The following is a 47,718-nucleotide window of genomic DNA, read 5'->3' as shown; positions in this document are numbered from 1 at the left end:
ATGGGGCATTGGGCATTGGGCATTGGGCATTGGGCATGGGGCATTGGGCATGGGGCATTGGGCATGGGGCATTGGGCATGGGGCATTGGACACTTGTACTGAGCCTGCGTTGGGCGTAGTTCTACCGTTCGCGTAACGTCTCGTAGACAAGAAAAGGACTGGGTAAGATGAGAAAGTAAGAAATAAGAGTTTTCCCCCTCTGCCCCATGCCCAATGCCCCATGCCCAATGCCCAATGCCCAATGCCCAATACCCAATACCCAATAATTTAAACATTCTTTACATATCTACTTGGAAAAGTTGCCCACTTCAGCTAAAAATAAAAATGAGAGCAGTTGACAAAACTTTAATTTCTACTTAAGAGAGGGGTTCTAGATATGGATATCGATTACCGTATAGCGATCGTTTTAGCACCAGTTGTCATTGCAGCTAGCTGGGCAGTATTTAATATTGGCGCTGCGGCTTTAAGACAAATTCAAGGCTTTTTAGATAGAGAAGCTTAAATTCATTCATTAATCGGGGATTGGGCATAGGGCATAGGGCATGGGGCATTACTTATTTCTCCCTTATCTCCCTCATCCCCCCACTCCCCACTCCCCACTCCCCACTCACTTCCTTGAACATCGATTCTGTAATACAACCCCTGCAACGCTTTGGTGTCCATCTGGGACTCGATCGCATCGTCAACCTTTTAGCAAATCTTGGTAATCCTCATCACCAAGTCCCGGTAATTCATGTTGCTGGCACTAATGGTAAAGGTTCTGTCTGTGCCTATCTTTCCTCGGTACTTACTGAGGCTGGTTATCGTACAGGACGTTACACTTCTCCCCATTTAGTAGATTGGACAGAACGTATTTGTCTGAATGAACAGCCAATTTCTTCTGAGGAATTGAGTCAATTATTCCAACAAGTCCAAGCGGTTATTCGCCCTGAAGACGAATCGGCAACTCAGTTTGAAGTAATTACGGCGGCTGCTTGGTTGTATTTTGCCCAGCAGCAAGTTGATGTGGCTGTGGTAGAAGTCGGGCTAGGAGGGCGCTTAGACGCTACTAATGTCTGCTTGGAACCTTTGGTTACGGTTATAACTTCCATCAGCCGGGAACACTGGCAGCAACTTGGCCCTACTGTTGCTGACATTGCTAGAGAAAAAGCTGGTATCCTCAAACCTGGATGCCCTGTTGTGGTTGGAGCATTGCCACCGGATGCCCAGAAAGTTGTGCGATCGCGTGCTTTAGAATTACAATGCCCGATTTTTACGCCTCAACCCGCCCGTCAAATCGCTACAGGATGGGCAGAATATCAAAATATTCAAAATTCAAAGTTAATTAAATACCCTTTGCCATTAGCCGGACAAATTCAATTAGCAAATTCAGCTTTGGCAATAGCAGCTTTAGAAATTCTCCAACAACAGGGCTGGCAGATTTCTGAAGAAGCCATAACTAACGGTATGGCAAAAACTAAATGGCCAGGGCGGATGCAATGGGTTACTTGGAAAAACCATAAATTATTACTTGATGGCGCTCATAATACCGCCGCCGCCGAAGTTCTTCGCCAGTATGTCGATAGCTTAAACGCAGTTAACCCCAAGCCAGTCAATTGGGTTATGGGAATGTTTTCCGATAAGGATCATGCTGATATTTTTACCGCCTTACTGCGCCCAGGCGATCGCCTTTTTTTAGTACCAATACCAACAGAATCTTGGCCAGGTAGAACTTCTGCTGATTTAGACTACTTAGCAAACCTAGCTTACAGCATTTGTCCCGAATTAAGCGATCGCCAAATCCATCCAGATTTACTCACAGCACTAGAAGCCGCAACCTCAACCGCTACCACAGACGATTTAATAATTGTGTGTGGTTCCCTTTATTTAGTAGGCGATTTTTTAGCAACAGCTATATCTATAAGTTCACTACAATGATTGTTGCAATTGCTTAAGCCTTTCTTATACATGGAAGAGTATTTGTTGCAAAGGTTAAAGTAATTGCAGCAAATGATTATACCTTTCTTGTAAATACTTAAGCCTTTCTTATATATGGAAGAGTATTTGTTACAAAGGTTAAAGCAATTGCAGCAAATGATTATACCTTTCTTGCAAATACTTAAGCCTTTCTTATACATGGAATAACATTTGCTGCAAAGGTTAAAGTATTTGCTGCAAATGTTCAAAGTTGAGATACTAACACCATTTATTTTTGAAGATGCGCCTACAGGATTTAGGCAAAACTACAAGCTGTAGCAGCAATTAAGGTTTTTTGATGACACGCCCTAGATCCAAAGACGCGATAAATCGCCGTCTTTACAAGAATCAGTCCTTTGTAGAGACGGCGATTTATCGCGTCTCTTGCCTTAACCCACATTCCGCACCCACAACTGTCACACCCCAAAGAAACGGATATATTTAGTACATAAGAACTAATGGTTGAGAGAATTGACTAGAATTCATTAGAGCTAAATAGGAATTATTATGATTAACTTAGATATACATTTGAATATTTACGACTAAGTATAAAAATTTAGTTCTTAGGTTATTTTGATGTCAAAATTGGTTCAAAATCAATAATCCAACCATGCGGTGGATATTTCAATGTTTTCAATCAGTTCATCTTGTGACTTTTCAACAAAAAACAGAATTTTATAATTTGACATCTGAAATGAAGTACATTCTCCTATTCCTCCCAGAAGCTTGCCGTAATTACTATAGATATATAAGTTGATTTATCAATATTATTAATATTTTAATTAGATCATTTAGCTCATTAATAAAATTAATGTTCTGAATAAGTCATGGCGTTTTTAACTTTATTTTCCGATAGACATAAGTTACAATAATGTATTAATTTTGTAATAATAACATTATATTATTAAACTTTTCCACCAAACTACTCTTATATTTATTGCTCCTTATTGAGAATATATCTGATAAATTTTCCTATCCCAAATCTGTTTCTCTTGAGATAAATGTAATTTTTTACTCCTTTTTCATAAATCAACTTCCGTAATAACCGATTGTGACAGTTAAGGGTGCGGAATGTGGGTTTAATGCGATCGCTTTAACAAGAACAGGTTATCTTAACGATAGTGATTTTCAAATCACAACTTCTTCTGTGGCGTCTAGCACGGCGAAAATTATCTATGACGCTGCCAGTGGGCAGTTATTTTACAACCAAAATGGCAGTGCCGCAGGTTTTGGTAGCGGTGGTCTATTTGCAACTCTAACTGGTGCGCCAACTCTTACGGAATTAAATTTTGTGGTGCAAGCGTAGTTTGTCCAAGACACTGTTTCTCAAACAGGACTTACGCAACTTGCCTAAGTCTTGACAATGCAAGCGTAAGTCCTACATCCATTTCCACCCCGAAATTCTTATATTTAGCTATTATTTCGTTTGTTTACTAACTCCTAGTACTGTTCCACTCTTGCGCCGCATCTTCTACAGCTTTATCTACAGTCTTCTGTCCTAACATTGCTGCTTGCAAGTTTTCGTAAACAGCCTTTTGCAGTTTGTTGGAATCTTTCAAAGTAGGAGTTAATATTTCTGCCTTTGACAATTCTTTAGCACTCATAACTCGCGCTTTTTCTATTGTTGAAGCATTAGCTGGAACATTTGTAAAGTAACTATCAGATAATGCTTTGATTGTAGAAGGTAGAACATTTGCAGCTTTAGCAAAGGTTAACTGATTTTCGTCATTGGTGACAAATAAAGCAAACTTAACAGAGGCGTCTGGTTGTTTACTATCGCGGGGAATCACCATGTTCATCACCGCAACATTTTTCTTACCTGTGTCACCAGTGAGTTGAGGTGCTATTCCCGTAGCTTGAGCAATTTTCGGGGCATTATTAGCGATCGTTTTCAGAAACTCTGGCCCAGAAGCGAGAAACGCAGTCTCTCCAGATTGGTATAAATCGATCGCGTGGCGATGTCCTTGCGTCAAAGCTTCTTTAGGAAGTAAGCCTTTTTTATACAAGTCTACCCAATACTGAAACGCTGCCTTACCTAGTGCTGAATTAAACGCCGCTTTCCCCTCAGCATCTATTAAAGTGACACCCATTTGCACAAAAGATTCCAGCACTTCACCAGAATCTTGCGGTACGAAAGTCACAAAAAAGGCATATTTGCCAGTTTTGTCTTTAATTTGTTGCGCTGCTTGTGCCAATTCTGCGTAGGTTGCAGGCGGTTTATTGATACCTGCCTGTTTTAATAAATCGGTGTTATAAATGGTTAGCCGTGTGGTGAGATACCAGGGAATCCCAAAACTCTTGCCATTAAGCGTACAAGATTCCCAGATATTCGCTAGATAGGAGGAACGTACATCCTTTGAGACTTTTGCATCTAAATCTAACCAGGCATTTCGTCCGGCAAGTTGGGAAGCAAAACCCGGATTCAGGTTAACTACATCAGGTGGCGTTTTTGCGGAGACAGCTGTTAAAATTTTGTTCTCCATCGCCGCCCACGGGACATCAACCCAGTTAATCTTTATACCTGAATTTTGCGATTCAAAATTCGCAATTAGGTTTTTGAAGTAGTCGGTAAATTGAGGTTGGAGTTGCATCGTCCAAAACTCAATAGTTGCCGCCCCTGAAGTAGCCTGTTTTGTACCTGTACCAACATTACTTGTGCTGCAACTTACAATCCAACTGGTTAATAAGCCAAGCAGTGTAAAAGCAACAAGTTGTTTAAATTTTCGCAATTGAATCATTTTCCCAGTATTTTTACGCTTGCTCAGTGTGAAAAGCTTAGATCAGAATTGTCGAGATTATAGGCTAAATAAATTACCAGTAATAGAGGCGACTAGGGACTAGGAACTAGGGACTAGGGACTGGGGACTAGGGACTAAAGAAAAGTTTTCTTAATGCCCAATGCCCAATGCCCAATGCCCAATGCCCAATGCCCAATGCCCAATTCAATTTAGCAGTCCATCGGGCACAACTGTGGTAAAAAGCTTCAAAAGTCTGTTTGGCAAATCAAAAAAAGGGGTCGGCATTGAACTTGCTCCCGAAAGGGTGAATGTAGTTCAGCTACGCAAGCAGGGTCAAGGCTTGAAGCTAGAAACCTTTACATCGGTAGCAGTTCCAGAAGGCGTAGTTACCGATGGTCAAATCACCGACCCCGCAGCAATGGCGCAATTAATCCAGCAGGCGCTAACTGAGAGCAAAATCAAAACTTCTCGCGTTGCTACTGGTGTACCAGGGCGAGATTCCATCGTTCGGATCATACCAGTGCCAGCAGAGTTAGATGATAAAGAACTGCGAGAAATGGTTCTTAACCATGAAGCAGGTTTATATTTACCCTATCCTCGTGAAGAGGCTGATGTAGATTATCAGAAACTTGGGTACTTTGTAGATGAAGATGGCATTGAAAAAGTACACGTACTTCTAGTTGCCACCCGTAAAGAGATAACGGATACATATATCAGTACATTCGAGCAGGCAGGATTACAAATCGATGTCTTAGAAATTAACAGTTTTGCTCTGATTCGGACTATTCGTGAGCAATTGCGACAATTTGGGCCGCAAGAAGCAGCAGTACTAGTTGATATAGAGTTTGACAGTACAGAAATCGCCATCATCGTTAACGGAGTGCCGCAATTTTCGCGCACAGTCCCAATCGGGACTTATCAAATGCAAACTGCCTTAGCAAGGGCAATGAGCTTACCCACATCACGAGATATGGAACTGTTACACGGAATGGTGATTCCCCAAACATCTCTAGACGGCGGGAAAACTGGGGTTACTGAAATCAATCCTGGTATGGCAGCCATATTAAGAGTATTGGGAGAACTAACTGATGAACTGCGCCGTTCCATCGATTTTTACCTCAATCAAAGTGAAAATTTGGAGGTAGCGCAGATTATATTAGCTGGCCCAGGAGGTGGACTCCAACAGTTAGATGAATTCTTTACCCAACGATTGAGCTTGCCAACTACCCAAATAGATCCAATCGGGGCTTTATCTTTGGAAGTTGACACTGAGAAATATCCACAGGTGCAACGCTCTGGCTTGGCGATCGTACTTGGTCTAGGAATGCGGGAGGTGTAACAAAATGTACAGCCTAGATGTTAACTTTCTTAAAGATCGTCCAGCATACCAGCAAAATCCTGAGAAAGGAAAAGGAATATCCCTAAAGTTTCCTACGGGGGATTTGACACTGCTGTATGTGGGAGTTGGAGTAGGTGTAACTCTTCCAGCTTTATTGGGACTTGGTTGCTGGCTGTTGCAAGGGAAGATTGTTGAGTTAGATGGTCAAATCGCACAACTAGACCAAGAAAGCAAGAGGTTAGATACAGAAATAGGAAATATTAATAAAATCAAAGACGAGACGAAGGCAGTTAAAGGGGAAACCCAAGCTTTAGTCACTGTATTTGATCAAATTCGACCTTGGTCAGCAATGCTGCAAGATTTGCGCGATCGCATTCCAGCAGCAGTGCAAATTAAGACTATCAGGCAAACCCCACCCATTCCGGCAGCAGAAGGGCAGCCACCAACCAATCCTGCTGGAGGGTTAGAAATTATCGGATTGGCTCGTTCTTTTAACGATGTCAATGATTTTTTATTGAGTCTACAACAGTCTCAATTTTTGAAGCCCACAGAAAGCAGAATTGTGACGGCAACGTTGGTAGATGCTCCTTTACCACCAGGTGTGGGTCAACCTACTAAGGGTGTAACAATTAAGCCGCCACAAGTAGTTGAATACACGATCCAATCGAGTATGAACGACGTTCCAGCTTCAGAATTAATCCGGGAGTTGGAGAAAAAAGGCACAGTGGGGTTAGTGACTCGAATTCGTAGTATGCAACAAACAGGAGTCATTTCAAAATGACGCTGAGTGATGATTTAAATTTTGGCGAACAAGGTGGGGAATTCGATCAGGCTACGCCAGCATCCCCCGTGCTATTTGGTATTGCCTTCACACCAAAAATTATTGGCATATTGGTGGGGGTAATTGGTTTAGCAGGAGCAGGTTATATATTGTTAAACCTGCTGATGCCAGCTTTGGAAAGCTATCAGCAACAGCAAGCCAAAAGCTCTGAATTGCAAGGGCAAATTGAGCAGAAAAAAGCCAGTATCAAAGAAATTGGTAAAGTTAAAGACGAGTTAGCACAGGCAAAACAGCAAAAAGTTCAGGTTTTAGGTTTATTCGCTAACGAAAAAAGTTTAGATACATTGCTGTTGGATATAAACCGCTTAATTGACTCTGGCAATACTCCAACTTCTATGAATGTAGTGAGAGCCAAACTGAAGAAATTTGTGCCAGTTTCGCAAAAACCAGAACCAGTTACCGATGGAACTCTAGGACTACAGGTTAACGGTAAGCTGCAACGCAGCACTATCAATGCCGAAATTACAGGAACTTACGAGCAAACACAATCGATAATGCGTAACATTGAGCGTTTGCAGCCTTTGTTAATAGTTAAAGATTATCAAGCAAGTTTGGCTCCAGTAGAGTCAAGATCCCCATTGGATAAAACGCCAGTGCAGGTAGGGCCAGCAGCGATTAATACATCATTCCAATTACAGGTATTGATGCCACTTACTCCAGAAGAAATAGCTGCTGCTGCTGCTAAGGCTGCCCCGAAAAAGTAATTAGGAGTTAGAGACGCGATTAATCGCGTCTGTACAGGAGTTAGAAGTAGAGACGCGATTAATCGCGTCTGTACAGGAATTACGAGTTATTATTTTCTAATTATTCACTCCTCATTCCTAACTCCAACTTTTCAGAATTGTTTGTAAACAAGGTTTTATAAGGTGAGGAATGAACTGTGAAACAGCTTCACGGTAATAGTTTTATATTAGGTACTGCCGCTTTTGTATTTTTGGCAGCTCAACCAGTTTGGGCACAAATTAGTCAAATTACTAATGTCCAGTTAAATCCAGTTAATGGTGGAATTAATGTTGCTTTGAAAACTTCTTCTGGGTCGCGCCCCCAAGTTTTCACTACAAAAAGAGGCAACGCTTTAGTCGCAGATATTATCAATACTCAATTACGATTACCACAAGGTAAGAGCTTTCGTCAAGATAGCCCAGCACCAGGAATTGCATCTGTTGAGGTTAATCAGCTTGATGCCAATAGCGTCCGGGTAACGGTAACAGGCAGTAACAATACACCTAGCAGTCAACCTGTGGTGCGATCGCAAAATGGAATTACACTCAGCTTTAGCCCATCGTCAGGCACTATAGCATCAACACCAACGCCAACAGCGCAAACTTTCACAGCACCGCCTGCTACGACTCCAGCCCAACCTGGTCAAAAGCCAGAAGTTCTCGTTCCTAACCCGGAAGTCACCATTGACGGACAACCCGCACAAGCTGCTGGGCCAGGTCAACCTGTGAGTCAGGCTCCACCTTTCTTACCTAGAGCCGTCGCCCCACCCGTAGGAGATATTGCCATCTCTAATACTGATGCTTCTCCTAGCACCATTGACTTAGGAACTCAAGAACGTGTACCGCGTTTAGTGCTGCGAGATGCGCCGGTGCGTGAGGTTTTATCACTACTTGCCCGTGCTGCTAATTTGAACTTGGCTTATATCGGAGGTGAACAAGGTGCTGCTGCTGGTGCTAATGCACCAGCAACCTCTCAAACAATCTCCCTAGATATAGAAAATGAGCCAGTCCAAGATGTGTTTAACTACGTCTTGCGCCTGAGTGGTTTGGAAGCTAACCGCAGTAATCGCACGGTTTTTGTTGGGCCTAAACTACCTAATTCTACCCGTGACATGGTTATGCGTAGCCTACGACTCAATCAAGTATCAGTAGGAGTCGCCATCAACTTTTTGGTTGGCTTGGGGGCAGAAAGTGCCATCAGCCGCGAACGACAAGTTACCAGCGTTAATGCTGTACCTGTTGGGGCTGGAGCTACCCCTATCACCCAAACTCAGACCACCACAGAAAGCAGAGTTGAAACTCAACGTGTTACTTTTACAGACTCTAACCCATTACTGAGAGGTTTACAGGCATTAGGGGATGAGCGCACAAATGCTCTAACCTTGATTGGCCCTCCTCGGCTAGTTGAGATGGCGATGGCTCAACTAACTCAGCTTGATATCCGCCGTCGCCAAGTAGTAGTTAACGTCAAGATTATTGATGTTAACCTATTGAACACCCAAGATTACAACACCAGCTTTTCCTTTGGAGTTGGTAATAACTACTTTACAAATGATGGTGGTGCAGCATCTCTGAATTTTGGCGGTTCCAGACCAGCTACTAGCGCTGAAGTAGCAAGCAATTTAAGCGGTGGTAGACCTGTTACTGCTAATCCCTATAGTGGTGGTAATACTTTCCTGGATTTAAATAACTCCACTGCTATTCCAGGAACTGGGGTAGGCAATAGAACGATTGTGGACGGGCAGTTACAACAACCTGATGTACCAGGAGGGACTGAATCATTCTTTAACCGTCGAGCGGGGGTTTCAGAAAATCCATTCCAAGGGGGTTTTACAGACTTTACAAGGGGAACACCAAATGTAACTACTGTTACAAATACTCCTGCCGTTCCTGGTACTCCTGGTACTCCTGCTGTTCTTGATGCACAAGGTAATGTGCTTGTTCCTGCGGTTCCTGCTACTGCTGGTACTCCTGCCAGTAGAGTTACTACGTTCACACCAGGAGTTTTGGGAACAGCAACATCTGCTCTACCATCTCTGTTCCAGTTCCCTAGACGTCTTCTCGCTAGTTTGCAAGCTCAGATTACAAATGGCAACGCCAAGATTTTGACTGACCCCACGTTAATTGTACAAGAAGGTCAACAAGCTAATGTCAACCTGACTCAGGAAGTAGTAGGCAATATTAAAAGGGAAATCGTTCGGGATGCAAATCTTGCTACCGAAACGATTTCAGCAGAAAAAGACCGAGTAGGTTTAACCCTAGCTGTCAAAATTGAGCGGATTGACGATAACGGTTTTGTTTCTCTATCGGTAGCTCCTGTGGTCAAAGCACCCCAAGCTCCAGCTACAATCAACGTTGGAGGAGGTGGTAGTCAACAAATATTCTTGGTATCTGAGCGCTCTCTTAATTCTGGCTTGATTCGCTTGAGAGATGGTCAGACGCTCATTCTCTCAGGCATTATTCAAGACACAGACCGGACTTCTATCTCCAAGATTCCTATTTTGGGTGATCTTCCACTAATTGGTTCACTATTTAGAAGTACAAACAGACAGAACCAGCGCAATGAGGTAATTGTATTACTCACACCTCAAATTATGGATGACACAGAGAACTCCTCCTATGGCTATAACTACACTCCCAGCCCAGAAGTGCGGCAAATCCTTGAGCGTCGGGGGTTGAAAATTCCGGCGAGGTAATAAAGAGAATAAGCAGGTGAGTTACCTCTGGCAAAAACTCAGATCCCCGACTTCTTAAAGAAGTGGGGGATCTTATTGTTCACGAGTAAGATTAAAATTAATATGAATACGACGATTTATCATGTCTTTGTGATTTTTAATTTTCATTAAAAAACTTTAACTGAAGGTTTGTAGCCAGTCATTTAACAAAAAGGTAAATACTCTTAAGCTGATGCGCGAAAAGAATTGTACATTGCAATCGTTAATATTGTCCTTTGAAATACAAATGACTAATGACTAATGACTAATGACAACCCTCACGAGTAAATATCCAATCTTATTTGCGTAACAGCTTATGACAGCACTTACATTAAACCTCAATTCTGTAATTAAACTGACAAGAGAGCAGTTTTATCAATTGTGTGAAGAAAACCCCGATTTAAAATTAGAACGCAATGCCCAAGGAGAGTTGATTATAATGCCACCTACGGGAGGAGAAACAGGAAAAAGTAATTCTGCTATTAACGCTCAAATATGGTTCTGGAACGACCAAAATCAATTGGGCGAAGTTTTTGATTCATCAACTGGATTTACTTTACCTTCAGGGGCTGACCGTTCTCCAGATGTTTCTTGGGTAGAAAAATCTCGTTGGGATGCTTTGACTAAAGAGCAAAAAGAAAAATTTATTCCTTTATGTCCTGATTTTGTAATTGAGATACTTTCGCCTAATGACAGCTTGAAAAAAACTCAGAACAAGATGCAAGAGTATATCGAAAATGGTTGTCGTCTAGGTTGGTTGATAAACCGAAAAAAACAGGAAGTAGAAATTTATCGTCCAGGACAAAATATGGAAGTTTTAAAATTTCCTCAAACTATTTCCGGGGAAAATGTTTTACCTGGTTTTGTACTCAATATACAACTAATTTGGTAAAAGGTTTAGAGTGTAAATCTCAATTATCATATAATATAAAAATATTTGAAAAAATATGAGTTTTCAGATTTTCAGCCAAAATTCAACAGATAATGTTCTGATACCAATTCTCTATGAAGATGCATAGAATATTAAACGAACCGCCAAGTACGCCAAGAACGCCAAGAATAGAGAGTTACTTATTTAGTGCAGTTTCACATTAAATTGGTATGACTTGTTGAATACACTTAAAATTCCTATCGGCTGAGACATAGTTCAGGGCTATTTCATTATCATCTAGCCTGCCTCAGAATTTATTCTGAGGCTAATAGCACTCATTCGTCTAAAGACAGCTAATAAAGGCTTTCAGTCCACTTTAGTGGAGTTGAGCTATTAGCCCAGAACTTTAGTTCTGGGCGGTTTATGTACTGACATTAGTAGTAGTTTAAAATAACAAGTATGGTTGTGGCTAAGTTGGTAAACCTCCAGCTTGAAAAATCTGTTCGGCTGTTAAATTCAATTCTGGGAAAGTAGGCGATAGGATGCGATCGCTGCCTCTAAATTGAGTAACTTGGTATTCACCATCAATTAATTGATAAATTGATATAGTAGGCTGTTTCGGGTTACCAGTGAATTTTTTAGCGCCTAGACCGAGATAATCTACAACCCAGTATTCAGGAATTCCAATACCCTCATACTTACCCTGTTTTGTGTAATAGTCATCATCCCAGTTAGTACTAACTACCTCGATTACTAAAGGAATTGATGCTGCAAGGCTTACAGTTGATTGTTTTTTCCATAGCGGCTCATTTATTAAATTAGGGCGATTGAGTAATAGCACATCTGGAGAGTAGCCAGATTCAGAATTAGTTGGTTTAATGAGCGCAGTTTTGGGGATTGTATAAGGTAAATTTAATCGGTCAAATTCTACTGTTAGTTTTCTTGCTACAAAACCAACAACATCTTCATGGTCTCCTACTGGTTGTGCCATTTCAACAATCAGTCCATCATGTAATTCATATCTTCCACCTTCGGGTCGCCACGCTGCAAAATCTTCAAAGGTTACTAGTTTTGGTATGGCTTGAGTCATAATCTATTACCCCTAGTATTCGTTTCGATCATATCGCTCTCTTACGTTCAGCCTTAACAGTAATATTAAGGGATACAGTACTGGCAAAAGGTTTGTTGCGGAGAACTAAACTATGGTGGCAATAACAACATCCGCAGAAAATAGGGTTTTACTGCAAAACATCAGCTGGCAAACTTTTAAAACCATGCTGGCTGAAATGGGTTCAGAACGTAATTCCCGATTTGCTTATGACGATGGAACGATAGAAATTATGACCCCACAAATGCCGCACGAGAACTCAAACCGTGTGATTGAAGCTTTTGTTGGTGTATTGTGCGAAGAGTTGGGCTGGGAAATTAAACGCGCTGGTTCGCTAACTTTAACGCGAGATGATTTAAAAAAGGGAGCCGAGCCAGATAGTAGCTACTATATTCAAAATGAAGCGTTAGTTCGAGATAAAGAAAATATTGACATAGCGATCGACCCGCCCCCTGACCTAGTGCTAGAGGTGGAATATTCCAGGTCTGCGATAGATAAGCTGAGGCTTTATGCTGCGATGGGAGTCCCGGAATTTTGGCGTTATAACGGCAGTGTGTTGCGAGTCTATACCCTTGCAGGTGGGCAATACTCAGAAGTCGAAACCAGCCCTACTTTTGCGCCTGTATCGGTGAAGGAGATTCCTGGGTTTATCCAAGAAGCGAAGAAGAATGGGGAAATTGCTACTACCCGTGCTTTTCGGGCTTGGGTGCAACAAAAAATTTCTGATGGGAAACAGTAAAATCTTGACTAAAGCTAGCCTAATGAGTCGAATTACACAAAGCTATATCATTTCCCGTTGGGTAAAGACTGAAGTTCTTATTTTTTAAGCACTAAAGTGCTTACTACAAACTATTTTTTATAAACATTAGTGAATCTCAGCAATAACTCTTCAACATCGGTAATGAATGCCAACAAACATTGGCCATCTCCCACCTCCTCATTCCTCTGTTTTCTTTACAATTGCGGGATTTACTAGGTATTTTTTCCTACTTTTGGGGTAGTTTTTAGTGAAACAAGTACCCTAAAATTACAAAAAATCCTGAAATCTATATAAATTAATGGTTTCATCTATCCACATCAGGCTACAACACCTTAGAATGATTCATTGAAAAGTCGAGCCGATGGGATGTACAGCCGTTTTGAGTAAAGCTACTCCCAAAGGATGATTTTTGTATTTTCGCAAACAAAGATTTCAGTACAGATGTATCAGGGTGCATCCGTAAAGAATCTCAAGTAAACCTTCAGGAGTTTGACATGAACAAAGGTGAATTAGTTGATGCCGTAGCTGAAAAAGCTAGTGTTACCAAGAAACAAGCGGATGCAGTCTTAACTGCCGCTTTGGAAACGATTATTGAAGCGGTTTCCTCTGGTGATAAGGTAACATTGGTGGGATTTGGCTCATTTGAATCACGGGAACGTAAAGCCCGCGAAGGTCGCAACCCGAAAACCAATGAAAAAATGGAAATTCCAGCCACGAGGGTTCCTGCCTTCTCGGCAGGAAAACTGTTTAGAGAAAAGGTAGCACCCCCAAAAGCATAGGTTCTGTCTTCGGGAACCCTTTTTTAATGCGGCAACCTGCACACGGGGGAAATTTAGCCTGGGCAGCAGCACTGGCTGGCTGTCCCCCTGATGCTATTCTGGATTTTTCTGCTAGCATCAGCCCGTTGGGGCCTCCTAATAGCGCGATCGCTGCTATACTGTCCCAACTTGGTAGTCTTAAGCACTATCCAGACCCAAACTATAGTGAACTGAGACTAGCTCTCAGTCACTTCCATCAATTGCCGCCTGAGTGGATTCTGCCGGGTAACGGCTCCGCAGAATTACTCACTCTCATAGGTAGGGAATTAGCTCAATTAGCCGCGACAATTTTAATAACTCCAGCCTTTGGCGACTACTACCGAACCCTGAAGTCGTACAACGCTAAAGTGCTGGAGTGTCCCCTAATTAGTTATGAGCAACGAGTGCTGAGTGCTGAGTTACCAGTTTTACTGAGCACTCAGCACTTAGCACGGGCTAAACGCCCCGCTACCGCTAACAGCACTCACTGTGGACTATTGCTGAATAATCCCCACAATCCAACCGGAAAACTATTTTCGCGGGACTCTATTTTGCCCTACTTGGAGCAATTTGCTTTGGTTGTGGTGGATGAAGCATTTATGGATTTTGTGCCGCCTAATGAGGAACAAAGCCTGATTCCGGTGGTGCAGGAATATAAAAACTTAGTAGTATTGCGATCGCTAACCAAATTTTACAGCCTCCCAGGACTGCGATTAGGATATGCGATCGCCCACCCCGACTGCCTAGCTAAATGGCAGCTATGGCGTGACCCTTGGCCCGTAAACACGCTAGCGGCGGCGGCAGCAATTGCGGCACTCCAGGATACGGAGTTTCAGCAGCAAACCTGGGCATGGCTACCACCTGCACGAAACCAACTCTTTCAGGGTTTGGCTGAAATATCAGGATTACAACCCCAAGTAAGTGCTGCTAACTTTTTACTGGTTGAGTCTCAACAGTCTACTTTGCAGTTACAGCAACAATTACTCAAGCATCACCAGATTTTAATCCGCGATTGCCTTAGTTTTAAAGAACTAGGCGATCGCTTTTTCCGGGTTGCTATACGTGAAGAGTCTGATAACCAACGCTTACTAATAGCGTTGAGTAGGGAGTGGGGAGTGGGGAGTGGGGAGTAAGGGAGCTAGGGGGAGCAGGGGGAGCAGGGGAAGAAAAACTATTGATTCTTCAGCCATGCCCTATGCCCCATGCCCCATGCCCAATGCCCAATGACAAATGACAAATGACAAATGACTATTGACTACGATGTTGTAATTATTGGCGGCAGTCTTGCTGCATACCACGCTGCTCTTGCTGCAACCCAACTACGTGCTACAGTTGCCCTGGTGGAACCTAAAGGAGACTACGGGTTTACTCATCATCATACTCTTACCGAAATCGGTAAACTGGCGCAGAAGTTGAATGATGCCGCTAGTTTTGGTATTCATGCCACACACGCTGATACTTCAGAAGAATGCAATATATCTATGGCATGGCAAGAAGCTATGCTGTATGCTCAATGCGTCGCCTCAAATCTCAAAGAACAGCATTCTCCAGCCATCCTAGCGGCGTCGGGGGTAGATATCATCGTTGGCAGTGGTCAATTTCAATCTTCCCCTCAACTGGCTTTTGCCGTTAACAATCGCTTATTACGCGCCCGTACATATTTGCTAGCCAGTGGTTCGCGTCCAGAAATTCCAGATATTGAAGGATTGCAAGCCACTGGCTACCTAACCTTATCTAATATTTGGCAATCCTTACAGCGAGGAACCTTACCCAAAAATTTGGTAATTATCGGCGGAATTCCCCAAAGCATTGAAATTGCTCAAACTTTAGCGCGGTTTGGTTGCAGTGTGACGCTGGTAGTCAAGCACCCTTATGTTCTACCTAATATTGACCCTGAGATAGCCATATTGCTTCAAGCACAGTTGGAAGTCGAAGGTGTGCGCGTCTTCACTGAAAGACCAGTAACTCAGGTGAGGCTAATTGAGGATAAAAAGTGGATTCAAGCAGGAGATAAGGCAATTGAAACTGATGAAATTTTAGTGGCGACTGGACAACAGCCGAATCTTGAATCTCTAAATTTGGCAACAGTAGGTGTGAAATGGCATCGGCGTAGCTTGGTAGTGAATGATAAACTGCAAACTACTAACCACCGCATTTACGCCTGTGGTGATGTAATTGGTGGTTACGACTTTGCCAATATCGCTAATTATGAAGCAAAAATTGCCCTGAACAATGCCCTCTTTTTCCCCAGGTTACGAGTAGATTATCGCTTCATTCCTTGGGCAATGTTTTCTGTGCCGATGATGGCGCAAGTGGGTTTGACAGAGACACAGGCAAAACGCCAATTTTGTCAAGATGAAGTTTTAGTTTTGCGACAATATTTTAAAACAGTGGCAGCAGCCCAACTTCGGGACGAAACCACTGGTATATGTAAATTAATTGTGCTAGAGAACGGCGAAATTTTGGGAGCTGCGATATTGGGGGCAGAAGCTGGAGAGTTGATTAATTTGATTGCCTTGGCAATGTCCCAAAAAATTAAAATCAAAGATTTAGCAAATTTATCTCCCGTCTATCCGAGTTTTTCAGAAATTCTCGAACAAGCTGCAAGAGAGTGGAGTAAGCAAAGGTTAAATAGCAATATTGCTTTGCAAGAGTTTTTAGAAGGCTTCTTCCATTTCCGCCGCAATTGGAATTTGTGAGTGGGGAGTCAGAGCTATTTCATTAAACCTCTTGCATAAATGCTTAAATTGTCACATTGAGCGGAGCAAAACATCTACTTAAATTCTTCTATCCCTTATATTCCCCTCAAAATGACATTTCTAATACCAATTCAATTAATGATTGCAACACATTCTTGGGTAGAGACGCGATGAATCGCGTCTCTACAAATGGTCTATTTGTCGCATTCTTTTTTCAAATTGGTATAACTTTTGACTTTTGCAAGAAGTTTATTCTTATCTAGCCCGCCTCAGAATAAATTCTGACGCTAATAGCAAAAGTCGTCTAAAGACGACTAGAAAGGCTTTTAGTCCACTTTAGTGGAGTTGAGCTATTAGCCTGGAACTTTAGTTCTGGGCGGTTTATGTCTAGAACGAAATAGCCCTGAGTGAGGAGTAGGAGTTAGAAGTTTGAAGTTGAGCCTCTGAACTCGAACGTTGAGCCTCTGAACTCAGACGTTGAGCCTTTTAACTCGGAAGTTGAGCCTCTGAACTCGGAAGTTGAGCCTCTGAACTCGGACGTTGAGCCTCTGAACTCGAACGTTGAACCTTTTAACTCGGAAGTTGAGCCTCTGAACTCGAACGTTGAACCTTTGAACTCGAAAGTTGAGCCTCTGAACTCGGAAGTTGAGCCTCTGAACTCGGACGTTGAACCTTTTAACTCGGACGTTGAACCTTTTAACTCGGACGTTGAACCTTTTAACTCGAAAGTTGGTTTAAAAGCCCTGCATCAAAACCCATATCACTCCTGCCGCTACTAGAGGCACGCTAAGGTTATCAGTACCGTGGGGTGAGACTGCCTCTGCTAGGGTGGCGAAAGTAGCAGTTATTACCGCCGTCAATAAGGCCCATGCCAAACTAAAAGGTTTTGCTAGGGGACTCAGCGAGGAACCTGGTAGCAGCAACAGCACTAAGAAAATCACTACTGAACTCACTACAAACATTGCTGCCGAACCTTCCCAAGAACGCACAGAATTTCCCACTTGGTATTTATGCTGCCCGAAGCGTCTACCGATTAATGCTGCTAGTGCATCACCCCAGGTCATCGCCATTATCCCAGCTACTGCGATCGCAATGCTATCTACTGGCCCCTCTGGTCGCCATAGTAGCCCGAAAAGCAGCGTCACTGAGATAGCGAAATAAACTGTACCAGGGGAGCTATCCTGGGTATCCATTGCGCCGATGATTCGGTAGCGGTAAAACAGGTAGTTAAGTCCGATAAAGGTAGCAAAAGGTATAATTCCGATTTGCCAGTGGTTAAACAGTAGCAGGACACCGAAAACCCACATCCCTGCACCAATATGGATTACCTTGCGGGTCAAATCTGGCTTTACACCAAATAGCCTACGCAGTCCTTCGCCAAGGACAAGCAGACCAATAGCGTAAATATAAGAAATTGCTAGTCCGATAAAATCATTATTAGTCATTGGGCATTGGGTATTGGGCATTGGGCATTGGGCATTGGGCATTGGGCATTGGGCATTGGGCATGGGGACAAGGGGAAACACTTGTTGCAAGTTCTGATTTAAGTCCCCTTGTCCCCTTGTCTCCCCTGCTCCCTCATCTCCCTCATCTCCCTCATCTCCCCCTACTCCCTACTCCCTGCCCTTTACTTCTTCACTTGAATCGATCACTATTTCGTCTAAAATTCTTTTCTATTAACGAAGCATTACCAATACCTTGAAGAATACCACGACCGATTAAACCTAAACCTCTACCAATTATTTGGGTGAGAATGAAGACTATACCGCTACCTACAACAGCTAATAGTGATTTTAAACGCGGTGCGATCGCATCACTAAATTCTAAAACTAATGTCACTACTAAAGGAATACTAGAAAGTTTTACTAACTCCTGATTTCGAGGAGCATAAACTGATGTATTTGCAATACCACGAGGCGCAATTACAAATAGTTCATAACGACTTTCAAAAACAGCTTTTGGCTCATTTATATAATTTCTTAATCTATATTTCCACGACAAATCATTTCTAAATCGTTCAATCTCTCTTGTGGAAATCAAGTGCTGTCCATAAAAGTTTTGTTTAATCACCTCTACATCTGCTAAAGAATTTAGCAATGGTTGCACTACCCCATTCGCTACCTGAATCAACAAGTTCTCTAAAATCATTAATGCTTGAGACTTAGCTTCAGCACTGATTACTGGATAGGAGGTATTATTAATGTTCAATTCTGTTTGAAACATTAGATAGGAATATAACTCGCAAGCTAACGGAATTTTATTAAGAATATCTCTTTGCACAACTTCTATATTTGGCAATAAGTAATTAACAATTTCTATGTTTTGATTTTCTAATTTTATCCGAGAAAACTTTCCAAAAAAATCCGTAATTGCTGTTTCCCATAACTCGCATAATAAGCTACTTTTGACCTCATATAATTGATTTATATCTATTTGAGAAGCACGTAATTCATCCAACTGTTCAGCTAGTTTTTGCAGGATAAGATAAAGTAATTCTCGTTTTTTATCTTCACGAAATATGTCGATTTCTAAAGGTATATCTGTGACATTTCGTAAAGGAAATTGAAGTTTGGTAATACAAGATGCAAATAAGGCAGATTGTAGTGTTCCCGGACTAAGTAAAGGTGGCATTTGCCTTTGTTGAATGGCATTACTTAACCAAGGAGTTATAGACGGCTCATCAGCAACGGGAATATCTTCCTCTTGCTTTTCTTGTGATGAAACCAACAACCGATTTAGCAACCAACGAGCCGCTAGTAGTTCTCGCCTCTGTCCAGCTAGAATTGCTCGATCTAATACTGGTAGTCCGGGAACTTGTAATTGTGCTGTTACTGCGGCTAGAGTAGCTTCAATGTGAGCAATTCCTGACAAACGTAAATTATTTCGGAGTTTAGAAAAAGGGAGTGGGGAGTGGGGAGTGGGGAGTGGGGATTTAGAAGTTAGGAGTGAGGAGTTAGGAGTTATTATTACTTCTGTGTCTTGAAACCAATAGGAACCACCATTTGCAACTTCTTGCATGGCGGTGACTAATTCAGGAAGTGGTGTACCTTTGGGGCAGTAGCCATTAATACCAACAGATTTCGCAGCCAATAGCAGTCCTTGTTCTTGAATAGAACTGAGAAGCAAAATTGGCAGGTTGGGATATAAGGCTTTGAGTTGCCGAGAGAATTGTAAACCTAGCTGTTGACTGGTGGTAGAGCGACCATTACCGAATTCCAAAACTACCAGATTTACCTGATTTGGGTCTTCTTGGGCAATTTCTGCTAAAATCTGCAAGGCGGCAGTATCAGTTTCTACCACTCCTGTTACTTCTAGGTTAGGAATTGGTTCTAGAGCTACCCGTAACCCCAGACGAAAAATTGGATCTTGGTCGATTAATAATAATTTTAGAGGGCGATCGCTCATAGTCTACTCAATTACACAAGCACTGTTTTTTACCGATCAGAAAACAACTTTGATACAAAACTTTGTCTTTCCCATTGTTACCTGTTTTCGCAAACTGATAAATCGATCATAATTGCCTTATGCAGCCTTCACTGTGTAATTAAATGAACTTGAGTATTCGGCACTGGTTGGCGGAACGCTATATCGCAATCAATCAAATTAGAGGATTTTCGGCGGGACAATTGGCAGGTATTGCCTACCGGATTGTTCAGGATATGGAAATCAAAAGCCTAATGCCTTTTGATATCTGTACCTTGGTAGAGGTCTTAGAACTGCCCTTAGGGGTTGTTTGGGAAGAAATCAGTGTCATTTCCCAGTTGACAGAAAACCTGTTGCGTAGCCTCAGCCAAAAAAAACCGTTAAAACGTAACGAAGGCACATGGCTGGCGTTTCAAATTGGCTATCTCCAGGCTTTGCAAGCAATTTTAGAGCAGGAAGCAAGCTTGCAAAAACCGTGGCTAGACCGGGCAAATATACCTATCCTGAAGGAGGAAGTGGGTAAACTCACCCTCCAAGATTCACAACTGCAAGGGTTACTAAAAACTCTCAGTCCAGGTAAATTAACTGACACTCAAGCTGAACAAGCGCTGTCTTTGGTTGCTGACTCATTACTGGTGCAACAAATAAATAACGCTGCTATAGCTTGGTTAATTGCCAATGGTGCAGAGGAACCTGAAGCTAAACTCCTAACAGAGCGTTTGCTCAACTCACTTCCTGGTCACTTACTGGTAGTCGTTACCGAAAATGCTGCACCTTTAGCTCAACTGCAAAAATTTTTTCGTTTAGGAATTTCATTATCTCCCAATTTGATCACCCCAGAAGTAGGTTCTATAGTCGGTGAGAAAATTGATTTGCACCGAGAACATTATCGGGCAAATTTGATTAAAAACCTTAGTATGCCGTTGCTCATGGAATCCTTTGCCCTCAAGGATATCTATGTTGCACAAAAAGGCTTACCAATAGAGGAAAGTATTTCTGAGCAGGATAAAAAAACTGTTAAGCCAGTTGATTTAAAAACATGGGCGCAGCAACAGCTAGCTGATTTAGAAACGATCGCTCTTATTGAATCGGAACCTGGTTATGGAAAAACTAGTTTTTGTCAACTTTGGGCAGCACAGGTAGCACAGGAATTTTACCCTAATTGGATGCCTATAGTAATTAGGTTACGAGATGTAACTTATGGCAAAACTTTCATCGAAACCCTAAATTCTGCCTTTGGGGTTAATCTTTCCACTTGGTTAGAGCAAGAAAATCTCCCTTGTTTGTTGCTGCTGGATGGTTTGGATGAACTGCCCCCTTCTGCTCATGGTATAAGGGCAAAAGCAATTTTTATTCAGCAATTACTGAACTTTCAATCTCAGCATAGACACAAAATTTTCTTAACGAGTCGATCAACGACATTACAAGAAATTGCCCCAGAGATACCATTGCCATTGAAGCGAATTATCATTCAGCCGTTGGATGCAGAGGAACTAAAACAATGGTTTCAGCAATGGACAAAAGTACAATCATTAGCGATCGCTCAAAATTTCTTTACATTCTTAAAACAGGCAGGGTTATTTGCCAGTCGATCAAAGTTAAAACAATTATCTGTCCTTGTCCGTCAACCCCTGATACTGCATTTGTTGGGCATTTTACACCGAGAGGGACTACTAGATGATGAGCTATTATACTTAGCTGCTAATAACCCAAAGTTTTCTTTGTTATGGGAAATTCATCATCGCCTGAGTCGATGGTTGTTGGGCTATCCGCTAACTGGCGGGATTAAGACGATTCTACTACGCTCAGGATTGGCTCATATCCATCGAACTCCAGAAGCGATCGCTAATTTACTCGCTAGTCGTCATCCCCAAGATTTACTTGAACAAATGCAAGCGATCGCTCTAAAAATTTTACACTCACAACGTCATCAAATTAGTTTGGCTGAGGAAGCAAATACTCTACCAGAGTTTTATTTTAAAATTCGGAATTTAGAAAGCGCAGCAAAAACTAGTTTAATTGAGTTTTCGCATGTCAAGTTAGGAGAATATCTTTGTGCTAAAGCTATGACTACTGAGTTGAAATTGTTGACTCAGTGCCAAGATGAGGTTTATAGCACGCTCACTTTTGGGATTGATTCTCCTAATGGTGTAGCCCAGCATATTTACAATTTACTGGGTTACGGGATACTTAGCCAAGAAATTGAGGAATTGGCGATCGCAATTTTACGCCGGGAGCAAAAGCACAAGTTTTCCTTTGAGGTTTTGTTCCAACGGCTTTTGTCTTTCTGGCGGGCTTACTGTCAAGGCTATTGGTTGGATGAAGGGATAGCCCACAAAGCTTTGAGTCATTTTCACGCACTGCAAAACCCGGTGAATATTGAGCAGGTGAATGCTGCTGTGGGACTGAATGTATTTTTATTGCTTTGTGCTTGCTACCGAGAAACAAAAGTTCCCTTTTGGCCTTGTGGGAATCCAGTCAATTTAGCAGAATTCAATCCAGAGGCTTTAAGTGCGTTGATTGCTAGAACAAGCCTTTTACATAAGAGTGCCTTCGCAACCCGAATTAAGTCTTTGGCTGGACTCAATTTATCAGGAGCCTCTTTGTTACAAGTAATGCTAACTGGGGTAAATCTTGAGCAGACAAACTTATCCAATGCGGAGTTAATCGGGGCGAATTTGGCAGGAGCGAATTTGCAACAGGCAAACCTCGCAGGCGCAAACCTTAAACAGGCAAATCTTGCAGGCGCAAACCTTCAACAAGCAAATCTTACAGGCGCAAACCTTCAACAAGCAAATCTTACAGGCGCAAATCTTAATTCTGCCAATCTCACTAACGCCTGCTTATTTGATGCCATTCTCGCTGAGACTGACAAAAAATTAGCCAGTGATAATGATGCTTCCTTCTCCCAAGAGTCGTTTCAAAAATTTAAGTATTCGCCATCGCAACAGCCTTTCTTAAGTACCGTCAAAATTGCAACAAACACAGATAATAATTGGAACAAACCCCCTGCGATCGGACTCATTGAAAGCTCTGAAGGCACAATTTTACCAGAAGATTTATATGATGATGCCGATGATGAGACAATTTTTGGTAATAATTTGATTGGGGAATAGGGAATAGGGCATTGGGCATTGGTTATTAATTCTTGTCCCTCACTCCCTCACTCCCTCACTCCCTCACTCCCTCATCTCCCCCTGCCTCCCCTGCCTCCCCTGCTCCCCCTGCCCTACTCCTCTTGCGGGTTACGGTAGCCAATAAAGTTAATACTGTAGTCAGTAATCCGCACTCCTGTTTCTTCTTCAATTTTGCGGATTAACTCTTCTGGGAGTTCTACATGAACATCAAGAATTTGATTTGTATCTATACAATTTACATGACTGTGAGAATCACTAATATTGCCATACAAACGCCCATCACAGCGTTCAATACACTCAATGATGCCCTGACTGGATAATGCTTCTAAATTTTGATAAACAGAAGTATGACCAATATCTTTACCTTGTTGGTTCAAGCGATCGTAAATCTCTCTAGCAGAAAGATGTTCATTTGCTTGCCAAAGTAATTCCAGAATAAAACGACGCTGACGGCTAACGCGCATACCTAGAATTTGGCACTGCTCAAGCGCATCTTCTAAAGAACGAATTGGTTTTGTAGAAATTGTTTGTCTTTGCATATTACAGCTTCTTAACTGTTGAGGGAATTTTCCCAGTTAAATGTTTATTGCTTATTTAATATATGCAATGATATTGCATACCACTTTTTCTACCTGTACTTGTGTTTTGGCTTTTGATGCTGCGGAAGTTACAGGTTGCGATAATGATTTTTTTGCTTATTGACGGCTACTTTGTCAGACCTTAATCTAAAACAAACTCATTACAACTTTAACTTAAAATTGCTGTAAATGTCCACCTTGGGAAAGGTAGCGCCTGCCCCAAGTAGGCTAATTCTCATGGCATACTATGTAATTCGTGTAGTAATTTGCTAGTTATATCTAAATATTTACTGAAACAATCAAAGTAACATTTAACTATGGAAAGCTCCGTGTCCGTGGTAGCGATCGCCAACGGTGCTTAAGAAGGCAGAAGCCAGTTTAACCTTTCTACTTCTGCCTATGTTTCCCAGAAAATTCTCAATCACGAATCAGCAAATACTGGTGCTGATAACATTTACATACGTCTTAGTCCAGGTGAATCCACTTAGCCTCAGATGGAATACGGTTAATATCTGTCAAGAAGAGCATATACCACCCTGGAGGAGCCAAATTAGAGTTTGAGGTTACAGTGACTTTGAGACTGGTTGGACTCTGAGAGACAATTGTGAGATCGACTAAGCGTTGATCTGTATTAAAAGAGTGGGTTACTACACCATTTCTAATCAAGCTTGCCCATTGAATACTGTTTGAAGCAGTGAATGGAATATCGACAGTTTCACCATACTTCCACTCTTCAGTGACAGTTCCAATTGCGGGGCGAATTCCTTGGAAAATATAGGGAGGGCTATAAATTTCTAACCTCAACTCCTCATTTTTATCTGGACTCCAATCATCAACTTCTCCTTTATCTGGGTTGCCACTGGCTGATACAACTTTGCCGTCAGGTAGCAACAAAGCAACGGAATGATACATTCGTTCTACCTTGGCGATCGCCCCCAAATGCCAAGTATCCGTTTGAGGATCGTAAATTTCAGATTGAAACCGAGCGGTAATTTTGCGGTTTCCTTCTGCTCCGCCCTCACGTTGCAATGCTCCGCCACAAACAAACATTGTTCGGTCTGGTAAAATCACCACATTGAGATGAACGCGAGGTAAAAGTAGCGATCGAGCAGGGGTGTATTTTGCAGTAGCAGGATTACTCAGATCGATAATATTCACATTATCCGTAGCATTTTCTTCACCCTCTGGTGGGGCACCCCCAATTATCATTACCCGTTGCTCTTGAGTAGGAGGTAACAAAACACTGGTGGATTGGTTGCGAGACTTAGCAACTTCCAAGCCAGTAACAGTCTTTACAGCGATCGGATTTGAGGTAATATTTAGCAAATATGGTGGAGCATTGGATTCTTGGTCATCCATTTTCCCCCCAGTAAAAAAAACTGAGCCATCTTGCAAAAGCAACAAATGTGGATAGGCAGGAAGAGTTTCAAAGCCTGCCAAAGGAAGATTTAGGGTGCGAATCTGACCGACACTTGAATCTGGTGTATAGATTTCAATAGAACGGTTAGAATTACCATTTTGATCCAAACCAGCAGCAATTAAGACATTACCATTGCCCAAAGTCAGCAAAGTTGGATACCAGCGTCCATTTGCCATACTCACTTGAGGAGTCCAACGCTCGGTTGTCGAATCAAAAATCATCGTTTCTGAGCGACCAGTAAATGGCTTACCGATTGGCCTATTTGTGGCATCAACATCGTAGGTAAGGGTGCCACCTGCGGCTAGTAGTCTACCATCTGTTAAAAGTGTCTCACCCCCACAAAAGAGATCCAATACCTTACCATTTCCATCTCGGAGCGTATTGGGATGAGAAAATTTTGGTGCAGTTGAGGTACTGCCAGCGTAATCCCAGACCACGCTGCAATATATTTTTTTAGCGATATCGCCTAAATCAGGATTGTTGAAGCGAAATCCACTGTTGCCAGATCCTGCTGCAAATAATACTTTTCCCTTCGGTAAAAGTGCGGCATGGACGGGTAAAACCTCAGATTTATAAGGCAGAAGTTCCCAACTTCCTCTTGTCTTTGGATCGCTATCTAGAGGTAAAACCTGATAAAAACCCTGGTTTTCAGCTTGGTTTGGGGGATTATCGATTGCCAGTACCACCATCTCGTGGGAAGAAGCACCAGTCAGGTCTGTCACTGCAATTCCCGCTCCTTGATTTTCCCAATACACCCAACTGGGAACACCATACCAAGGCAACCATTCCTGCACATTGCCATTTGCATCAATTTGCTTACCAATTTTGAAAAACCCTTGGTTTTGTGTGGTAGCGTTATCGACGTTAAAAACAATGATGTTATTCTTACCGTTATTGTCCAAATCCGTAATAGCTACCCCTGCACCAACATTGTCAAAAGAGAACCAATTGGGAACTTCAAACCAACCTGTCCAACCACCTGCTACAACCCCATTAGCATCAATGTTTCGCGCGATTTTATACCGACCGCGATTGAGTCCGACTGGATTATCTATCTGAAAAACAATTAAATCCTTTTTACCAGTACCCGTGAGGTCAGCAACAGCAATAGCCCCACCTTGATTTTCCCAGGATTGCCAATCAGGGACTTCTAGCCAACCCGTCCATCCATTTGAAACTACTCCATTGACATCAATAGTCCGTCCAATTTTGTACAGACCACGATTAAGTTGTGGTGCGTTATCAATTTGAAAAACAATTAAATCTTTTTTTCCAGTCCCAGTTAGGTCTGTAACTGCAACATCTCCGCCTTGATTTTCCCAAGATTGCCAATCAGGAACTTCCAGCCAACCTGTCCATCCACCTGAAACTACTCCATTGACATCAATAGTCCGTCCGATTTTGTATAAACCGCGATTGAGTTGTCCTGGGTTATCAATTTGAAAGACAATTAAATCTTTTTTTCCCGTCCCAGTCAGATCAACTATTTCTAGTCCTGCTCCTTGGTTATCTTGAGACTGCCAGTTAGGAACTTTACGATCGAATTGATGTGGCATAAATTTTCTGTATATGATTAATAAATTCAGATTTAAATATTAAAATTTACCCTTGAAAAGGTTCCTACTTTAATTTTTCACTTAGAGGATGTTTGAAAAATATTTTGGTGTGATATAGGTTTGCCCCCCAATTTATCGGGGGGTTGGGGGGATCAAAAGCTTGTGGTGCAACTCTCAAAAACTTGTGTGTACACCGTAGTCTTAACAATGGTGCGTTACGCGAAACGCACCCTACAGTTAATGTGGTCGATTACTAAAGTTTCAGCGCGTATTTAATCAGGTCAGGCATATCGAATTTATCCTTTTTGCCAATTTGGGGTGTCCATGTAGGTGCTTGACGCAGAAACGAGTGACTATCTTGTAAAAGCAAGCCTACAAATGTCTCCAGGACTATCCGGCTACCAACTTTGCCAAGGCTAACTGGTGTTTCAGTCTTACCACCTTTTATTTGCCAATCATGGGCAGCTTCAGCCAAAATATAGTACCAGAGGGGAGCCTTGCCAATAAAGTCACTATGGATATCACGCAGAATTGGCAGTTTATTAAACTCATCAGCATTAGTGGCTTTTCCTACCCTCATATCTTCTTCACGAAGAGGCTGATAGCTCATTGCCCTAGCGACATCTTGCCCTGACGGTAAACCCATAGACATTCCCCGAAGCAGATTACGGAATGCAAGGTTGTTAATCATAGGTTTATTTTGTCTATCTAGCTGAGGCTGAGGCTGAAGCTTACTGATGTTATCTAGTGGAGGTTGCTTATTGATTTGAGAAAATTCTGGTAAAAAAGCCAACGGATTGACTAGAGAAGAATCGATTTTGTAAGCAGGCTGAGTGCGATTCTTGTTTTTACGAGAATCTTTATTTTGTGTTAAGTCGAAAAATAAATTCCAGTCAATTCCCCATTCTTTTGGAAATTGGTCGAAGCCATTAAGTCCACGTTCTTTTAGACCAGCAAAGATGAATTGCCGTCCGTCAATGCCTCGTGCTTTCTCATTAGGATCGGTAGTATCAGGATTATTGCCACCTGTAAGCTTAGTATTGAGACGATAGATAGGGCGCACCATTGAATGTCCAAAACGATAAGCCGCAACCGCAAACTCAACGGGCATAAAAGCATCATTATGCGGTTTATAGAAGTGTAAACGTGGAGGATAATCGAAAATTGAACCATTATTACTTAAGTGGGGAAGGATATTTTTGTATACATCAGAACAGGTAATTTTCGGTAGAAAATCGTGAAGTACTACATACTGATAATGCCAGCGTACGTGACGCTGAATTTCAGCAAAACTCCAATTTGAATGATCGTCTGCAAGTCGGTTATGGAATTGCAAAAAGATTCCGTGCAATTGAGAAACAATGACATTTTCATCATTGCGTTTGTCGCCAATGAGGGCGCGGTGATGTTCACCATCATCATCAGTCCAGCTATGACGTGGTAAATCCTTGCCAATAGCCTTGCCGCCTAAACCTTCAAACAAATCGCGTCCCAACTGAAATTTTCGACCATTTCCCGTATACATATAAGGTTGGTCGTCAGGGCCACTGCCATAAACAGAGTCTAGGTCTAGAGCTGGGGTTCTAAAATCTACTAAGGCATTGACATCGTTACGTTGCTGTAAGCTGCTGGCAGGATCGAAGGTAATATCGTGGTCGATAAACTGACCGAAGTAGGTGTACCCTGCATCAATACCACTGTTTTCTTCATCATCGTGAAGACGACTTTCACGGGGTTTGCCATTTTCGTCAACGTCTTCATTAGGAGCTGTGGGTAAATTGCGATCGTCTTTTTCTGGGTCTGCTGACATTCGATTTTCTTCTTGACCATCGCCAGCTAGCTTTTGTAGAGCTTCTTCAGACCAACTGGCTGGGGGTAAGCTGCGGAAAATTCGCCCAAAGCGTCCCTCAAATTGTGGAGAACGAGGATTAAAGTCTGCCCCACGAACTCCGCCGTGTGAAGGAGTGGTTTTGCTTGGTAAGTGAGTACGCATATAAAATTCATTCCTGAAAAACTAAGACAGTTGCTAGATTATTTATCAGTATTTAAGAGCTTAAGACTCAAATACGATCTTGAGTTGTTAATGTTGATTAAACTTTGTATTGTGCCTACCACAAATAAAAAATTCAACCTTGTTGTTACATTTAACGGAGATTGATTGAGGAATTATGCAAAAACATTTTAAATAACCAGAATAAATCTAGAGAGTCAGACTTGTCTAGAAAGTTTATATAGATTAATTAATTATCACCCAAAAAGTAAGTAAGTGAGAATAAATCAAAGTATGTTAATTAATGTAAAAAATAAGAATTCGCTTGTACTGAAGGCGAACATTTTACCATACAAATGGCTAAAGCCTTCACTACAAACCTTTAATTATTTCCGCCGTTCTACTTATTTAATAAATACTAATTTACGAATTACGAATTATGAATTGTTAATGTAGCATCAATCCCTGAAAGCTGCTACTGTAGATTGTCGATCCTACAGTTGAGCATCAAAAAAGTGGCTGCTGAATCAAAGACAATTGCAATCGCACTCAATAATGACTTCATTAATAATCTGGATCTGTCGCCTGCGTCAACGGTGATTGAACAACTGCTGCAAGATGGGGCCGCATCCCATGAACAGCAGCTACGCTTTGATATCAATTATGAACTAGAACCTGGCGATCCACGGGAACTCTCAGAAGTTCCAGAGGTGCGGCTGTGGTTTATACGCCTAGATGCCAAATACCCGTGGTTACCATTTTTACTAGATTGGAAAGCTGGAGAATTTGCTCGTTATAGCGCCATGCTTGTACCACACCAGTTCAGTTCCAAAGAAGGTATTCAGTACAATCCTGAAGCCTTAGAAATATTTTTGATGCACAAAATCTTTATTTTAGGTGATTGGCTCAAACAACAAAATATCCCTAGCCTCTCACGCCTGAAGTCTATGGCCCAAATGTTGGGTTATGAATTAGAGGATGCTTTTTTTGAGATATTTTAGCTGGGTGAAAATTAAGTTGGCACAATAAAATCAAACTAGGCTAAAACCCAATTCCCAATTCCCAATTCCCAATTCCCCATTCCCAAACTACCTGCAATTGAACAATGCGGATTTTGCTAGTAGAAGACGATCCAGAGCAAATTGAACCGCTCCATGATGCCTTGGCTCGTTCAGGGCATATTGTGGATGCCGTCGAAGATGGGGCAACAGCCCAATGGTTGATGGGTGAAAAAGATTACGATTTGCTGATTTTTGACTGGATGTTGCCCGATGAAGATGGTATTTTTCTGTGCAAACAGTATCGTCAAGCAGGAAAAGCGTCTCCTATCTTGATGTTGACGGCAAAAGATACCACTGTCGATAAAGTGATGGGGTTAGATGCCGGAGCCGATGATTACCTTGTCAAACCTGTAGATATTGAAGAATTACTGGCACGGGTGCGGGCATTACGACGGCGATCGCCCCTGTGGTGTGGTGATGCGTTGCAAGTCAAAGGGCTATCGCTCCATCTCGACACCATGCGCCTGGAATGGGGAAGTAGTAGCCTGAAACTGAAAAGCCGCGACTTTCAGCTACTAGAGTACATGATGCGGCATCCTCGCCAAATTCTCACCCACGATCAGATTGAACAGGCGCTCTGGGAATGGGGACAAGAACCTGAGAGTAATGCCGTAGTTGCTCGCATCAAACGCTTGCGTCAACGACTGCGCGAGATTGGTGTAGAAACTTGGATTGAAACCGTTTATGGCACTGGCTATCGTTTAGAACCTCCTGCGGGGTAATCTATGGCTTATCGGGTTCAACGGCTCTATCAACACTGGCAAACTTTGCCGATTCGAGTGCGGGGAACAGCAATCGTTGCCATTCCTATAACCTGCTTGTTTATGGCTCTATCAGCCTTTGCTTGGCTAAAAGCCAGTCTGGTAGAAGATGAAACCTTGGTGCAGCATACTCAAACGGTACGCTTAGAAACAAAACAGCTTCTCAACGCCTTGATTGATGCTGAAACTGGAGTTCGAGGTTATGGGCTAACTCAACGGGAGGAATTTTTGGCTCCTTATAAGCAAGCTCAGACAATTATTCCTCCATCCTTGAATCGATTAGAAAAACTGGTACAAGACAATGCCCAACAAACCCAGCAAATTCAAAAAATTCGCACACTGGTTGATGATAATTTAGAAATATTTCAGCAAAAATTAACCTTACAGCGAGAACTGAAACGAATTCGTGGGCGAACCGATACCTTGGTTCCCGTAGCGTCCCTTTATGAGTGGTTGGAGGAAGGGAAATTAATGATGGATCAGGCGCGTCAACAAATAGATCGCTTCGCTCAAACCGAAGAAGAATTATTAGTACAACGAATACAACATCAAGATTTTTATCGGCAAATTACCTGGATTGTATTATGTATTTCTGTTGTATTCGGGACGATCGCAGCTTTGTTTACAGTTCATCTTTTCTATCAACTGGAGCGAGAATTAGCCAACCGAGAAATCAATCTGCGAGAAACCAACCAGCATTTAGAAATAGTCTGCGATCAACTCCAGCGATTTACTGCTAATGCTTCTCATGAACTCAGGGCACCCTTAGCAGCAATCATGAGCAATGCCCAAGTTGGGCTGATGGATTTAGATGAGTTAGACGACTCACCAATGAAACTGCGAAAGCGCATTGAGAAGATTATCAGCCTTACCAAACAGATGAGTACGTTGGTGGGTGATTTGTTATTCCTGGCGCGACACGAAGGATTATTGGCTCCTGACTCAATGGAATCTGTGAATTTAACAGAGCTTTTACGGAGTATTTCCACCGAATGGTTGTCACAGGCAAAAATCCATTCTTTAGAACTCATTAGCCAGTTACCCGATACCACTCTTGTAGTTCAGGGTGATGCAAACTTGTTACAACAAGCGATCGCTAATCTCCTCAGCAATGCTTGTCGCTATACAACCCCTGGTGGAACCATTGAACTGCGCCTAATTAGACAGCTAGAAGAAGCCTTAATTCAGGTTAAAGATACTGGGATTGGCATTCCCAGCCATGCATTACCTCATGTATTTGAAAGATTCTACCGAGCCGATCCAAAACGTTCTAGAGCATCGGGTGGATTTGGACTAGGATTAGCGATCGCCCAGCAGATTGTTCAAGTTCACGGAGGACAAATCAGTGTCACAAGTACTCTTGATCAAGGGTCAACCTTTCAAATTACCCTGCCACTTTTGACGCACAAATCCAAATAAATTCTGGTCATTTTTTGGTCATACTTCCTGTTTACATTTTATGCAATGAAGTTCAAACCAATAAATTCTTATGAAATCCACTGTTGCTATGACCTTTACATCTGCACTGTTAGCGGTAGTTATTCCCACCGCTCAAGCACAAATCCCAATCCGTAATTTGCAGCGCGATCCAGGAGTCAGCATTTCTGGTGAAATTCGCAGTGTTGTTGGCAATGAATTTATCTTAGAGGACGGCACCGGACAGATTATTGTCGATGCTGGACCACGTTGGCATCATCAGCTAAATTTGCGCCAGGGTGAAAAAGTAACTGTCGTAGGAGAATACGATGACTATGATTTTGATGCCTTTAGCATTACTCGCAGTAACGGAGAAGTGATTCGCATTCGCAATGCCGAAGGCCCACCCCCTTGGGCCGGTGGACGGGGACGGCGCGATCGCAAATAAGCACAAAACATTGCTAGAAAAAAATCTGGTTTTTGTAGAGACGCGATTTATGGCGTCTTCAAAAACTGAAATAACCGCAAAATCTAGTTGTGACACCTAGATTTTGCGGTCATTTAGCAAACGCATAACTACATTGGATATCCAATAAACTAATTCTAGAAATTGAGACAAACTGCTGGTTTAGCCACCCCAAATTTTCTCCAAAACTGCGTTTGGTGAAACATCCGCCGTTTTTCCTGTGGGGGATTCAATAGCCAGGAATTTATCGTTTTTCGGCAATAACTTAGCTGGATCAGTGGGCCCAAATAGGGCGATGGTATAGGTTTGAACTGCAACACTCAGTTGTAGTGCCGCATTATCAGTAGACAACATCAGATTTGCCCCGGCGATTATGGCAGCTAACTTACCAATATCATCTGGGGCAGTCACCTTAATATCTGGAGAAGACCCCAGAAGCGATCGCACAAACTGCTCATCGTCAACTCCCTTAATGACTACCACAGGCAGATCGGGTTGCTTATCTTGGAAGTTTTGAATAATTTGCTGCCACTTCTGGACAGGGTAGATTTTATCCGGTTCTTTAGCCTGAGATAACTGGTCAGAACCGCCATGAATCAAGATATAACCTGTTTCATGAACCCCTAAACGTTTTTGTTCCTTTTCTGCCCAATCAATATCTGTTTTTGGTACATTTACAGCTAATTCTGGGACAGGGGTTTTTATGCTTAATGGTTGCAGCAAATCATGATATGCTGCCGCCGCATACTGAGATGGTTTAAATGGCACAGCGTTGGTAAGAAAAACCGCTCCTTTGCCTTGGTAGCCAATGCGTGTGGGAATTCCCGTCAACCAGACTAAAAGACCCATCAACCAATTTTGCTTAACAGCAATGGCAACATCGTATTCGCGATCGCGAATTGTCCCCACCAAGTTACCCCAATCTGCCAGACTGTTACGGTCTTGAAAATCAAAGGCCAGTACCTCGTGAACTGACTTGCTCACTCGATAGGCAGCCTTTGACCGGGGTTCAACAACGACATCTATCTGAGCGTTAGGGTAATTGCGCTTGAGGTCATCTAGAGTCGGAAAAAAGAGAATTTGGTCGCCAATTCCGCCAGGTACAAGGGCTACTACTCGCATAATATTTATTGACGCTTACTCGCTCCCTATTTTAGGGGAAAATATATAGCTTAAAGATTGAGGAATTCTGTGTATTTACTAATTCCAGCTGCGGGAACCGGAAAAAGAATGGGTAGTAACCGCAATAAACTCCTGCTAGTCGTGCGATCGCAACCAATTATTGCTTGGACTTTATTAGCCGCAGAAGCCGCCAGTACAATCAGTTGGATCGGAATTATTTCTCAGCCTACCGATTGGCCAGACTTCAACGCAATTCTCGCCGATCTGAAGTTGACTAAACCAGTGGAATTGATTACAGGTGGCTCCACCCGCCAAGAGTCTGTTTACAATGGCTTGCAGGCGTTACCAGTAGCCGCAGAACAAGTGTTGATTCATGATGGGGCTAGATGCCTGGCCACACCAGATTTATTTAACTCTTGTGCCCAAGCCATTCGCCATTGTCCCGGTTTAATTGCTGGTGTACCCGTTAAAGACACCATTAAAGTTGTTGATGAACAAGGCATAATTCAAAAAACACCCGACAGACGGCAATTATGGGCAGCACAAACTCCCCAAGGATTTGATGTAAAATTGTTGAAACAGTGCCACGCTGAAGGTGTTCGTCAAGGTTGGGAAGTAACTGACGACGCGGCTTTATTTGAAAAATGTGGTATTGAAGTGCGAATTGTCGAGGGAGAAGAGACAAATTTAAAAGTGACAACTCCCCAAGATTTAGCGATCGCAGAATTTATCTTAACAACTAGAGGGATTGGGAATTAGGGACTGGGGACTGGGGAGCAGAGGGAAAATTCCTGTCCTCTGTACCTTTCCTCTTTCCCAATTCCCAATCCCTAATCCCTAATCCCCAATCCCCAATCCCCAATATTTTGACAATTTACGATATAATGCCACACACTTGTTGATTGTTAGTTGTCATGTACTAATGACCAATGACAAATGACTAATGACCAATGACAAATGACTAATAACTAAATGATTACAGCCACAGCGACAAAGATAGAAGCAATTCTGTATTTAAAGGGTAAACCCTTGTCGCTCGGCGAAATTGCCGAGTATGCCGCGTGCGATCGCGCCACTGTCAAAGAAGGCATAATTGAACTAATGGACAACTATGCCCACCGAGATAGCGCCCTAGAGGTAGTAGAAACTCCAGATGGTTACAGTTTGCAACTACGGTCTGATTTTCATGACTTAGTGCAAACTATGATACCAGTAGAATTGGGAGTAGGTGCATTGCGAACTTTAGCTGCGATCGCCCTAAATAGTCCCATACTCCAAAGCGACTTGATTAACCTACGCGGTTCAGGAGTATATCAGCACGTTCCAGAACTCGTAGAACTTGGTTTCATCCGAAAGCGCCGAGACAGCGACTCTCGCTCCTATTCACTCCAAGTAACCCCAAAATTTCATCAATATTTCCAAATCGAACAACTCCCCCAAATTCTTTCTACTAGCCAGAAGGAAGAACAACTAGAACTCGAACTGGAGGGAGTGGGGAGTGGGGAGTAGGGAGTGAGGGAGGGAGGGAGGGAGGGAGGGAGGGAGTGAGGGAGGGACAAGAATTAATAACCAATGCCCAATGCCCAATGCCCAATGCCCAATGCCCAATGCCCAATTCCCCATTCCCCATTCCCCATTCCCCACTCCCCTCCTCTTGACTTATACCTCTGGTGAATGCGCTACCCTTGTACTATGGTTTAAAGTGGAGTTAGCAATTAAGCTAAATAAAACTGCCAATGGTGTTTAATCCTGACTTTTTAAATGACAACTCTGAGGAACACCCTAATCAACTTCTTTCAGACCACTCTGAGCAATACCCCAATCAGCTACTCAAATATCTACAGCATCAGTCTCCTGATGTTTTAGCCAGGATTGCTCAGTCCGCTAGCCCCGAAATTAAACAAATCATCTCGCAAAATGTCCAAGGGCTTGTGGGAATGCTCCCGCCAGAGAATTTCAACGTGCAAATCACAACAGACCGGGAGAATTTAGCTGGGCTTCTAGCGTCGGCCATGATGACAGGGTATTTTCTGCGTCAGATGGAACAAAGAATGCAGTTAGAGAATTTGTCTAATGGTCAATAGTCAGTAGTCAAATATTCTAGAACTATTGACCAAATAATTACTAATGACACTCCCGGACTCGCTACCGCTACTAACGTAATTCGTAATTCAAAAGGTTACAGCACCCCACACTGAATTACAAATTCAGTGGTTAACAAGACATTTGTGGAGAGTTAAAGCTTCCACTGATAACCTAGCGGTAGCAAGTTCGCTTACTCCTGCAAAGAAGCAAGCTACGTGCAGCATTTCTTAGAGAGCGTCTTGCAATTATGAATTATCAATTACGAATTATCTTGACTACTTTCTTTCAGGATAAGCTCCTGATTGTACTTTGAAGGTTTGAATTTTACCGCTACGGTTGACTTCGATCGCTAAGATGTCGCCAACTGTGGTAGACTCTACAAGCTTCTGGACTTGGGCTGAGGTTTTGACTGGTTTACCGTTAACTTTTTGAATCACGTCTCCAGGAAGCAGTCCTCCACGCTTGGCTGGGGAATCCTCTGTGACTTCTTTAATTACAATCCCAGCTTCCTGCTGAATGTTGATCTGTTTTTCTTGATTAATCTGCTGTTTTCTGATGGGAGAAAGGTCTGCCATTTCAATACCCAAAAAGGGATGTTGTACACGCCCTTTGGTAAAAAGTTCATTAGCGATGCGCGCGGCGGTTTCGATAGGGATAGCGAAACCGAGTCCTTGAGCATCAGCGCGGATGGCTGTGTTAACACCAATCACTTCGCCTTGGGCGTTTAACAAGGGGCCACCAGAATTACCAGGGTTAATTGCGGCATCAGTTTGGATAAAGCTGACTCGCTTATCTGGGACACCAACCTGAGTACTTGTACGATCTGTCGCGCTGACGATGCCAATAGTGACAGTATTATCTAAACCAAGAGGATTGCCAATAGCGATCGCCCATTGTCCTGGTATTAAGTTTTGCGAATTGCCTAACTTTACTGTCGGTAAATGATCCGCTTTTATTTTTACCACCGCCACATCTGTCACCGAATCAACTCCTACCACCTTCCCCTCTAGACTGCGACCATCTTTGAGGGTGACTTGTACTGTATCTGTATCAGCTACCACATGAGCGTTAGTCAGTAATTCTCCATCCTCGCTCAAAATAAATCCCGATCCTGTACCGCGCTCAATGCGTTCTTGGGGAATTGGTTGCTCATCCTCTCCAAAGAATCGCCGCAAGAGGGGATTTTTCAAAGCGTCAGAAATAGGATTAGCGACTTTACGCGTGGCATTAATTCGCACAACCGCCGGGCCAACTTTTTGCACTGCCGTCGCAATAAAATTCACATTATCGCCCCCAGTAGCCCCAATTGCTCCGTTAGAAGAATTTGGTACTACAGATTCTGGAGGCGAAGCCATTGTTACATTTCTTAACTGCTGGAACGAGGAATTTTTGAGCAGGAAATAGCGACTGCCAAATAAACCTGCACCACAGCCAAACGCCAGTAAAAATACATAAATCGCCAGTTGCTTTAAGGATAACTTCATAATCATTCTGCTTAAGGACAGAAATGCAGTTGCTAATTTCTAAGTGTAGTCAAGCTAACGGCAAGTGGACAGATCAATTTACGAGGAATTGAGCATGGGGCATGGGGCATGGGGCATGGGGCATAGGGCATGGGGCATTGGTTATTAATTCTTGTCCCTCCCTCCCTCCCTCCCTCATCTCCCCCTGCTCCCCCTGCCCTTTCCACTCCCTACTCCCCCACTTCCCACACTCTCCATCTAAAATTTAATAATGCGATCTTGACCTGTATACATGACTTTACCCTTTCGTCAACTGATTCTCTGTAGCTTAGTTAGCGCCTTGAGCTTAGTATCCACACTGCCAAACATCAACAGTGCCAAAGCTGCTGTGGGTGGTTGCCCAACTCCAGCCCTATCTCGCTTCAAACGCCATAAAGTTGTTCGTGGCGAAACTTTGGAGAGCATAGCGCAACGCTACAATCTCATACCTACAACTATTATCGGCATGAATCCAGCTTTGCAGAGCGGTGCAATCGCACCCGTTGGTAGTGTACTTCAAATTCCTCCCTACAATGGGATTGTAGTCGAAGTGCCTCGTGGTCAAACTTGGCGACAAGTAGCAGCACAATACAAAGTTCGTGCTGACAGCCTTTTTGAAGTGAATGGCTGCCAACAAGACCCTAGAATTGTGTTTGTTCCGGGGGTAAATTGGTCGCCCAATGGTGTTGTAACTAAGTCCCCCTTACCTACTGATGCAGGTACACCAAACCGTGCATCCTTGTCTGGATATCCTTTGGGAGAAGTGGCAACTGTGGGATTAGCTTACGGCTGGCAAATTAATCCTGCTACAGGTCAAGTTTTCTTCCACAGTGGTGTTGATTTATTAGCACCAATTGGTACAGATGTGCTAGCGATCGCGCCTGGAACCGTAGCCTTTGCTAATGACCAAGGTTCTTATGGCAAATTGGTCATTATTAACCACAGTGGCGGACTCCAAAGCCGCTATGCCCAGCTTGACAGCATCAAGGTTTCTGTCGGTCAACAAGTAAAAAAAGGAGACTTACTGGGAACAGTAGGCACTAGTGGACAACCAACCTCCAGTCAACCGCACCTCCATTTTGAAGTGCGTTCTAGCTCATCTCTGGGTTGGGTAGCAGAAGATCCAAACGGTTATTTGAAAAAATGAAGTTCGTTTTGAAACGCAGAGGAACGCAAAGGAAATCTCTGTCTTCCTCTGCGAAACCTTTGCGATCCTACCCTGCGGGAAGGCGAAGCGCCTATGCGTTAAAAAAAAGATGCTATATTTTCGCTAGATTTTACGATGTGCATTCCTGCCTCTGCAAACCTTGTAAATGCTGCATCTGCCTGTTCTGTGTAGTCCACAACACCAGGAACAACAACAGGAGAAGTGCAATTTTCTAGCAAATAGATTTTTTGAGCAAGGGTGGCATCTACCTGTTTAATTTCTGTTAATAAATCGTCAATTGTCCAAGCGACGCAGTGACTTTTAGCTTGACCACCAATAATTACTGCATCATATTCTAAAAGTTGCTTAATCAGACGCGTGTTTTTTTGACCAAGTGGACGTTGCTCAAAATCTTCCAACACCTCTGGACGCAAAATAGAATAATTTTCTGTTAAGGGATTCTCACCTTTAATTTCAAATTGTGTCTGACTCTGACGAGCAATGCTGTGAAAAAATATCGCTTCTTCTACTGATGAAACTAAAGCATGACCAATACCACCCAACATAGAATGATAAGGCCAAACTGTCAGGGGATATTTACCGTCTTGACTTAGTTGCTTAACGTAATGGTAAGTATGTTTTTCTAATAATTCATAATCCCCATTAGTAACAGTGTCAGCAACTACTGGATTAACTTTCCAGATACCTTGTTCGATGTCTTTTGGGGTAATGTTGGTAGCTGCTGGAGTAGGATGTTCTCCGGCGGCATTCACCCAAAAGATCGGATGGAAGATTTGTGTTGCTGTGTGGGTATCCAGAGTAGGTACAATTTTTGTAATTACTCCCAAGTTGCGATAAATAAACTCACATAACCTAACATTATCATCCACTGCCCCATTCCCAGATTTTCCACCTACAAATAATTCAAATCCAGGGATGCAGAACGTATTTTGGACATCAATTAATAGTAAGCAAATCCGGCTTTTATCTAAAGATGCAGGTTTGATATCGTGTTGTTTTGCCCAGATTTCAGCTTCGGCGGCACGTTCTTGGTAAGGTACGCGCCAGACTTCTCCTACCTTATTGGGGTTAAAATGCGGGGGAATGGGTAGTTGGGTTGTTATTTGGGTGTTCATCTAAAATCTGTACTTATTTTCTAATTATTAGGCTTGCCTTAGTCAAAAATAATGCTGAATTTAGTAAACCTCATCATGGGAACCTAAAGTTAGCAAGAAAATTTCTTCCTCTCCTGATTCAGGATTTGTAACAAATTTAAATAAAATCCGATTACGATAATCAATTGAACATGAGTATCTACCCGATGAATCACCTTTTAGTTTGTGACTACGTAAACTGAGTTGAAATGAGTCTTCAGCAATTTGTTCTAATACCTGCTCAATTTGAGAACGTAACTCAGGATTTTTCTTGACTAGACGCTTAAAAGCACGAACAAAAGTCGGACTCCAAACCAAATTTTTCACTCGTCTAACTCCGCCATCAAATCTGCAACTGATCCACGCCGGACATTACCTTGAGCATATTCACTCTCTGCTTGCGCGATTTCTTTTAATAAGCCATCCCGTCGCTGTTGTTTAAGGCGCTTTTGGATAATATCTACAAGAATAGCCTGAGCTTCTGGATCTAATGCTTCTACCGCTTCTATAGCTTTCTGGAATGTAGATGTTTTTTCTAGCATCAGCGTCAAAAAATTTAGTGATAAGTCTAATTTAGCTGGTGGTAGGGCGATCGCCGCTAATTTACAGCAAGCTAATCTCAGTTACGCCAATCTTGAACAAGCAGACTTGAAAGATACAAACCTTGACGGTGCTATTTTTTACAATACAATCATGCCTGCTGGTACTATAAAGAATGAATGATAATTTATAGATTTATTGCAGTTTGGATAATAGAATTACGATAGTATTGGTAGTAGTTATGACACAGTAAGAATGCGATCGCTTCCTTAAGCTTTTCTGCGAAACGCTACTCAAGCTACTCAGTTAAAATAATTTTTCAGCAATATATCTTTATAAATGAGCAAAACCTTTAAATTGCTCTTTATTTCTTTGCCTGTCTTATTTTCCTTTTTTCATTAATCGTCCCAAAGAGCCACCACCTGTGGCAATCTGGGAAACAGAGATTTATCAAATCTGATATTTTAACGACAGCAAATTTACCTAATCAGGTTATGCAAACTCTGCCCATAGTAGATACTTCAAATACGACATCCAGCCAACCTACCTTTGATACAACCATCAAGCGGCGTAAAACCCGTCCTGTAAAGGTGGGAAATGTCACCATTGGCGGTGGCTACCCCGTTGTAGTGCAGTCAATGATTAACGAAGACACCCTTGATATTGATGGTTCTGTAGCTGGTATTCGTCGTCTGCACGAAATAGGCTGCGAAATTGTCCGCGTCACAGTGCCCAGTATGGCTCATGCTAAAGCTTTAGCAGAAATCAAACAAAAATTAATAAAAACTTACCAAGACGTGCCCATTGTGGCTGATGTCCATCACAACGGACTAAAAATCGCCGTGGAAGTTGCCAAGCACATAGAAAAAGTGCGGATTAATCCGGGGTTATATGTCTTTGAAAAGCCCAACGTCAATCGAACCGAGTATACTAAAGCCGAATTTGACGAAATTGGCGAAAAAATCCGCGAAACCTTAGAACCTCTGGTAGTTTCTTTGCGCGATCAAGGTAAATCGATGCGAATTGGGGTAAATCACGGTTCTCTCGCTGAAAGGATGCTATTTACATACGGTGACACCCCAGAAGGCATGGTGGAATCTGCCATAGAATTCATTCGCATTTGTGAATCTCTAGATTTCCGCAACTTGGTAATTTCCATGAAAGCCTCACGAGTACCAGTGATGCTAGCCGCCTATCGCCTGATAGCCAAGCGCATGGATGAACTGGGTATGGATTATCCGCTACATTTAGGCGTTACCGAAGCCGGTGATGGCGAATATGGGCGAATTAAATCCACGGCTGGTATTGCTACCTTACTTGCTGATGGTATTGGCGATACAATTCGCGTCTCACTTACAGAAGCCCCAGAAAAAGAAATTCCCGTCTGCTACAGCATTCTCCAAGCTTTGGGATTGCGAAAAACGATGGTGGAATACGTCGCTTGTCCTTCTTGTGGACGCACTTTGTTTAACCTAGAAGAAGTGTTGCACAAAGTTCGGGAAGCCACTAAACACTTAACTGGTCTTGACATAGCGGTTATGGGTTGTATTGTCAATGGCCCCGGAGAAATGGCGGATGCCGACTATGGTTATGTTGGCAAAACACCTGGTTACATTTCTTTGTATCGTGGCAGAGAGGAAATTAAAAAAGTCCCAGAAGATAAAGGTGTAGAGGAATTAATTAACCTGATTAAGGGAGATGAACGCTGGGTAGAACCGTAAGGAGTTGAGGGAGTGGGGAGTAGGGAGTAGGGGGAGAAATCAATTCAAAATTCAAAAACTTCTGCTTACTGCTTCCTGCCTCCTGTGCCCATGCCGATTCCCGATTCCCGATTCCTCACTCCCAAAAATTTTGTATAAACCATCAAGTTCGCCGGATTGTCAAGTATTTTGGTTAAATTAAGGATACATACTAGGTCTGCACAGTGGTAGCCTGTGTTAGATTGAGCATACTGACTATATATTTTCCCTCTGACGCAGCTGTCATTATGGTGATTACAAAAAGTAGGCTTGTTTTGGGTGCTACGGCAGTGACACTCTCCACGATCGCTGTTACTAGCCTTGGCATTCATTCGCGAGGTCAGGCTTTATTTAAAGCAAGTCCTAAACAATTAGTAGATGAAGTTTGGCAAAATATATACCGCAATTACGTAGATGGTACTTTTAATCAAGTAGACTGGCAGGCTGTTCGTAAAGAATACTTAAGCAAGTCCTACAGTAATCCGCAGGAAGCGTATAAGTCCATTCGGGAAATGCTCAAAAAGCTAGATGACCCATACACCCGGTTTATGGACCCAGCAGAATTCAAGAATATGCAAGTGGATACCTCTGGGGAATTGACAGGGATTGGAATCACGATCAGCCAGGATGAAAAAACCAAGCAATTGGTTGTAATTGCCCCAATCGAAGATACACCAGCTTTTAAAGCTGGTGTTTTGGCGAAAGATATCATCCTCAAAATCAACGGCAAAAATACTAAGGGGATGGATACTAATCAGGCAGTATCCCTGATTCGAGGTGAAGCAGGAACGCAAGTCAGCTTAACAATTCAGCGCGACGGTCAGACAAAACAGTTTGACATCAAACGGGCGCGGATTGAAATTCATCCAGTTAAATATTCCCAAAAGAAAACACCAGCAGGTAATCTTGGCTACATTCGCCTGAACCAGTTCAGCGCCAATGCTGGTAAAGAAATGCAAACTGCTATCAAGGATTTAGAAAGCAAACAGGTAGCTGGATATATTCTGGATCTGCGTGGTAATCCGGGTGGCTTACTCTTCTCCAGTGTAGAGATTGCCCGGATGTGGATAGATAAAGGTAAGATTGTCTCCACCGTCGAACGCCAAGGAGAGGCAGAAAAAGAAGAAGCAAACGGACGCGCCTTGACGAATAAACCTTTGGTGGTGCTGGTAGATAAAGGTTCAGCCAGTGCAAGTGAAATCCTCTCCGGGGCTTTGCAGGACAACAAGCGTGCTACTTTGGTTGGTACTCAAACCTTTGGTAAGGGACTAGTGCAATCGGTGCGTCCCTTGGAAGATGGCTCAGGATTGGCGGTAACAATTGCTCATTACTACACCCCCAACGGTACTGATATTAATCATAAAGGTATTAGTCCAGATGTGAAGGTGGATCTGACCAAAGCCCAAATGGAGGAATTGTGGCTTCATGAACGTGACAAACTCGCTACTTTAGCAGATCCTCAATTTGCTAAAGCAGTGGACATAATAGGTAAAAAAATAGCTGCTAAGGGCGCAGCCACAGCAGAAAAATGAAGAGTTGGGAATAAAGTTAGGAGTGAATAGTGAGGAGTTAGGAATAAAAACCATCATTGTGAACTCCAAACTCCTAACTCCTAATTTAAACTGGTTGGCACTTTCCAGCCCTAATAAGTCCGACACGCCGAGCGATCGCTTCTTCTTGCGAACTAAAAGGCCCCCACTGTTCTATAACCTCTACATTATCATCGCCAACTTTGTCGCTGGGGACAATTTCGCAATTCCCAGTAGAGCGCTTGACAATATACCAAGTTTGTGCTTCATCCATACTTGAAATAAAACCATTTGTTTTTTACAGTAAAAATTCTACGGCATACAGAAAATATTCTCGCGTGTATGCGATTACGTGGGATCTGATTTAGCTATAGACTACACTCACCAACCAGTTCCTTACAGTCATAAATTTCCTATAGGACTAATATTTGATTTTTAAAGAAGCTCGGTAAAACTCGAAAAGCCTAATTCCTTATTCCCTACTCCCCACTCAATACGGTTCGGATAAGCTCTTGAGGCAGGGGAGGCAAGAGGGTATATGTTCAGCCATTCTTTTCTCCCCCTGCTTCTCTTCTCCCCCTGCTCCCTCTACCTGCCTCAACCAAGAAATTCCTTAACCGAACGGTATTGACTCCCCACTCCCCGCCTATCGCGCTTGCCTGCGACACGCTCCGCGAACGCGCACCACACAGATAATTTCAAAAATCAAATACGATTCCTATATTTACCCTTGTCTACCCACTAATGAATTTTAATAAAAATATAAAGTGTACTTAAATAAATAGATAAATTAATATCTATAATACATATATAATACTTTTGAAATTCAAGGGATTGATATGCGTTTACCTATCATTATCAGTGCCGGATTATTGCTATCTTTGGGACTGAACTTACCAGTAATGTCTAAATCTCCCATAGAGATAGCACAATCGCCAGCAAGTAATAACTTAAATTTAAGGCGAGCAGAAAAGCGATTAGCATTTAATCGCCGTTTCTGGAATCAGCAAAATATTTCCAACTATGACTATACTTTGAGCAATAGTTGCTTTTGTATAGGCGAGGCTAGGGGGCCAGTAGTAATTAAAGTACGTAATGGTCAAACAAGTTCTATCACTTCTGTAGCTACAGGTAAAGATGTTAAAGAATACTTTCAAAATTACAACACAATTCCTAAACTGTTTGATGTGATTCAAGATGCTATCAACCGTAAAGCCGCCAGCCTGAATGTGCGGTACAATGCTAGATTCGGCTATCCAACCCAAATTGATATCGATTACAACAGTCAGATAGCTGATGAAGAAAGATATCTTACCATTGAGAATTTTAAGGTAATTAAATAGCTGCCACTGCAAACAGAAAATTAGAGATTAAGGTAATAAGTATACTTACCTTATCTTGCATAAATGCTTAAATTGTCATCTTGAGCGGAGCGAAACATCTGGTGAAAATTTTCTCTCCCCTGAGTTCCGCTCAAAATGACATTCCTAATTTTTTAACTTTTCCAAGAGGTCTATTAACTGCTGGCGTTCAAGTTTTTATGTCCTGCTGTGCAAATCGTCCTCATTTTTTACATAATTAAATGCATCAAAAGCATCTGTTAAAGGCGATCATCCAACAAACTGGTGTAATTGAAGCAAAGATTCTTTGCTGCCAAGCTATTGACTTGATAATAAAATTTTAGGGCTTTGAGGTTCCTGTTTCTGGCTGGATCATAATAGGCATACTGCCTTTTTCAGAACCAATAATTACAAGCTTAGAATTATTAGATTGAGCTAGCTTTTCTGTGGCTTCAATCGCTCGCAATTACTGACATCAAGATTTAGGCTCAAACCTTCTTGGGATGTTACATCTACATTTTCCTTTACATCCTTAATGCGAGTGGAAAAATTCAGCACTTTGTTAAAGGGATTAAGCAAGTGAACACCAGGATTAAGAGTAGTTTCAGAAACTTCGCCAAACAAGTTGACTACACCGACATTGCCTGGTGGGACAATCACTAAAAGCCTAGAAATAGAATTCAGGACTGCAATACTGCTAATCAATATCATAATTGTGCGTATTGCCAAACGTGACTTTTCACCAGATATCTTATCTGTATTGAGATAAACGAGGATTGCAATTAGGCTAGTTACAAGAGAGACTATAAAGCCCATGATTTTTTCTCTGTAATTAAGACGAATATGCTTAATTACATAATTCCCCAATGCTTTTATGAAACTAATATCATTTCACACAAATTAGCGGTTTACGAATCTTTTTACAGATTAAATAAAGATTTCCGAATTCTCTCAGAAGTCGGGAATCTCAGCCTTGGAGCGATGCCTACGGCGGGCAAAGCCTACGCTACTAGCACATAATGTATAATGTAATGTATACATTATGTAAAATTTAAATTGTGTCGAGTAAAATTCGTAAGCAGATTTATATTGAACCGCATCAAGAACATCTGCTAAAAGCGATCGCCCAACAAGCGGGTGTAAGTGAAGCAGAGATTATTCGCCAAGCTATTGACCTTCATCTTGGTGAAATAACTGCACCCCAAACCAATCTTGTAATGTGGGAAGCCGAAAGAGAATTTATCGATCAAATCAAAACTCGACCTGCTCAACTTGGAGGTCGGGACTGGCAGCGTGAAGACCTCTATGAACGGTAGGATTTTACTTGATACCAACATTCTCGTTTACATCTACGATCCACTAGATACCGCAAAACAGGAACGCGCGATCGCACTTACTGACCAATTGATTCGTTCTAGTAAGGCGGTAATTAGTACCCAAGTGTTGGGAGAGTTTTTTATGGCCACAACCCGGATTCGGCGTTCGCTTTTAACTCCTGCTGAGGCGCTGGTGCGAATGCGTAACTATTTAGCTGCTTGCCATGTCGTTGATATTACACGACTCATCTCTTTAGAAGCAATTCGCGGCGTGGAAACCCATCACTTCGGGTTTTGGGACGCGCAAATTTGGGCAACGGCGCGACTCAACCAAATTCAAGAAATTTATACTGAGGACTTCGCATCAGGTGCGACGGTTGAGGGCGTGCGGTTTACAAATCCTTTTGTAGATTGAAAAAGATTCCCAACTTCTCTACACAAGTCGGGAATCTCAGCCTTGGTGATATTTACAAAAACAAAATTTTGTTATTTTAGCAATATTTTCGGGAAAACTATAACTGTAGTTTCTATCTTACAACAAGATTGAGAAATAGTTATGGATTTAAATGGATTAATTTGGACTAAAAACGTAAAACCTTTAAATGGTCAACCTTGGGCTTATCAAAACATATCTACTATAGATCCAGGCTTAAAGATTTTTGCCTTACATTGGAGAAATTTAAAAGGTAGAGACAAAATAAATGCCAATACTCCACAAGAAGGTGAACTGATGATTTTAAGACAACGTAGTAAAGTAACGCACATTGTTCAAATGCTAAATAAGCAACTTTATCCTGATAAAAACCCTGGAGATGAATTTAATATTTATCGTCTTGTTCAAGTAGTTTGGATGACTGATAACTGGGATAATCCTCCAGAAAACGACAAATTATTTGATTGTCTTATTCATTTCCCTGCATTTGGAAAAGCAATAAAATTGGAAAAAATACGAGCATTCCGAGAACATTGGAGTACAAAAGAATTAACATTTCAACAGCACGTTCAAAACTTATTAAATATCTGTTGACGAAAAACCCTGCACGTTTAATTGCAGGGCTTTGATTTTTAGACAAATCTCAAATTACTTGCCGTTGCCGTTACCACCATTGCCATTGCTGTTAATGACACGTTCAGCAAGCTTTTCTGGCACTTCCTGGAGATGGTCATATTCCCAGTGGAAGGAACCAACGCCCAAGGTGAGCGATCGCAGCTCTACAATAAAGTTTTGCATCTCTGCTTGTGGCAAGTATGCAGAGATATTATCCCAACCTTGCCAATCGTTTCTGCCTTCATAGCCTAAAATTTGCCCCCGTCTACCACTCAACAGTTGCAGCACTTTGGAAGTAAATTCGCTAGGTGTGGTAACATCCACCCGCAGAATTGGTTCTAACAGGGTAGGTTCCGCTTGGGGTATTCCCGTTTGCATTGCCAATCGGGCAGCTTGTTTAAAGGCTTGTTCGGAACTATCAACGTTGTGATACGAACCATTAGTCAGAGTTACCGCCAAATCCACCATTGGAAAGCCCAAAGGCCCATGTGTCAGAAATTCCCGCACGCCCATTTCCACGCCAGGGATGTACTGTTTAGGAACCACACCGCCGACAATAGTTTCATTAAAATTAAAACCTGTACCGCGTGGTAGGGGTTTGATGTCGAGAAAAACATCACCGAACTGTCCGTGACCACCGCTTTGGTGCTTGTAGCGCCCATGAATTGAAGCCACTGTTTTACGGATGGTTTCTTTGTAAGGCACTTGCGGTAAATGAGTTGTCATTGGCAAGTTATATTTGCGGCGCAGTCTATCTAGGGCGACTTGTAAATGAATCTCGCCTTGTCCCCACAAGATAACTTCGTGAGTATCGCCATGTTGTTCCCAAGCAAGTGAACAGTC

44 protein-coding genes and 2 pseudogenes (1 of these 46 only partly in view) are annotated in these 47,718 nt (G+C 42.3%); 30 read left to right on the top strand and 16 right to left on the bottom strand.

The annotated features are described in order from the left end of the window. Window positions 1–275 (bottom strand): annotated as a pseudogene (locus tag CDC33_RS38790) (hypothetical protein); the annotation flags it as partial. A gap of 101 nt (window positions 276–376) precedes the next feature. Here CDC33_RS38790 and CDC33_RS15520 point away from each other — a divergent pair. The 3 genes from CDC33_RS15520 to CDC33_RS15510 all read left to right on the top strand — a co-directional run bounded on the left by CDC33_RS15520 (window position 377) and on the right by CDC33_RS15510 (window position 3,262). Continuing rightward, window positions 377–502: a photosystem II protein Y gene (locus tag CDC33_RS15520; protein ID WP_012411301.1), complete on the top strand. Its 126-nt coding sequence runs from the start codon at window positions 377–379 to the stop codon at window positions 500–502. A 113-nt stretch (window positions 503–615) separates the two neighbouring features. After that, window positions 616–1,917, top strand: coding sequence for a bifunctional folylpolyglutamate synthase/dihydrofolate synthase (locus tag CDC33_RS15515; RefSeq protein WP_109012593.1), 1,302 nt, complete (start codon window positions 616–618; stop codon window positions 1,915–1,917). A 1,090-nt stretch (window positions 1,918–3,007) separates the two neighbouring features. Then, entirely contained in the window at window positions 3,008–3,262 is a 255-nt protein-coding gene (locus tag CDC33_RS15510; RefSeq protein ID WP_109009209.1) for a hypothetical protein, read from the top strand. Window positions 3,263–3,389: 127 nt separating this feature from the next. On the opposite strand, the gene CDC33_RS15505 is transcribed toward CDC33_RS15510, so the two are convergent. Next, on the bottom strand, window positions 3,390–4,694 hold the full coding sequence (locus tag CDC33_RS15505) for an ABC transporter substrate-binding protein (protein WP_109009208.1): 1,305 nt from the start codon (window positions 4,692–4,694) through the stop codon (window positions 3,390–3,392). Window positions 4,695–4,926: 232 nt separating this feature from the next. On the opposite strand from CDC33_RS15505, the gene pilM reads away from it, so the two are divergent. The 5 genes from pilM (at window position 4,927) to CDC33_RS15480 (ending at window position 11,202) form a co-directional block, all read left to right on the top strand. Further along, the gene (gene pilM / locus CDC33_RS15500) at window positions 4,927–6,033 is read left to right on the top strand and encodes a type IV pilus assembly protein PilM (RefSeq protein ID WP_109012592.1); all 1,107 of its coding nucleotides are present in this window, start codon (window positions 4,927–4,929) and stop codon (window positions 6,031–6,033) included. A gap of 4 nt (window positions 6,034–6,037) precedes the next feature. Beyond that, window positions 6,038–6,814, top strand: a complete 777-nt coding sequence (locus CDC33_RS15495) for a PilN domain-containing protein (RefSeq protein ID WP_109009207.1) — start codon at window positions 6,038–6,040, stop codon at window positions 6,812–6,814. Next, a complete protein-coding gene (locus CDC33_RS15490; protein WP_109009206.1) occupies window positions 6,811–7,578 on the top strand; it encodes a type IV pilus inner membrane component PilO in 768 nt (255 codons plus the stop codon). Before CDC33_RS15495 ends, CDC33_RS15490 begins: the two co-directional genes overlap by 4 nt. Window positions 7,579–7,754: 176 nt before the next feature. Further along, window positions 7,755–10,292, top strand: coding sequence for a type IV pilus secretin family protein (locus tag CDC33_RS15485; protein ID WP_109009205.1), 2,538 nt, complete (start codon window positions 7,755–7,757; stop codon window positions 10,290–10,292). 334 nt (window positions 10,293–10,626) lie between these two features. Beyond that, window positions 10,627–11,202 (top strand): Uma2 family endonuclease, encoded by a 576-nt coding sequence (locus tag CDC33_RS15480; protein WP_109009204.1) that lies wholly within the window; start codon window positions 10,627–10,629, stop codon window positions 11,200–11,202. Window positions 11,203–11,650: 448 nt separating this feature from the next. Here the strand turns inward: CDC33_RS15480 and CDC33_RS15475 are convergent, their stop codons facing one another. Continuing rightward, complete coding sequence (locus CDC33_RS15475; protein ID WP_109009203.1) at window positions 11,651–12,271, bottom strand: Uma2 family endonuclease; 621 nt, start codon at window positions 12,269–12,271, stop codon at window positions 11,651–11,653. 112 nt (window positions 12,272–12,383) lie between these two features. On the opposite strand from CDC33_RS15475, the gene CDC33_RS15470 reads away from it, so the two are divergent. From CDC33_RS15470 to CDC33_RS15455, 4 genes are all read left to right on the top strand, one after another. Then, window positions 12,384–13,028, top strand: a complete 645-nt coding sequence (locus tag CDC33_RS15470; RefSeq protein WP_109009202.1) for a Uma2 family endonuclease — start codon at window positions 12,384–12,386, stop codon at window positions 13,026–13,028. 515 nt (window positions 13,029–13,543) lie between these two features. Further along, on the top strand, window positions 13,544–13,828 hold the full coding sequence (hbs, locus tag CDC33_RS15465) for a non-specific DNA-binding protein Hbs (RefSeq protein WP_010998076.1): 285 nt from the start codon (window positions 13,544–13,546) through the stop codon (window positions 13,826–13,828). A gap of 26 nt (window positions 13,829–13,854) precedes the next feature. Further along, a complete protein-coding gene (gene cobD, locus CDC33_RS15460; RefSeq protein WP_109009201.1) occupies window positions 13,855–14,979 on the top strand; it encodes a threonine-phosphate decarboxylase CobD in 1,125 nt (374 codons plus the stop codon). Window positions 14,980–15,090: 111 nt separating this feature from the next. Continuing rightward, a complete protein-coding gene (locus CDC33_RS15455) occupies window positions 15,091–16,545 on the top strand; it encodes a dihydrolipoyl dehydrogenase family protein (protein ID WP_109009200.1) in 1,455 nt (484 codons plus the stop codon). A gap of 734 nt (window positions 16,546–17,279) precedes the next feature. Here CDC33_RS15455 and CDC33_RS15450 read toward each other — a convergent pair. Together CDC33_RS15450 and CDC33_RS15445 are read right to left on the bottom strand one after the other, a co-directional pair. Beyond that, entirely contained in the window at window positions 17,280–17,990 is a 711-nt protein-coding gene (locus tag CDC33_RS15450) for a diacylglycerol/polyprenol kinase family protein (RefSeq protein ID WP_109009199.1), read from the bottom strand. Between the two features lie 190 nt (window positions 17,991–18,180). Beyond that, the gene (locus tag CDC33_RS15445) at window positions 18,181–19,950 is read right to left on the bottom strand and encodes a DUF3685 domain-containing protein (protein ID WP_109009198.1); all 1,770 of its coding nucleotides are present in this window, start codon (window positions 19,948–19,950) and stop codon (window positions 18,181–18,183) included. 143 nt (window positions 19,951–20,093) lie between these two features. Here CDC33_RS15445 and CDC33_RS15440 point away from each other — a divergent pair, with 143 nt between their 5' ends. After that, the gene (locus CDC33_RS15440; RefSeq protein WP_109009197.1) at window positions 20,094–23,084 is read left to right on the top strand and encodes a pentapeptide repeat-containing protein; all 2,991 of its coding nucleotides are present in this window, start codon (window positions 20,094–20,096) and stop codon (window positions 23,082–23,084) included. 113 nt (window positions 23,085–23,197) lie between these two features. Here CDC33_RS15440 and CDC33_RS15435 read toward each other — a convergent pair whose 3' ends face one another. From CDC33_RS15435 to CDC33_RS15425, 3 genes are all read right to left on the bottom strand, one after another. Continuing rightward, the gene (locus CDC33_RS15435; protein ID WP_109009196.1) at window positions 23,198–23,644 is read right to left on the bottom strand and encodes a Fur family transcriptional regulator; all 447 of its coding nucleotides are present in this window, start codon (window positions 23,642–23,644) and stop codon (window positions 23,198–23,200) included. A 504-nt stretch (window positions 23,645–24,148) separates the two neighbouring features. Then, window positions 24,149–26,659 (bottom strand): galactose oxidase early set domain-containing protein, encoded by a 2,511-nt coding sequence (locus CDC33_RS15430; RefSeq protein WP_109009195.1) that lies wholly within the window; start codon window positions 26,657–26,659, stop codon window positions 24,149–24,151. A gap of 253 nt (window positions 26,660–26,912) precedes the next feature. Then, window positions 26,913–28,652: a peroxidase family protein gene (locus CDC33_RS15425; RefSeq protein ID WP_109009194.1), complete on the bottom strand. Its 1,740-nt coding sequence runs from the start codon at window positions 28,650–28,652 to the stop codon at window positions 26,913–26,915. Between the two features lie 512 nt (window positions 28,653–29,164). Here CDC33_RS15425 and CDC33_RS15420 point away from each other — a divergent pair. The 4 genes from CDC33_RS15420 (at window position 29,165) to CDC33_RS15405 (ending at window position 32,335) form a co-directional block, all read left to right on the top strand. Further along, window positions 29,165–29,650 (top strand): CRR6 family NdhI maturation factor, encoded by a 486-nt coding sequence (locus tag CDC33_RS15420; RefSeq protein WP_109009193.1) that lies wholly within the window; start codon window positions 29,165–29,167, stop codon window positions 29,648–29,650. A 104-nt stretch (window positions 29,651–29,754) separates the two neighbouring features. Then, window positions 29,755–30,432, top strand: a complete 678-nt coding sequence (gene rppA, locus CDC33_RS15415; RefSeq protein ID WP_109009192.1) for a two-component system response regulator RppA — start codon at window positions 29,755–29,757, stop codon at window positions 30,430–30,432. 3 nt (window positions 30,433–30,435) lie between these two features. Next, complete coding sequence (locus CDC33_RS15410; protein ID WP_109009191.1) at window positions 30,436–31,890, top strand: sensor histidine kinase; 1,455 nt, start codon at window positions 30,436–30,438, stop codon at window positions 31,888–31,890. Window positions 31,891–31,960: 70 nt separating this feature from the next. Continuing rightward, window positions 31,961–32,335: a DNA-binding protein gene (locus tag CDC33_RS15405; RefSeq protein ID WP_109009190.1), complete on the top strand. Its 375-nt coding sequence runs from the start codon at window positions 31,961–31,963 to the stop codon at window positions 32,333–32,335. Window positions 32,336–32,515: 180 nt separating this feature from the next. Here CDC33_RS15405 and CDC33_RS15400 read toward each other — a convergent pair whose 3' ends face one another. Beyond that, window positions 32,516–33,475 (bottom strand): glycosyltransferase family 9 protein, encoded by a 960-nt coding sequence (locus tag CDC33_RS15400; protein ID WP_109009189.1) that lies wholly within the window; start codon window positions 33,473–33,475, stop codon window positions 32,516–32,518. A gap of 69 nt (window positions 33,476–33,544) precedes the next feature. Here CDC33_RS15400 and ispD point away from each other — a divergent pair, with 69 nt between their 5' ends. The 4 genes from ispD to CDC33_RS15385 all read left to right on the top strand — a co-directional run bounded on the left by ispD (window position 33,545) and on the right by CDC33_RS15385 (window position 35,559). Next, a complete protein-coding gene (ispD, locus tag CDC33_RS15395) occupies window positions 33,545–34,234 on the top strand; it encodes a 2-C-methyl-D-erythritol 4-phosphate cytidylyltransferase (protein WP_109009188.1) in 690 nt (229 codons plus the stop codon). Window positions 34,235–34,447: 213 nt separating this feature from the next. Then, window positions 34,448–34,984, top strand: coding sequence for an SMC-Scp complex subunit ScpB (gene scpB, locus CDC33_RS15390; protein ID WP_109009187.1), 537 nt, complete (start codon window positions 34,448–34,450; stop codon window positions 34,982–34,984). 70 nt (window positions 34,985–35,054) lie between these two features. After that, window positions 35,055–35,222 carry a hypothetical protein gene (locus CDC33_RS38780; RefSeq protein WP_181374025.1) on the top strand — a complete coding sequence of 56 codons (168 nt, stop codon included), beginning with the start codon at window positions 35,055–35,057 and terminating at the stop codon, window positions 35,220–35,222. Beyond that, a complete protein-coding gene (locus CDC33_RS15385) occupies window positions 35,212–35,559 on the top strand; it encodes a DUF760 domain-containing protein (protein WP_109009186.1) in 348 nt (115 codons plus the stop codon). The genes CDC33_RS38780 and CDC33_RS15385 overlap by 11 nt, the downstream gene beginning before the upstream one ends. 276 nt (window positions 35,560–35,835) lie before the next feature. On the opposite strand, the gene CDC33_RS15380 is transcribed toward CDC33_RS15385, so the two are convergent. Next, complete coding sequence (locus tag CDC33_RS15380; protein WP_109009185.1) at window positions 35,836–37,044, bottom strand: HhoA/HhoB/HtrA family serine endopeptidase; 1,209 nt, start codon at window positions 37,042–37,044, stop codon at window positions 35,836–35,838. A 271-nt stretch (window positions 37,045–37,315) separates the two neighbouring features. Between CDC33_RS15380 and CDC33_RS15370 the strand changes: the two genes are divergently transcribed. After that, window positions 37,316–38,209 (top strand): peptidoglycan DD-metalloendopeptidase family protein, encoded by an 894-nt coding sequence (locus tag CDC33_RS15370; protein WP_109009183.1) that lies wholly within the window; start codon window positions 37,316–37,318, stop codon window positions 38,207–38,209. Window positions 38,210–38,307: 98 nt separating this feature from the next. Here CDC33_RS15370 and CDC33_RS15365 read toward each other — a convergent pair whose 3' ends face one another. From CDC33_RS15365 to CDC33_RS15355, 3 genes are read right to left on the bottom strand one after another with little or no spacing between them, the layout of a single operon-like run. Further along, on the bottom strand, window positions 38,308–39,345 hold the full coding sequence (locus tag CDC33_RS15365; RefSeq protein ID WP_109009182.1) for a cysteine hydrolase family protein: 1,038 nt from the start codon (window positions 39,343–39,345) through the stop codon (window positions 38,308–38,310). Between the two features lie 60 nt (window positions 39,346–39,405). Next, window positions 39,406–39,690, bottom strand: a complete 285-nt coding sequence (locus CDC33_RS15360; protein WP_109009181.1) for a type II toxin-antitoxin system RelE/ParE family toxin — start codon at window positions 39,688–39,690, stop codon at window positions 39,406–39,408. Then, window positions 39,687–39,905 (bottom strand): hypothetical protein, encoded by a 219-nt coding sequence (locus tag CDC33_RS15355; protein WP_109009180.1) that lies wholly within the window; start codon window positions 39,903–39,905, stop codon window positions 39,687–39,689. Before CDC33_RS15355 ends, CDC33_RS15360 begins: the two co-directional genes overlap by 4 nt. On the opposite strand from CDC33_RS15355, the gene CDC33_RS41670 reads away from it, so the two are divergent. The 3 genes from CDC33_RS41670 (at window position 39,871) to ctpC (ending at window position 43,174) form a co-directional block, all read left to right on the top strand. Continuing rightward, window positions 39,871–40,086: a pentapeptide repeat-containing protein gene (locus tag CDC33_RS41670; protein ID WP_109012591.1), complete on the top strand. Its 216-nt coding sequence runs from the start codon at window positions 39,871–39,873 to the stop codon at window positions 40,084–40,086. The two genes, CDC33_RS15355 and CDC33_RS41670, sit on opposite strands and share 35 nt — an antisense overlap. Before the next feature lie 311 nt (window positions 40,087–40,397). Then, a complete protein-coding gene (gene ispG / locus CDC33_RS15345; protein ID WP_109009179.1) occupies window positions 40,398–41,624 on the top strand; it encodes a (E)-4-hydroxy-3-methylbut-2-enyl-diphosphate synthase in 1,227 nt (408 codons plus the stop codon). Window positions 41,625–41,890: 266 nt separating this feature from the next. Beyond that, window positions 41,891–43,174, top strand: coding sequence for a carboxyl-terminal processing protease CtpC (ctpC, locus tag CDC33_RS15340; protein ID WP_109009178.1), 1,284 nt, complete (start codon window positions 41,891–41,893; stop codon window positions 43,172–43,174). A gap of 85 nt (window positions 43,175–43,259) precedes the next feature. Here ctpC and CDC33_RS15335 read toward each other — a convergent pair whose 3' ends face one another. Continuing rightward, window positions 43,260–43,445 (bottom strand): DDE transposase family protein, encoded by a 186-nt coding sequence (locus CDC33_RS15335; RefSeq protein WP_109009177.1) that lies wholly within the window; start codon window positions 43,443–43,445, stop codon window positions 43,260–43,262. Window positions 43,446–44,010: 565 nt separating this feature from the next. On the opposite strand from CDC33_RS15335, the gene CDC33_RS15330 reads away from it, so the two are divergent. Then, the gene (locus CDC33_RS15330) at window positions 44,011–44,514 is read left to right on the top strand and encodes a DUF6174 domain-containing protein (protein WP_109009176.1); all 504 of its coding nucleotides are present in this window, start codon (window positions 44,011–44,013) and stop codon (window positions 44,512–44,514) included. Between the two features lie 435 nt (window positions 44,515–44,949). Here CDC33_RS15330 and CDC33_RS15325 read toward each other — a convergent pair. Beyond that, window positions 44,950–45,327: pseudogene (locus CDC33_RS15325) on the bottom strand (SPFH domain-containing protein); the annotation flags it as partial. 27 nt (window positions 45,328–45,354) lie between these two features. Here CDC33_RS15325 and CDC33_RS38775 point away from each other — a divergent pair. From CDC33_RS38775 to CDC33_RS15310, 4 genes are all read left to right on the top strand, one after another. Continuing rightward, window positions 45,355–45,531, top strand: a complete 177-nt coding sequence (locus CDC33_RS38775) for a hypothetical protein (RefSeq protein WP_181374024.1) — start codon at window positions 45,355–45,357, stop codon at window positions 45,529–45,531. A 38-nt stretch (window positions 45,532–45,569) separates the two neighbouring features. Then, the gene (locus CDC33_RS15320) at window positions 45,570–45,827 is read left to right on the top strand and encodes a ribbon-helix-helix domain-containing protein (RefSeq protein ID WP_181374023.1); all 258 of its coding nucleotides are present in this window, start codon (window positions 45,570–45,572) and stop codon (window positions 45,825–45,827) included. Further along, window positions 45,817–46,242, top strand: coding sequence for a PIN domain-containing protein (locus CDC33_RS15315; RefSeq protein WP_109009175.1), 426 nt, complete (start codon window positions 45,817–45,819; stop codon window positions 46,240–46,242). The genes CDC33_RS15320 and CDC33_RS15315 overlap by 11 nt, the downstream gene beginning before the upstream one ends. A 141-nt stretch (window positions 46,243–46,383) precedes the next feature. Then, window positions 46,384–46,854: a hypothetical protein gene (locus CDC33_RS15310; RefSeq protein WP_109009174.1), complete on the top strand. Its 471-nt coding sequence runs from the start codon at window positions 46,384–46,386 to the stop codon at window positions 46,852–46,854. Between the two features lie 54 nt (window positions 46,855–46,908). On the opposite strand, the gene CDC33_RS15305 is transcribed toward CDC33_RS15310, so the two are convergent. Then, window positions 46,909–47,718, bottom strand: partial view of an elongation factor G gene (locus tag CDC33_RS15305; RefSeq protein WP_109012590.1) — the end only. The gene runs 1,239 nt beyond the window's last position; 810 of the gene's 2,049 nt are visible here — the last part of the coding sequence; its start codon lies beyond the right edge, outside the window — the gene reads right to left on this strand; its stop codon occupies window positions 46,909–46,911.

It is taken from the genome of Nostoc commune NIES-4072 (assembly GCF_003113895.1).
GTDB lineage: Bacteria > Cyanobacteriota > Cyanobacteriia > Cyanobacteriales > Nostocaceae > Nostoc > Nostoc commune.
Note: the sequence above shows the minus strand (reverse complement) of the source record. Positions and strands in the feature narration are given on the sequence as shown.

What these genes read in the sequence shown, in the direction of transcription:
- CDC33_RS15520 (WP_012411301.1), top strand. Translation starts at nt 377, where the DNA reads ATGGATATCGATTACCGTATAGCGATCGTTTTAGCACCAGTTGTCATT.
- CDC33_RS15505 (WP_109009208.1), bottom strand. Translation starts at nt 4,694, where the DNA reads ATGATTCAATTGCGAAAATTTAAACAACTTGTTGCTTTTACACTGCTT.
- CDC33_RS15495 (WP_109009207.1), top strand. Translation starts at nt 6,038, where the DNA reads ATGTACAGCCTAGATGTTAACTTTCTTAAAGATCGTCCAGCATACCAG.
- CDC33_RS15490 (WP_109009206.1), top strand. Translation starts at nt 6,811, where the DNA reads ATGACGCTGAGTGATGATTTAAATTTTGGCGAACAAGGTGGGGAATTC.
- CDC33_RS15480 (WP_109009204.1), top strand. Translation starts at nt 10,627, where the DNA reads ATGACAGCACTTACATTAAACCTCAATTCTGTAATTAAACTGACAAGA.
- CDC33_RS15475 (WP_109009203.1), bottom strand. Translation starts at nt 12,271, where the DNA reads ATGACTCAAGCCATACCAAAACTAGTAACCTTTGAAGATTTTGCAGCG.
- CDC33_RS15470 (WP_109009202.1), top strand. Translation starts at nt 12,384, where the DNA reads ATGGTGGCAATAACAACATCCGCAGAAAATAGGGTTTTACTGCAAAAC.
- hbs (WP_010998076.1), top strand. Translation starts at nt 13,544, where the DNA reads ATGAACAAAGGTGAATTAGTTGATGCCGTAGCTGAAAAAGCTAGTGTT.
- cobD (WP_109009201.1), top strand. Translation starts at nt 13,855, where the DNA reads ATGCGGCAACCTGCACACGGGGGAAATTTAGCCTGGGCAGCAGCACTG.
- CDC33_RS15455 (WP_109009200.1), top strand. Translation starts at nt 15,091, where the DNA reads ATGACTATTGACTACGATGTTGTAATTATTGGCGGCAGTCTTGCTGCA.
- CDC33_RS15450 (WP_109009199.1), bottom strand. Translation starts at nt 17,990, where the DNA reads ATGACTAATAATGATTTTATCGGACTAGCAATTTCTTATATTTACGCT.
- CDC33_RS15445 (WP_109009198.1), bottom strand. Translation starts at nt 19,950, where the DNA reads ATGAGCGATCGCCCTCTAAAATTATTATTAATCGACCAAGATCCAATT.
- CDC33_RS15440 (WP_109009197.1), top strand. Translation starts at nt 20,094, where the DNA reads ATGAACTTGAGTATTCGGCACTGGTTGGCGGAACGCTATATCGCAATC.
- CDC33_RS15435 (WP_109009196.1), bottom strand. Translation starts at nt 23,644, where the DNA reads ATGCAAAGACAAACAATTTCTACAAAACCAATTCGTTCTTTAGAAGAT.
- CDC33_RS15430 (WP_109009195.1), bottom strand. Translation starts at nt 26,659, where the DNA reads ATGCCACATCAATTCGATCGTAAAGTTCCTAACTGGCAGTCTCAAGAT.
- CDC33_RS15425 (WP_109009194.1), bottom strand. Translation starts at nt 28,652, where the DNA reads ATGCGTACTCACTTACCAAGCAAAACCACTCCTTCACACGGCGGAGTT.
- rppA (WP_109009192.1), top strand. Translation starts at nt 29,755, where the DNA reads ATGCGGATTTTGCTAGTAGAAGACGATCCAGAGCAAATTGAACCGCTC.
- CDC33_RS15410 (WP_109009191.1), top strand. Translation starts at nt 30,436, where the DNA reads ATGGCTTATCGGGTTCAACGGCTCTATCAACACTGGCAAACTTTGCCG.
- CDC33_RS15405 (WP_109009190.1), top strand. Translation starts at nt 31,961, where the DNA reads ATGAAATCCACTGTTGCTATGACCTTTACATCTGCACTGTTAGCGGTA.
- CDC33_RS15400 (WP_109009189.1), bottom strand. Translation starts at nt 33,475, where the DNA reads ATGCGAGTAGTAGCCCTTGTACCTGGCGGAATTGGCGACCAAATTCTC.
- scpB (WP_109009187.1), top strand. Translation starts at nt 34,448, where the DNA reads ATGATTACAGCCACAGCGACAAAGATAGAAGCAATTCTGTATTTAAAG.
- CDC33_RS38780 (WP_181374025.1), top strand. Translation starts at nt 35,055, where the DNA reads ATGCCCAATGCCCAATGCCCAATGCCCAATGCCCAATTCCCCATTCCC.
- CDC33_RS15385 (WP_109009186.1), top strand. Translation starts at nt 35,212, where the DNA reads ATGGTGTTTAATCCTGACTTTTTAAATGACAACTCTGAGGAACACCCT.
- CDC33_RS15380 (WP_109009185.1), bottom strand. Translation starts at nt 37,044, where the DNA reads ATGAAGTTATCCTTAAAGCAACTGGCGATTTATGTATTTTTACTGGCG.
- CDC33_RS15370 (WP_109009183.1), top strand. Translation starts at nt 37,316, where the DNA reads ATGACTTTACCCTTTCGTCAACTGATTCTCTGTAGCTTAGTTAGCGCC.
- CDC33_RS15365 (WP_109009182.1), bottom strand. Translation starts at nt 39,345, where the DNA reads ATGAACACCCAAATAACAACCCAACTACCCATTCCCCCGCATTTTAAC.
- CDC33_RS15355 (WP_109009180.1), bottom strand. Translation starts at nt 39,905, where the DNA reads ATGCTAGAAAAAACATCTACATTCCAGAAAGCTATAGAAGCGGTAGAA.
- ispG (WP_109009179.1), top strand. Translation starts at nt 40,398, where the DNA reads ATGCAAACTCTGCCCATAGTAGATACTTCAAATACGACATCCAGCCAA.
- ctpC (WP_109009178.1), top strand. Translation starts at nt 41,891, where the DNA reads ATGGTGATTACAAAAAGTAGGCTTGTTTTGGGTGCTACGGCAGTGACA.
- CDC33_RS15335 (WP_109009177.1), bottom strand. Translation starts at nt 43,445, where the DNA reads ATGGATGAAGCACAAACTTGGTATATTGTCAAGCGCTCTACTGGGAAT.
- CDC33_RS15330 (WP_109009176.1), top strand. Translation starts at nt 44,011, where the DNA reads ATGCGTTTACCTATCATTATCAGTGCCGGATTATTGCTATCTTTGGGA.
- CDC33_RS38775 (WP_181374024.1), top strand. Translation starts at nt 45,355, where the DNA reads ATGCTTAATTACATAATTCCCCAATGCTTTTATGAAACTAATATCATT.
- CDC33_RS15315 (WP_109009175.1), top strand. Translation starts at nt 45,817, where the DNA reads ATGAACGGTAGGATTTTACTTGATACCAACATTCTCGTTTACATCTAC.
- CDC33_RS15310 (WP_109009174.1), top strand. Translation starts at nt 46,384, where the DNA reads ATGGATTTAAATGGATTAATTTGGACTAAAAACGTAAAACCTTTAAAT.